We start from the raw sequence: 56,744 nt of genomic DNA on the forward strand, positions 1-56,744 counted from the left end.
CGCCATTGCCATCCAACTGGCCGTCACGGCACTGGCGGCCGTCTATCTCGCCCTCTTTGCGCTGGTGCCCTCGCGTCCGCAGGGGCCGCAGGCGGCACCCATGGGATCGGCCTTCGCGCACGTGCTGCCGCTCGTCGTCGTGCCCCTCCTGCTCGCCGTGGTCCTCTGGCTCAACCGGCGGCAGTTCCGGGTGCAGACGCTCCCTGCTGCCCGCCGCACGGTGGCCCTGGTGGTCGGCGGCACATGGGGAGTCCTGGCGACCGCCTACGCCGGCGCATGGTTCTGGTCAGGCGGCCTGGAGCGCGACGGCGGGCTGCTGGGACTTTTCGCCGAGCTCGCCAGGCAGTACGTCCCGGTTCCCATCCCGCAGCACTACCACCGGGTTTTTGCCGACCGGAACAGCGTGGAGGCAGTCCTGTTTGCCTACTCGGGCCCCGTGTTCTGGGTGGTGGCACTGGTGGCGGTGTGGTGGGTGCTGATTGGACACCATGGCCATGACTCCGGATGGCAGGACCGCGCCAGGGCGCGGGAACTGCTGCACCAGGGCGGCGGCCCGCTGTCCTGGATGGCACTGTGGGAGCCCAACACCTACTGGTTCAGCCCGGACGGGCAGGGTGCAGTTGCGTACCAGCGGCACGGCAGCGTGGCATTGACCCTGGGCGGGGCAATAGGACCAGCACAGTCACAGCCGGCCGTCACCGAGGGGTTCCTGGCCTATTGCCGCAGCCACGCCCTGATCCCGGCGCTTTACTCCTGCGACGGCTCCTTGTGGCCGGCGCTGCAGGAGCGCGGGTTCGCCCGGGTGCCGGTTGCGCAGGAGACCCGGCTCGCCATCCGGGAGCTGGAGTTCAAAGGCAAGGAGTGGCAGAACGTCCGGACCGCGCTGAACCGGGCGGCAAAGCTGGGGGTTGAGGCGGTGTGGGGCCCCTACCACGCGCTGCCGGCCTCACTGCGGTCGAAGCTCAACGAGGTCTCGGAGGAGTGGGCGGCCAACAAGTCCGTCCCCGAAATGGGCTTCACCCTGGGCGGGGTGGACGAGCTGGACGACGACGAGGTCCTGTGCTGCCTGGCCGTGGACGGCAACGGCACGGTCCACGGCGTGACCAGCTGGCTTCCCGTGTACGACGGCGGGCGGCTGGTCAGCAGGACGCTGGACGTCATGCGGCGGGGCGCGGAAGGATTTCCAGGCGTCATGGAATTCCTCATCGCCTCGGCCGTGCTGGAGCTGCGCGGATCAGTGGAGGTGATTTCCCTGTCCGGCTCGCCGCTGGCCAACCACGGCGGCGCGAACGACAGTACCGGGGACCGGGACGGGGCCGAAAACCTGGTCCGCATCCTCGACCTTGTGGGGCATGCTTTGGAGCCGGTGTACGGCTTCCGTTCCCTGGCCGCGTTCAAGTCCCGGTTCAAGCCGGAGTACCGCGCGCTGTACCTCTACTACCAGGACCCGCTGCACCTGCCGGCGATCGGGCGCGCGCTGACCCGCGCGTACCTGCCCGGGCTTTCCCTGCCGCAGGGAGCACGGCTGGTCAGCAAACTGGTCAAGTAAGGACAATTCACAATAGGTGTAAAACTTGCGGCCGGGATGCGGGAAAAAGCATATCGAAACGCGAAACGAAGCACCCATAAAAAATGATCCCCGGCGGCAATTGCCGGGGATCATTTTATTACTGCATATCGCCGAAGCGGGTATGCGGCGGGGGATTAGACCAGCGTCACGCCGGTAGCCTGGGGGCCCTTGGCTCCCTGGCCGATCTCGAACTGAACGCGCTGGTTCTCATCGAGGGTCTTGAAGCCGTTGGTCTGGATCTCGGAGTAGTGAACGAAGACATCACCGTCGGAGTCATCCGGGGTAATGAAGCCGAAGCCCTTTTCAGCGTTGAACCACTTGACGGTTCCCTGTGCCATTTATTTCTCCTCATTGTGGAACTTTTTTAAGATCGGCACACCTCGTACCGGCCTTGGTCACTCCGCGAGAAGAATCCTGAATTCCGGGCCCTATTCGGGGATCCGGGTTGCAGGAGCTTCGCGCTCGCAACATGTCTTGCGAGCATGAAAAACACCTACACAAAGACTGAGACAAGAATTTCATGCCTCTTCGCGCCGGTCAACGGTTTTTGCGGTGAAAGGGCCAAAATTTAGGTAAAAACCGGGTTAAATGCCTTGTCAGAAGGCTTTGGGATTGACCGGGCGCGAATGTGACAGGTCAGAAAAGGCGCGATTCACTGTCATCGACGCCGCGCATTGCGTCGTAGTCCAGGGTGATGCAGTCGATGCCGCGGTCAGTTGCCAGCACCTTCGCCTGCGGCTTGATCTGCTGGGCCGCAAAGATTCCGCGCACGGGTGCAAGCAGGGGATCGCGGTTGAGCAGTTCCAGGTAGCGCGTCAGCTGCTCCACGCCGTCGATGTCGCCCCGGCGCTTGAGCTCGATGGCCACGGTGCCGCCGTCCGCGTCCCGCGCCAGGATGTCCACCGGTCCAATGGCAGTGAAGTACTCGCGGCGGATCAGCGAGTAGCCGGCACCGAGGGTTTCGATCTGTTCGGCAAGGAGCCGCTGGAGGTCGGCCTCCACGCCGTCCTTGATAAGGCCGGGGTCCACCCCTAGATCGTGGGATGATTCGCTCAGCTTTTCGTGGATGTTGATGATGAGACGGTCATCCGTCTTCGCCGACTGGACGGTCCACTGCTCCACCACCCCCAGCTCAAGGTCCACGTCCTCCGGGGAGGAGACCCGCAGAGTGGCGGGCGGGCTCATCCAGTTGAGCGGCTTATAGGATCCGCCGTCTGAGTGAACCAGTACGGAGCCGTCCGCCTTGACCAGGAGGAGCCTGGTGGCGAGGGGGAGATGGGCTTTGAGCCGGCCAACGTAATCAACGGAGCATCGGGCTATGACAAGTCGCACGCGGTACAGACTACCGCCTGCAGCCTTGCGGCCAGTTCCCGACGGCGGCACGCACGGCGGTTCCGCGGACGCGGCCCGAGCGGACGCGGCCCGACACGCACGGCTGGGGCAGAATGGATGCATGCCGCGTTCCAACCGTCCCCGCCGTCCTGCCTCCGGAAAAGGTGCAGCTACGGGAAAATGGGGTGCGGGGAAAAAGGGCGGTGGGGAGGTTCCCGAGCTGGACCTGGAACGGGCCCGGGCCGGCATCGCCCGCCGGGAAAGCGCTCCTGACGGCGAATGGATGGTCCGCACCATGACGGCCAGGAACGCCGAAAAGACCTACATCTGCCCGGAATGCTCCACCGCCGTGCTGCCGGGGGTGGCGCACCTGGTGGTCTGGAAGGACGACCACCTCTTTGGCGCCGCCGCCGGACTGGCGGAGCGGCGGCACTGGCACACCAACTGCTGGATGTCGCGCAGTTACCGTTACCGCTGACCGGAGCGGGCGGAGGGACCCCTGCTGTCGCTAAGCTGGCAGGCATGACTTTTGATCCGGCGTCGTATGAATTCACCCCCGCCCAGGGCCCCGCTCCCATCCGTGCCGCCACCGTCCTGCCCGCCCGGCGTGAGAACGTGGAGCTGCAGACGGACGACGGCCACACCCTGGTGGGTGAGCTCGCGCTGCCGGAATCGGGGCCCGTCCATGCCACGCTCATCACCCTGCACCCCCTGCCCACGCACGGCGGTTTCATGGATTCGCACGTGTACCGCAAGGCCTCGTACCGCTTGCCGGCGCTGGCAGGCGTGGCAGTCCTCCGCTTCAACACCCGCGGCACGGCATCCCCGCGCGGCACCAGCTCGGGTGCCTTCGAAGAAGGAATCGGGGAACGGTACGACGTCGAGGCGGCGGTGCGGTTCGCCGTCGAACGCGGCCTGCCCAACCGGTGGCTGGTGGGCTGGTCCTTCGGCACCGAACTGGCGCTGATGTACGGCGCGGTGGAGCCCGTGGCATCGCAGGTGGAGGGCGCCGTCCTGCTATCGCCGCCGTTGCACCGTGCCACGGACAAGCACCTGCAGCAGTGGGCGGAATCGGGCAAGCCGCTCACCGTCCTGGTTCCCGAGCACGACGACTTCCTCCAGCCGGCCGAGGCGGCCGCACGGTTCAGCCTGGTGCCGCAGGCGCGGGTGGTGGGCGTCGACGGCGCCAAGCACCTGTGGGTGGGGGAGAAGTACGCAGCCCGGGTCCTGAACGAGATCGTGGACGACGTCACCGAAGCCGGCTCCGGGGCTGCCGGGCTGGCGACGGAATGGGACGGTCCGTCGGCTACTGCTTCGGCCTAGGCTGCAGGGGCGGGATTCAGTGTTGGTCCTGCCGGACGATGTAGATCTCCCGGATCAGCAGCAGGACGGCCGCTGCCGTGGGAATGGCGATCAGGGCGCCGAGGACCCCCAGCAAGCTGCCGCCGGCGATGACTGAAATGACTGCCACCGCCCCCGGCACTGCAACAGCCTTTTGCATGATCCGCGGCGAGATGAAGTACGCCTCGAACTGCAGGTAGGCGAAGTAGCAGATGGCGTAAACCGCGGCCGTCTGCCAGCCCTCCGTCAGGGAGACAAGCAGCACCACCACGGCGGCAATTAGGCCGCCAACCAGCGGGATGAAGGCGAGCAGGGCAACGACGAAGGCCAGCAGCAGGGCGAAGGGAATGCCCAGGATGGACATCACGACGAAGGCGAAGGTGGCATTGAGGAGCGCCACGCAGGCCTGGCCGATCACGTAGTTGCCCACAGACCGGGTGATCTCCTCGGACAGGGCCTCCACGCGGTGGCGGCGGGAGCGGGGAGCCAGCCGGTACCCCCACTTCTTCATTGCCGGCAGGGCCGCCAGGAAGTACAGGCTCAGCACCAGCACGATCAGGGCCCCGAACAGGCCGTTCGCCACAGTGGAACCGAAGCCCACCACGCCGCCGAAAATGCCGCCCACCGCCGCGGGGTCGTTGACGAACTTGTCCAGTTCCTCCGCCACCCGGTCACGGACGCCGAACTGGTCGTCAAGGCTGCGGAAGAACTCGGAATTGATGAAGTCGCGGATCCATATCGGCGCCTGCTCCACGATTTCCGTCACCTGCTCCACGATGGTGGGGATCAGCGTGGCAAAGAAGCCGACGACGGCGCTCACCAGGACAGTCACCGACACCAGGATGCCTGCCGGACGCGGGATCTTGCGGTTCTCCAGCCAGCCCACCACCGGTTCCAGGCCCAGGGCGATGAACAGGGCCGCCACGATCCACAACAGCAGCTGCGTGGTGTTCGAACCGATCCAGTAGACCAGCAGGGCAAGCCCCACGCCCACGGTTCCCATGAAGCCCATATAGAGAGGATGCTGCGGCGACATCCGTGGGCCGGGGCGGCCGAACTGCGGGCGTACATCGCCGTCAGGGTCGGTGGTGGTGACTTCGTGCTCCTGGACGTACTCCGGCGGCATCTCGAACCGCAGCCTCGGCTGGGCACCCGGCAGCGGCTGGCGAAGCCGGCGGGCCACAAAACCGAGCGCCGCCGCGGCAGTGCCCTTCCTTCGGGCGTGCGGGGCTCCCTCGGGTGCGGCTGCCGGTGGCTCTTGGCCCCCGGGATTGTTGGATGCCGCGGAAGACTCGTCCGTCTTGTCAGTCACTGGTTTTGAGGGCCTGTTCCGTGCGTGGCGCCGCGTCAACGGGCCAATGTGATGATCATCGCAAACACTATCAGCAGCCTTGTCAACAGCTGCGGACGGGGGCGGTCCGTGGCATATTGCGGAGGCGGCAAGCGCACCCAATCCGGGGCCCTGGTAACAAAACGGTTACTATGGGAAGCAAACCCCCGCTGATGATAGGTGTTCCCTTGCGTTTAAAGACTGCAGTCGCACTTGTGCTGCTCGGCCTCCTGACACTTTTGGCCGGTATCGGCCAGAGAACCATCTGGGCCCCTTCCGAGACCTTCACGGCAGCCGCGCCGGCCGATACGGCGGAAGCGCCGCTGACCGTCATTGACCAGAACCTGCGCACCCTGCATGGCGGTACCGTCAAGATCAGCATCGAGGGCGACGGCAACTTCCTGCTCGCCGCCGGCCGGCCGGATGACGTCGACGCCTGGGTTGGCCAGTCCGCGCACAACACCATCAGCGGTGTTTCGGAGGACGGCAAGTCCCTGCAGGTTGAGCACACCGACGGCGAAGCTACCGCCCCCAACCCGGCAGGCTCCGACCTTTGGGTTTCCAGCGAAAATGCCAGCGGCGAACTCGAATATTCGTGGACCCCTCCGGCAGACGGCGACTGGACACTCCTGCTCGCCTCCGACGGAACAAAAGCCGCCCCGGCCTCCGTCTCCATGACGTTCCCCAACGACACTTCCACTCCCTGGGCCGTTCCGCTGATGCTGCTTGGGTCCCTCCTGATCCTTGCAGGCATTGTGCTGGCACTGCTGTCCGCGCGCAAGCGGAACGGTGAAGGCGATGGACAGGGCAGCGGCTTTGCACAGCGCGCCCGTGCCCGGAGCCAGTCGGGGGCCGGATCTTCCAAGGTAACCTCGCGCGCCAGCATGGTGGCTGCGGGCATCACCGCAGCGGTCCTCGCGGGTTCCGGCACTGCCGCGTACGCGGCCACGCCGGCTCCGGAAGCCAGCGGTTCGCCGTCGGCACCAGCTGCCCCGGAGGCCGGATCGCCGGTCCTGCTTGACGCCCAGTTCCGCCGGATCCTGGAGCAGGTCTCCAGCGCCGTCGACGCCGGTGATGCCGCCAAGGACGCGGGCCAGCTTGCCGAGCGCGTGGGCGGCACCGAGCTGGAAGTGCGCACCCAGAACTACAAGATCCGCTCCCAGGTAGGCTCCTACGAAGCCAGGATGCCGGTGCGGTCCACCAAGCTGCTCACCACCGTGGTCACCAGTGACCGCGACTGGCCCCGCTCCGTCCTGGCCGTGACGCAGGGCGACGGCAACGTGGTGCCACAGCTGCTGACCCTGGTCCAGCCCTCGCCGCGCGAGAACTACAAGCTCGTGGAAACCACCCCGCTCCAGCCCGGCGCCACGTTCCCCACCATCAGCCGCGGCGGCACGGACACGCTCGCCGCCGGTGACAAGACCGGCCTGCTGTACAGCGGGGAAGAGGCACTCTCGGGCCTCGCCGACCGCCTTACCACTCCCGATTCCGCCTTCAAGGACAAGCTTGTTGAGGGCGAGTCCTCGCCGTACATTGCTGACACGCTGTCCTACCAGGCAGAGGTGGTCAAGGCCGGCGAGAACGGCAACTTCTCCTTCACCCACAAGGTGGTACCGGAAAGCACGGTGGTCTTCCGCACCGATGACGGCGGGGCGCTGGTCCTGGGCCGGATCAACTTCGGTTTTGAAGGCACCCCGAAGGCTGCCGGCGACAAGCTGACCATCGGCGAGGATGCAGCAGCCCTGGCCGGTGGCAAGGAAACCACCACGGGCATGGTGCTCAACTTCGCCGAGTCCATGGCGGTGTACATTCCGCCTGCCGGCTCCACCGACCCCATGAAGCTCGTCGCGGCAACCCGCGGCCTGGTCGGCGCCAGCTTCAAGTAGCCCCGGCACCGCGTTACTTCCGGCAGCGGCCGGAGTGGCTAAAGTGGAAAGCATGAGTTCGCCTGCTTCCCGCCCAGTCCCTCCAGCCGCTGCCAGCCTGCTTAACCTGCGCGGCGCCGTCGACCTTTCCTCCCTGAAGCAGCGCCCGGCCGCGCCTGCCGGAACCGGTGCCGCCGCTGGTACCGGCGGGTTTGGCAACGGCGGACCGGAGGAGACGCAGCCCGGCGGACCGGACCTGAGGGTCAACGTCACGGAGGCCAACTTCCAGCAGCTGGTGGAACTTTCCGCGCAGGTCCCCGTGGTGTTCGCCCTGTGGGCCCCGTACTCGCCGGAGTCCACAGGGATGCTGCAGACGCTGGACAGCGTGGTGAAGAGCTACGGGGGCCGGCTTGTCCTCGGCGCCGCCGATATCGAGGCGTTCCCCCAGCTGGCCCAGGCATTCCAGGTGCAGGCGGTGCCTACCGCCGTCGCCGTCCTCAGGGGACAGCCCGTGCCGCTCTTCCAGGGCAGCGCGGACGAGCAGCAGGTGCGTGCCCTGTTTGATGAGCTGTTGAAGGTGGCTGCGGCGAACGGCGTGACCGGCAGCCTGAACGCCGGCGCCGGCGAAGAATCCGAACCCGCGCCCCTGCCGCCACTGCACCAGGCCGCCTACGACGCTATCGAGGCGGGCGACTTCGACGCTGCCGCGGATGCCTACCGGCAGGCGCTCAAGGAGATGCCCTCGGACCACGAGGCCAAGGCAGGGCTTGCCCAAGTGGAGCTGATGGCACGCCTGCAGCCGCTGTCGGCCCAGGACGGCGAGTCCGTCCGCACGCTCGCCGCCAACGAGCCGGACAACCTGGAAGCCCAGCTGGCTGTGGCGGACCTGGACATCGCCGGCGGACACGTGGACGACGGCCTGAACCGCCTGGTGGCATTCATTGGGAGGAACTTCGGTCCGGAGCGTGAGACCGCCCGCATCCGCCTGCTGGAACTCTTCGACGTGGTTGGCGCATCCGACGAACGCGTTTCCAAAGCGCGCCAGGCCCTGGCGAGGGTCCTCTTCTAGTGCCGGGCCTGTTCGATCCGCTGAAGCTCCGTTCCCTGGAGCTCCAGCACCGCGGCTGGCTGTCACCCATGTGCCAGTACAGCTGCGATCCCGACGTCGCGCCGGGGGTTCCCAACGACTGGCACCTGATGCATCTGGGTTCCTTCGCCGCCGGCGGGGCCGCGCTGCTGCTCACCGAGGCGGCTGCGGTGGGCGCGGAGGGCCGCATCAGCCCCCGCGACGCCGGGCTCTACAACGATGAGCAGGCCGAAGCGTGGCAGCGGATCACCACGTTCGTGCACCGTCACGGAGCGGCCGGCGCGAAGATCGGGGTACAGCTGGCGCATGCCGGGCGGAAGGCGTCCACGTGGTGGCCCTTTTCCGGCAGGCACGGGAGCGTGGCAGCATCCGACGGCGGCTGGGGCACGGTGGGCCCGTCGGCAGTGGCCTTTGACGGCTACGAGGTTCCAGCCGCGATGACAGCGGAACAGATCCAGGCGGTCATCGCCGACTTTGCAGCAGCGGCGAAACGCGCGGTGGAGGCCGGCTTTGACACCGTGGAGATCCACGGCGCGCACGGCTACCTGCTGCACCAGTTCCAGAGCCCGCTGACCAACCTGCGCACCGACGAATGGGGCGGGAACGAGGCCGGCCGCAACCGGCTGATGCTTGCCGTTGTCGATGCCGTGCGGGACGCCATCCCCGACTCGATGCCGCTGCTGCTGAGGATTTCCGCCACCGACTGGGCCGAAGGCGGCATTGACCTGCCGGCCTCCGTCCGCCTGGCACGGCAGGCAGCGGGACGCGGCGTGGACTTGATTGATGTGTCCAGCGGGGGAGCAGTGGCCCACCAAAGGATCACTCCCGGTCCCGGATACCAGACCGGATTTTCCGAGGCCATCCGCAAGGAGGCCGGCATCCCCACCGGGACGGTGGGCCTGCTGACCTCAGCCGGGCAGGCCGGGCATGCCATCGCTACCGGACAGGCCGATGCCGTGCTGATCGCCAGGGCCGCGCTCCGCGACCCGCACTGGTGGCTGCGTGCGGCCTTCGAACTGGGCCATGAAATCGGTTGGGCTCCCCAGTACGAGCGGGCGCTGCCGCGGCGCAGCTTCTGAGTATGTCCGGAGAGGATCAGCAATGACGGACAATGATTCCAGCAGCCTCGACCAGCGGCTGGAATACACCATCCTTGGGCTCCTGGCTGCGAGGGCCGCCACGTCCACCATTTGTCCGTCCGACGCGGCGCGGGCCGTCGGCGGCGAACACTGGCGCGACCTCATGGAGCCGGCCCGGCGTGCGGCGCGGCGGCTCGTGGATGCCGGCGAGGTAGTGATTACCCAGGGCGGTTCGGTGGTTGATCCTGCCACTGCGAAGGGGCCCATCCGCATCCGCAAGGCCACTTAGGAAGCGCGGGCAGGCCGGCGGGGCGGGCAGCTGCCGTACGTCCTTGTTTCTACTCCTCCCGGAGGACCCCGCAGCCGTGTTCCGGGGGCTAGTCTGGCTTCATGACCGCCCAGTATCCCGATCCCGCGGGCGTGCCGCTGCATCCTACCGACGCCGCCGCACCCCCTTCCGCTGCCGCCGCCGGCGCCGTTCCGGCCCTGGCCATCCGCGGCCTGGCCAAGCGGTTCGGCCAGAAGATCGCGGTGGACGGCATCAGCCTGGATGTGCCTGGCGGGTCCTTCTACGGGATCGTGGGCCCCAACGGGGCAGGCAAGACCACCACGCTGTCCATGGCCACCGGGCTCCTGCGGCCGGACTTCGGCACGGCGTTTGTCCACGGCGTCGACGTCTGGGCGCACCCGCTGGAAGCCAAGAAACTCATGGGCGTCCTGCCCGACGGCGTCCGGCTGTTCGACAGGCTGACCGGAGAGCAACTGATCACCTACGCCGGGCTGCTGCGCGGCATGGACCGGAACGTGGTGGCCTCCCGCGTGGGCGAACTGCTGGAAGCGATGGACCTGGCCCAGGATGCGGGAACGCTGGTGGTGGACTACTCCGCAGGCATGACAAAGAAAATCGCGCTCGCCTCCGCCCTGATCCACGCGCCCCGACTGCTGGTCCTGGACGAACCTTTTGAAGCTGTGGACCCGGTCTCGGCGGCGAACATCCGCTCCATCCTGGACGGCTACGTGGCGTCCGGCGGTACCGTCATCATGTCCAGCCATGTCATGGACCTGGTCCAGCGCATGTGCGACCACGTGGCTGTGGTGGCGGGCGGCCGGCTGCTGGCTGCCGGGACTGTTGACCACGTCCGCGCCGGGGCGTCTTTGGAAGACCGGTTCGTCCAACTGGTCGGTGGGCGCAGCCGCACGGAAGGGCTGGAATGGTTGCGCACCTTCTAAGGCTGAAACTGACCCTGCTCCGCAACGGCCTCCGACGCAGTCCGTGGCAGCTCGTGGGCCTGGCCTTCGCCGGACTCTACGCGCTGGGCCTGATCTCCACCCTGGTGGTGGCCCTGGTCCTGCTGCGCTCCGCCGACGCCGAAATCGCGCAGACCGCGGTGGTGCTCGGCGGCTCCGCTGCCGTCCTGGGCTGGGGACTCATCCCGGTGGTTGCCTCAGCCACGGACATGACCCTGGACCCGGCCCGCTTCACCACCTTCGCCATCCCGATGCGGAAGATGCTGGCGGGCCTGGCCCTTGGCGGGCTGATCGGCATCCCGGGTCTGGCCACTGCCCTGGTGGCGCTGTCCACGGTGGTGACCTGGTTCCGCGGAGTGCTGCCCGTGTTCGGCGCACTGCTGGGTGCGGCGCTCGGCGTGATGACGTGCATCGTCCTCTCAAAGGTGGTTACCACGGCCACCGCCAGCCTTGCTGCGTCCCGCCGGTTCAAGGACATCAGCGCCATTGCCTTCATGGTTCCGCTCGTCCTCCTCGGCCCCATCATCGCGGGCGTCGGCCAGGGCATCTCGAACTCGACCGGCTTCCTGCCGGACTTCGCCAGCGTCCTTTCCTGGACCCCGCTCGGGGCCCCCTGGTCCCTGGGCGGCGAGCTCCACGCAGGCCGGTTTGGTCCGGCCGCCGTCAAGTTCCTGGTGGCAGTGGCCTCACTCGCTGCGCTGGCCTGGTGCTGGAAGCTCCTCCTGGAAAGGGCGCTCGTCACGCCGCCCTATGCCGGCAGCAGCAAGCGCAAGGGAAGCAAGCTCGGGCTTCTGGGGCTCCTGCCGCCCGTACCGGCAGGTGCTGTGATGGCGAGGTCGCTCACCTACTGGGTCCGCGACCCCCGCTACTCCGGATCGCTGGTGGTCATCCCGCTGCTGCCCGTTGTCCTGGTCTTCCAGGGATCCCAGACAGGAGAGTACTCCAGCCTCGCCTTCCTGGCGCCGATCTCCGCGTTCATTATCGCGTGGTCCATCTCGGCCGACGTGTCCTACGACAACACCGCGTTCGCCCTGCACCTGGCCACCGGGGTATCCGGCGTGGCTGACCGGCTGGGCCGCGCCCTGGCCTGCATGTCGTTCGCCCTTCCGGTGGTGGTCATCTTTGCCGTGGGCTCCGCGGCGTTCACCGGCGACTGGCCCGGGCTGCCCGGCCAGCTCGGGCTGGGACTGGGTATCCTCTTCACCTGCCTGGGGCTGGCATCTGTGGTCTCCGCCCGTTACACCGTGGCGGTTCCGCTCCCCGGGGACAGTCCGTTCAAGAAGCCACCGGGCAACGTGGGGCAGACCCTCGCAGTGCAGTTCGGGGGAATGCTGGTCCTGATGGTGCTGGTCCTGCCTGAAGCATCGCTGATGGTCGCGCAGCTGGTGACCGGAAACAGCCTCTTTGGCTGGATCAACCTCGCGGTGGGAACGGTGCTGGGCCTCGGCCTGTTCGTGGCCGGTGTACGGCTGGGCGGAAAATGGCTCGACGGCCGCGGGCCGGAACTCCTGGCTCAGGTGGCTGTGAACAAGTAACGGCAGGCACGGCGGAAGGAAACAGCATGGAGATCGTCATCCTGGGCGGCAGCAGGCAGATTGGAAAGCTGGCGGCGGATGCCATCGAGGAACTGCTCGGACGGAAGCCGGACGCGGTGCTTGGCCTTGCCACGGGGTCCTCGCCGCTGCCGGTGTATGACGAGCTGGCGGAACGGCACGCCCGGGGCCTGGACTTCAGCCGCGCAACCGCGTTCACACTGGACGAGTATGTCGGCCTGCCCGCCGGGCACCCCGAATCGTACCGGGAAGTCATCCGGCGCGAGTTCACGGACCGGGTGAACATCGCACCGGAAAATGTGCATGGCCCCGACGGCACGGCCAGCGATATCCCCGCGGCGTGCCAGGTCTATGAGGATGCCATCGCGGCAGCTGGCGGCGTTGACCTGCAGCTCCTGGGGGTGGGTACCGACGGGCACATCGCGTTCAACGAGCCCGGTTCCTCCTTTGCCTCGCGTACCCGGATCAAGAGCCTGATCGAACAGACACGCCGGGACAACGCCCGTTTCTTCAAGAGCCTGGCCGAGGTCCCGCACCACGTCCTGACGCAGGGCCTGGGCACCATCATGGAGGCCCGGCATGTGATCCTGCTCGCCACCGGTGCGCAGAAGGCACAGGCCGTGCGCGAGTTCGTCGAGGGGCCGATCGCCGCCATTTGCCCCGCATCTATCCTTCAGTTCCACCCGCACGCCACCGTCCTGCTGGATGAAGCGGCGGCTTCGGCGCTCAAGCTCGCTGATTTCTACCGGCACACCTACGACAACAAGCCCGCCTGGCAGGGGCTCTGACCCGCGGCAAGGGAGGCCGGAAGGCAGGAAACGGCACGACGGCGGCGGGCGCTGCACAGCCGCGCCCGGCCGCCCGCGCCCGGGCCGCCGTCGGACTCCCGGCCACCGGAACAGCTAAGATGGTTGGCATGACTAGCATGACGGACCCTCTCGAAAACGACCCGATGCGTGAGCTTTCCGGGGCTGGAACGTCCACAGCCACCATTGAGCGCGAAGAACTGCGCGAGGAACTTGAACCGGGGGACCGGGAGCGCTTTGCGCACTATGTGCGCAAGGAGAAAATCATGGAGTCTGCGATGACCGGCGAGCCCGTCATCGCGCTGTGCGGCAAGGTCTGGACGCCGGGCCGGGATCCGAAGAAGTTCCCGGTATGCCCCACGTGCAAAGAGGTCTATGAGGGCCTCCGCCCGGGCAACGACGGCGGCAAGGGTCCCGGAGGGGACTCGGGCAACAACAAGTAGTGACGGAAACGCTCTTTGGCGGCCCCACCCTGCCTCCGGCCTATCCGGAACGCGCAGCCTGGGGAACCGCCCCGAAACTCCGTGCCTGGCAGCAGGAAGCCCTCGACCTCTATCTCCGGAACAGCCCCCGCGACTTCCTGGCGGTAGCAACCCCGGGCGCCGGTAAGACCACCTTCGCCCTGCGGATAGCGTCAACGCTGATCGATTCCGGCGCCGTGAACCGGGTGACCATCGTGGCGCCCACGGACCACCTTAAGCGGCAGTGGGCCGACGCCGCAGCGCGGGTGGGCATCGCCATCGACCCCAATTTCAAGAACTCTGACGGCCAGCACGGCCGCGGTTTCATCGGTGTTGCCGTCACGTACGCCCAGGTGGCCAGCAAACCGCTGCTGCACCGTGCCAAGACGGAGGCGGCGCGCACCCTGGTGATCCTGGACGAAATCCACCACGGCGGCGAGGCCCTCTCCTGGGGCGACGGCCTTCGCGAGGCCTTCGATCCGGCGGTGCGGCGGCTGTCCCTGACAGGTACGCCGTTCCGTTCGGACACCTCGCCCATTCCGTTCGTCGAGTATGCCGAGGACAGGGACGGCATCCGCCGGTCAAAGGCGGACTACACCTACGGCTACGGCAACGCGCTGCGGGACCACGTGGTGCGGCCCGTGATCTTCATGGCGTACTCCGGCCAGATGCGCTGGCGCACCAGCGCCGGTGAGGAAATGGCGGCATCGCTGGGCGAGGCCGCCGTCACCAAGGACATCACGTCCCAGGCCTGGCGGACAGCCCTGAACCCCGCAGGCGAGTGGATCCCTGCCGTGCTGGCTGGGGCTGACAAGCGGCTGACCGAGGTCCGCCGCACCGTCCCCGACGCCGGCGGCCTGGTTATTGCCACGGACCACGAGGACGCCCGGGCCTACGCCGGCCAGCTGAAGAGGATCACGGGGGAGTCACCCACCGTCATCCTCTCCGACGACGCCAAGGCCTCGAGCAAGATCGAGGAGTTCTCTGCGGGCGACACCCGCTGGATGGTGGCGGTCCGCATGGTGTCCGAAGGCGTGGACGTCCCCAGGCTGTCCGTGGGTGTCTACGCCACGTCAACCTCCACGCCGCTGTTCTTCGCCCAGGCTGTGGGGCGCTTCGTGCGTGCCCGGAAACGGGGTGAAACGGCATCGGTCTTCCTGCCCTCGGTCCCGCAGCTGATGGCACTGGCCAACTCGATGGAAGCGGAACGGGACCATGCCCTGGACCGCCCGGAGAAGGAGGACGGGGACGGCCTCTTCAACCCCGAGGACTCGCTGATGGCGGAGGCCAACCGCGAGGACAAAGCCTCGGACAGCCTCACCAAGGGCAAGTTCGAGGCACTGGACTCGCAGGCGTCCTTTGACCGCGTGCTCTTTGACGGCGGCGAATTCGGCACGGGCGGCGAGGTGGGGTCCGACGATGAGCTGGACTTCCTGGGCATCCCCGGCCTGCTGGACGCGGAGCAGGTGGGCACGCTCCTGCGGCAGCGCCAGCATGAGCAGCTCAACCGGAAGAACCGGAAGGCTCCGGCGGCCGCCGAGGCTGCCGCACCCGCTGTCCCGGACCACCGGATGCTCATGGACCTGCGGAACGAGCTCGCCAAGAACGTGGCCGCCTGGTCCGCGCGGACCGGCACCCCGCACGGTGTCATCCACACCAAACTCCGGACCGTGTGCGGCGGCCCCGCCGTGGCGCAGGCCAACGAGGAACAACTGCAGGCGCGGCTGAGGAAGCTCCGGGACTGGTTCATCGGCCGCAAGTAACGGTGACCTGAAGACACGAGTGGCCCGGTGCAGCGCACCGGGCCACTGTTGCACCAGCGTCAGGAAACGTCCACTCCGCCAAGCTCCATCTCGGCCACGGCCTCTTCGAGGTCCTCGGCGATGCCCGCCGTCAGATGGCGGATGACAGTGACGGAGTACCCGGCCTGGACGGCGTCCAGCGAAGTGGCCCGGACGCAGTAGTCGGTGGCGATGCCCACCACCACAACGTCCTCGACGTCGTGGCTCTGAAGCCAGTCATCCAGGCCGATTGCTTCCTCGTCCGGTGCGAACCGGCTGGCGTCGGCAGCGCCGGGCTGCCGTTCCCCGCTGGGGACGGCATCCTCTGGCGCCAGGAGCCCTTCGAAACCGGAGTAGGCAGCCGCGTACTGTCCCTTCTGGAAGTACGCCTGGATGTACTCCGTGTCCAGGTCCGGATGCAGTTCGGCGCCCCGGGTGCCGGCGACGCAGTGCGGCGGCCAGCTGTCCTTGAAGTCGGGGGTGTCCGAGAAATGGCTGCCAGGATCGATGTGCCAGTCCTGGGTGGCAACAACATGGTCGAACTCGTTGTGGTGGGCGTCCACGTATTCACTGATGGCCCCCGCCACCGCAGCGCCGCCCTGGACAGCCAGGGAACCTCCCTCGCAGAAGTCGTTCTGGACATCGACGATGATCAGCGCACGCGACATCAGTTCTCCTCGTACATGGTGGGGATGGCGGCCTCTCCGCGCTGGAGGCGGTTGACCACGGGCGGCAGTTCGGCCATCGAATCGGCGTGGCGCTGCCGCGCCCGGAGCACGCCTTCATGCCCGGTCCACCCGGGGACCAGTTCACCGTTCTTCATGAACTGATGCAGCAGCGGGCGGTCGTTGCCGTCATCATCAGGCCGGCGGCCGACGCCCACGATCTCGGCAGTGGCAATGCCGTGCTCGTTCATCTTCCGCAGTGCGTACTTGCGTCCGCCCACGCTGGCCTTGTTCTTGGCGGCCTTGGCCACCGAGACGAAGTTGCCGTCGTCGTCCGTGCGGCTCACCAGCTTGTAGACCATGCTGGCGGTGGGCGCACCGGAGCCGGTCACCAGGGACGTTCCCACGCCGTAGGAATCCACCGGCGCGGACTGCAGCGCGGCAATCGCATACTCGTCCAGGTCCGAGGTGACCACGATCTTGGTGTCCTCGTTGCCGAGGTCGTCCAGGAGCCGGCGCACCCACTGCGCCTGGTCCACGAGGTCGCCCGAGTCCAGCCGGACGGCACCCAGCCGGGGACCCGCAAGCTCCACGGCCGTGCGGACGGCCGCCTCGACGTCGTAGGTGTCCACAAGGAGGGACGTGCCCTCGCCGAGCGCCGCGATCTGGGCCTCGAAGGCGTCCCGCTCGGTGTCGTGGAGCAGGGTGAAGGAGTGGGCGGCGGTGCCGACGGTCTTGATGCCATACCGGGCGCCAGCCTCGAGGTTGGACGTGCTGTCGAACCCGGCGATGACGGCGGCGCGGGCGGCGGACGCCGCAGCCTCCTCATGGGTGCGCCGGGAGCCCATCTCGATGCACGGGCGGCCGTGCGCGGCGCTGACCATCCGCGAAGCAGCCGAGGCGATGGCGCTGTCATGGTTGAGGACGGACAGGATGTAGGTCTCCAGCATGCACGCCTCGGCGAACGTGCCCTCAACGATCAGGATGGGGGAGTTGGGAAAGTACGCCTCGCCCTCGGCGTAGCCCCAGATGTCGCCCGAGAAGCGGTATGACTCAAGGTATTCCAGGGTCTGATTATTGACCACTCCAGTGCGGGCCAGGAAGTCCAGTTCCGTCCCGCCGAAGCGGAAGTTGGCGATGCCCTCCAGGAGCCGGCCGGTCCCGGCCACGATCCCGTAGCGGCGGCCGTCCGGCAGCCGCCGGGCGAACGCCTCGAACACCGACTTGCGGTGCGCGGCTCCGGAATGGAGCGACGCCTGCAGCATGGTCAGCTCGTAATGGTCAGTGTAAAAAGACGTGCGGGGATGGTCCCAGCCGGCAGTGGTACTCACGAAAGTCACTCTAGTCCCCACCGGCTCCCACGTCTCGCTTCGCTTCGCCGCGGGGCCCTCGCCGGCGTGGGCCCACCCACCGGCTCCCACGTCTCGCTTCGCTTCGCCGCGGGGCCCTCGCCAGCGTCGGCCCAGCATCCCCATAGAATGGACAGATGACCCTAAGCGTTGCGCTCGGCCCTGATACGCAGGAGGGCACCCGGACCGGAACAGCGGAGGCCACAGACTCCCTGACCGCCCCGGACATCCCCTGGAACCTGGTGATCTGGAACGATCCCGTCAACCTCATGAGCTACGTCAGCTACGTGTTCCAAAGCTATTTCGGCTACTCGGAGAGCAAGGCGAACAAGCTCATGATGGAGGTCCACAGGAAAGGCCGTTCGATCGTGGCGCACGGCAGCAAGGAACAGGTGGAGCGGCACGCGGTGGCCATGCACGGTTTCGGGCTGTGGGCCACCGTGGAGAAAGCGAGCGGCGGCCCCGGCGGCAACTCCGGGAAGTCCGGCGGACCGGGACAGGGCAAGGGGAAACGTGGCTAAGGCATTCAAGTACGGGCTCAAGGGCATTACCGGCTACCTCGAACCCGCCGAGCGCGAGCTCCTGCGCAGCTTGATCGACGACGTCATCTCCATGCTCCAGCCGGAGGAACGCGCTGGCCAGGATCCGCTGGCGGCGCTTATCGGGCTGGACATGGACGTTGCCGAACCGACGGACCGGGCCGTCAGGCGCCTGCTCCCCAACGTCGTGAAGGACGACGGCGCCGCGTCCCTTGAGTTCCGCCAGCTCACCGAGCGCTCGCTCCGGGAGACGAAGATCGGCGCGCTGCGCGCGGCCGCGCTGGACCTGGACAAGGACGAGATTGTGCTGACGCCCGAGGGGGCGAAGCACTGGTCCATGGCACTGAACGATGTCCGCCTGGTCCTGGCCGAGCGCCTGGACATCCGGGACGAGGAGGACGCCGAACACGTCCACCTGATGCAGGACTGGTCCCAGGCAGAGGACGTGGAGAGCTACCTGGCCCTGGTCTACAACTTCGCCACCTGGTTGCAGGAATCACTGGTGCAGGCGATGCTGCAGTCGCTGGAAACCCGGCGTTGAGGATTTCCGGCCGCGCCGTCCCGGCGCCGTGTGACAAATTAGACATGAGTCACAGGCCACAAGATGATGGCTGAGGCATCGGGGAGCACCTATCCTCGAATAATCATGACAACAGCCTCGAGCATGGATCCGCCGGCAGCCCGGCAGGCATCCGAAGCGGACGACCTACAGGCCGCCGCCCTGGAAGCGCGCCCCATTGGGGTCTTCGATTCCGGCGTAGGGGGCCTTACTGTGGCCCGCTCCATCATCGACCAGCTTCCCAATGAGTCCATCCTGTACGTGGGGGACACGGCCCACGGACCGTACGGGCCCCTGCCCATCGCTGAAGTCCGGGCCAACGCCCTGGGCGTGATGGACGAACTCGTGGACTCCGGCGTCAAGCTGCTGACCATCGCCTGCAACTCGGCGTCGGCCGCGGTGCTCAGGGACGCCCGCGAACGGTACACGGCCAAATACGGCATCCCCGTCATCGAGGTCATCCAGCCGGCGGTCCGGCGCGCTGTAGCCGCCACCCGCACCGGACGCGTGGGCGTCATCGGGACATCCGCCACGATCGGATCGCGGGCGTACGAGGACACCTTCGCTGCTGCTCCGGACCTTTCCATCACGTCCGTGGCCTGCCCCGAATTCGTCAGTTACGTGGAGGCCGGCATCACCACCGGTCCCGCCCTGCTGGCAGTAGCCGAGGAATACCTGGCGCCGCTGAAGGCCGCGGAGGTGGACACCGTGGTGCTGGGCTGCACCCACTACCCCCTGCTCACCGGCGTCATCTCCTACGTCATGGGGGCCGACGTGACGCTGGTCTCCAGCGCCGAGGAGACCGCCAAGGACGTGTACCGGGCACTTGCGACGCACAACCTCCAGCGCAGCGCCGGAACACCGCCGGAGCACCACTTCGTGGCAACTGGTGACGCCAGCCAGTTCGAGGCCCTGGCCCGCAGGTTCCTCGGCCCCGAGGTGCTGTCCGTCCGCCACGTGGACCATGTGGCAGCGCAGTACCCCACTGGAAGCCTGGCGCGGATAACCCCGGAAATGATTGCCGCGGCCCGGAGCGCCAGGAACCGGCCCCGGATTTCCAACTTCGTCGCAGGACTGGCGGACGCCAGCCGCGCCGGGGGGCCGGCGCTGTGAAACTGACCATCGTGGGCTGCACCGGCTCGTTCCCGGGCCCCGGTTCGCCGGCGTCGTGCTACCTCCTGACCGCCACGGACGGGGAGCGGACGTGGAAGGTGGTCATGGACCTCGGCAGTGGTGCGCTGGGGGCAATCCAGCGCTACACGGACCTTGAAGACATCGACGCGATCTTCCTCACCCACCTGCACCCGGACCACTGCATGGACCTGTGCGGCCTGCACGTTGCCATCCGCTGGAAGCCGGGTGGCTGGGGGCGGGGTCGGATCCCCGTCTGGGGGCCTGCCGCGACTGCCGACCGGATGGCCACGGCCTACGGCCTGGACCTTGACCCCGGCATGCACGAGGAATTCGAGTTCACGAACTGGACCGAACGTGAGCCGGTGACCGTGGGCCCGTTCACCGTGACGCCCTTCGCCGTGAACCATCCCATCGAGGAGGCTTATGCGCTCCGGGTGGAGGTGGTGGAGCCGGACAAGGACGGCAACACGGTTGCCCGCACTTTGACCTATTCCGGCGACACCGATTCCTGTGCCGGGCTGGAGGAAGCCGCCAAGGATGCGGACCTGTTCCTGTGCGAGGCCGCCTTCGAGGAGGGCCGCGACAACGGCATCAAGGATGTCCACCTGACGGGCAAACGCGCCGGTGAGGCCGCCACGGCGGCCGGTGCCCGGCGCCTCCTGCTCACCCACATCCCGGTGTGGACCTCGCAGACCACCGTGATGGCGGAGGCGCGTCCGGTGTTCGCCGGGGACGTGGCCGTGGCCGTCGCCGGAGTGCACTACACCATCTAGCGCCCGCCTGCCGGGCTGCCTTGCCGGAACTGCCGGTACCGGCAGCAGTGGATAAGCTAAAGGCATGACTTCTGAAGCAACTGCAGTGCCCATCGTGCGCGCCGACGGCCGCGCCCCGGACCAGCTCCGGCCCATCAGCATCACCCGCGGATGGTCCAACCAGGCTGAGGGTTCGGCGCTGATCGAATTCGGCAACACCAGGGTCCTGTGCACCGCCTCCCTGACCGCCGGCGTTCCCCGCTGGCTGAAGGGTGAGGGCCGGGGCTGGGTCACGGCCGAGTACGCCATGCTGCCGCGGGCAACGAACACCCGCTCCGACCGGGAGTCCGTCAAGGGCAAGATCGGCGGCCGCACGCACGAAATCTCGCGGCTCATCGGCCGGTCCCTGCGGTCCATCATCGATACCAAGGCCCTGGGCGAGAACACCATCGTGCTGGACTGCGACGTCCTGCAGGCCGACGGCGGAACCCGCACGGCCGCCATCACCGGCGCCTACGTGGCACTTGCCGATTCCATCCGTTTCGCCCGTGACAACAAGCTCATTGCCAAGACCGCGCAGCCGCTGATCGACACCATCGCGGCCGTCTCGGTGGGCATCATCGACGGCGTGCCCATGCTGGACCTGCCGTACGTCGAGGACGTCCGTGCGGAAACCGACATGAACGTGGTGGTGACCGGCGCCGGCAAGTTTGTTGAGGTGCAGGGCACTGCCGAGGGTGCGCCGTTCGACCGCGAGGAGCTGGACAAGCTCCTGGACCTGGCACTGCTGGGCACCACCCAGCTCGCGGCCATCCAGCGTGAGACCCTGGCAGACACCCTGTGAGCGCGGCCGGCGCCGCCCCCCGATTGGTCCTCGCCACGCACAATAAGGGCAAACTCCGGGAGCTGCGTGAGCTGCTGCGCGGCCAGGTCCCGGGGCTCGACGTCGACACGCAGGTGGTGGACGCGGCGGCGGCAGGTGCCCCCGACGTCGTCGAAACCGGCGTGACGTTCGCCGAGAATTCGCTGCTGAAGGCGCGGGCCGTTGCCGATGCCACCGGCCTGGTGGCCATCGCCGACGATTCCGGGCTCGCGGTCGACGTCATGGGCGGGGCCCCCGGCATCTTTTCCGCGCGGTGGTCCGGCAGCCACGGCGACGACGCGGCCAACCTTGCACTCCTGCTGAACCAGCTTTCGGACGTCCCGGACCGGCACCGCGGTGCGGCGTTCGTGTGTGCGGCCGCCCTGGCCATGCCCGCAACGGACGGCGGGCCGGGGCGGGAGGTGGTGGAGTACGGGCAGCTGGAGGGCGTCCTGCTCCGCCAGCCGCGCGGCGAGGGCGGGTTCGGCTACGATCCCGTGCTCCAGCCGGTGGGGGAGCAGCGCAGTTGCGCGGAGCTGTCCGCAGAGGAGAAGAACGCCATCAGCCACCGCGGCAAGGCCTTCCGTGCCCTGCTGCCGTCCATCGTGGAGGCGCTGCGGGCCGCGGATTCCTGACCCGGGCCTGCTTCAGCCGCAGGCCTTAAACGCAGAGGGTGCGCTGCCCCGGCCGGGGAAGCGCACCCTCTGCGTTTGACTGGCTGCCTAGGGAAGGCGCCGCGTCTTCTGCTCGTCCTCGGGAGCGTGCTCCTCGATGAATTCGTCCACGGGGTCGGTGCCGTAGGCTGCTGCCTGGCGCCTGGCGGACAGGCCGCGGAGAACCTCGATGCCGATCGGCAGGACCGAAACCAGCACGATGGCGATGAAGATGATGTCCAGGTTGTCCCGGATCCACGGGATGCGGTCACCCAGGAGGTAGCCCAGCAGGGTGACGCCGCCGCCCCAGAGCACGGCCCCGATGACGTTGTACAGGAAGAACTTCTTACGGCTCATCTGGGCCACACCCACGATGACCGGGACGAACGTGCGGATGATGGGAACGAACCGGGCGAGGATCAGCGCCTTCCCGCCGTGCTTTTCGAAGAACGCGTGAGCGTTTTCAACGTTCTCGCGCTTGAAGAGCCTGGAGTTGGGCTTGTTGAAGATGGCTGGCCCCGCTTTGGAACCGATGAGGTACCCCGTCTGGTTGCCGATGATGGCGGAAATCACAATCAGCAGCGCGAACAGCCAGACGTTGAACTTGATGGTGTCCGTGGCCACCAGCAGGCCGGCGGTGAACAGCATGGAGTCACCGGGCAGGAAGAACCCCACCAGCAAGCCGGTTTCCGCGAAGACGATGCCGCAGACCAGCAGGACCACCCAAGGGGCAAGGGCTGGATCGGCCAGGAAGACTTGGGGGTTCAGCCAGTCGGGCAGGAAGGAGGCCAGCTGCGGCTGGACCGGTCCTGCCCCGCCCAGCATGGACACGGCGAGGTCGTTCATCACAGGAAAGTTCACCCTCCAAGGGTACTTGACGGGTCTGTGCCTGCAGGGCCCGGCGGGCCCGCGGCGGTAAGGTGGGGGCCGTGGGTTTGGACTTTACTGCGATCGACTTCGAGACGGCGAACGGCTTCAGGGGCTCTCCCTGCGCAGTGGGGCTCACCAAAGTGCGGGGCGGCCGGATAGTGGACGAGGCCGCGTGGCTGATGCGGCCGCCGCGGAACCATGACCATTTCGATTTCCACAACGTCCGGATCCATGGCATCAGTGCCGCAGACGTCGCGGAACGGCCGCGGTTCGGGGACCTGTTCGCCGAAATCGGGGCATTCATCGGCGACGACGTGCTGGCAGCCCACAATGCGGCATTCGACCTCGGCGTTATCCGCTCCGCCCTGGAGGTGTCCGGCCTTCCGGGGCCAGCCTACGATTACGTCTGCACAGTGATGCTGTCACGGCGGTGCTATTCGCTGGTGTCCAACTCTCTGCCGTTCGCCGCCGAGGAAGCCGGCGTGCCGTTGGTCAAGCACCACGACGCCGCGGAGGATGCCCGGGCCTGCGCGGGAATCCTCATCGACATCGCCCGCCGCAACAGTGCCAACAGCATCGCCGAACTTTACCTTTCCCTGGGGCTCGCGGTGCCGCGGCAGCAGGCCTTCGACCCGGCGGTGGATCCGCTGTCCAAACCCAGCCTTGCCGCCGTCGCCGGCATGTCGCTGCCGGGACCATCCGGCAACGGTGCGGCGCTGGCCCGGCCCTTCCGCTCCGGCTGGCCGGAGGAAGGCATCAACCCCGAACCCAACCCCGACGCCGGGCCCGGGCATCCGTTGTTCGGCCAGACCGTCGTCTTCACGGGCCAGCTGTCCATCGGGCGCCCCGAGGCGAAAGTGAGGAGCGCCGAGGTGGGGGCACGGACCGAAAGCCGGGTGACCGGGCGTACCACTGTCCTGGTGGTGGGTGACGGCTTCGTGGCCTCGGACCTTCGTTCGGGCAGGCTGACAGGCAAGGCGCGCCGCGTCCTGGAGCTCCATGAGCGGGGCCAGGCGATTGAGGTGCTGTCCGAGGGCGAGTTCCTTCAGATGGTGCCCGCGGCGGAACCGGCCACCGTCTAGGCGGGCCCGGGTGCTCCGGCGCCTGCTGGCATCAGCCTTCGCCGGTAGTGACGCGGACCAGGAGGTCCGCCATGCCGCGGATAACGTCGGGCGCCTCCAGGGCTTCAAGCCAGTCGCCGGGCAGGCAGTCCTCGCCGTAGTGGGCGCCGAGGATGTTCCCGGCCACGGAGGCGGTGGAGTCGCTGTCGCCGCCATGGTTGACGGCCAGGGTGATGGCGTCCCGGAAGTGCCGGACGGCCGGTGAGTCCTGCCCGGCAGCGTCACCCGGGACGGTGGCCAACACAGCGTAGAGTGCGACGGCGAGCGCCTCCTCAGCCACCCAGCCTCCGCCCAGTGCCTGCGTCAGTTCCTCCGGCTCAACGATGCCCTTGTGTGCCAGGTGGAGGGCAGCCTGCAGCCGTTCCGGCAGCTCGGGGGCCACGCCGGTGATGGTTGCGGCATGGGCCGTTACGCCGGCTGCCGCCTCCGCCAGCCCCTCGCCCGAGACCAGCCTGTGGATCAGGAGGCTGAAGATCCCGGCACTTTGCCGGGCGGACGGATGGCCGTGCGTGAGGGAGGCGGCATCGAAACTCAGTTTGTACACTGCGTCGGGCGTGATGTGCGGGACCAGCCCGAACGGTGCCGACCGCATCACCGTGCCGCAGCCCTTCGACTCCGGATTGACCGGGCGCGCCGCGGTGCCCATCTCGCCGGTCGCCAGCCCTGAGATGCAGGCCTTGCCGGGGTTCCTGCGCTGGTGCAGCACGGTGTGTCCATCGATCCAGCGCGGCTGTGGAACGGGGGCAGAAGCCGGGGCGGTCTCGCCTTGGGTGGCGAGCCACCGCAGGTAGGCGAGCCAGAGGCAGGCGTTGACGTCCGCCCCCACACCCGAGTTGGCCCACTCCAGCGCCTCCACCAGCCCGTCCACGGTGTAGAGCGTCAGCTGAGTATCGTCCGAGAAGTGGCTGCCGCCGGACAATGCTTCAAAGCTGGTGAGCCCGTCCGCGCCGAAGCGGCGCCGGATCTCGTTCATGCCGTCGGACTCCACCGCGTAACCCAGCGAATCGCCCAGCGCGCCGCCCAGCAGGGAACCGTGGATGCGTGACTTCAAAGTGGGTGCGGGTGCGCCGGCGTGGATGCTCATGCAGTAAATTTACCGTGGCACCCGGACCCGTTCCCGCCGGCGTCTTGCTCGCTCCGGGCCGCTCAGCAAACCTCCAGCCTGGGCTGGAATAATGTTCAGGCTGCCTGGCGGCAGCACCCGCATGAACACCGACTTGAAGGTTCCACGATGAGCACCCCCATTCCAGCCCGACCCGACGCCCTGAACGCCAGCCCGGACGCCGTCCGGCCCGGCCTGATGCCCAGGCTGGCTGCCGAGGGGTTCGGCAGCCTGTTCCTGGCCGTCGCCGGCCTGGGGGTGCCGCTGTTCAGCATCCCGCAGTCCAGCCCGATGCCTGCAGCGCTCGCCACCGGCCTGGCCGTGACCGCTGCGATGCTCGCGTTCGGCCACGTTTCGGGCGGCCACTTCAACCCGGCCATCACCCTGGGCCACCTCCTGGCGGGACGCATCCGTGCCGGGGCTGCCACTGCCTACGTGGCGGCCCAGCTTGCCGGGGCGTCACTGGGTGCACTGGCGCTTTACGCGGTCCTGCGGACCCTTCCCGGGATTGCGGACAGCCGCACGGCGTTCGACACAGTCACCGCCGGCTTTGGCGAGCACTCCATCGTCCAGGCGCCACTGGCCGCCGTGCTGCTCCTGGAGGTCCTCGGCGCCGCCATCATCGTCTCCGTGTTCCTCGGCGCAGCAGCCCGCGGCCGGGCAAGCAGCGCCGCTGCGCCGGTTGCCGTTGGCTTGACGTTCGCGGCCCTGCTGCAGCTGGGACAGGCGGTGGGCAACCTGCCGTTCAACCCGGCGCGTGCCACCGCATCCGCATTCTTCAGCTCAGGCTGGGCGATGGAACAGCTGTGGGTTTTCCTTGCCGCGCCGCTGGCCGGCGCAGCCATCGCCGGCCTGGTGTTCCGCACCTTCCGGGGTGTTGATCCGGCAGGTGAAGGCGCCGTTGCAGAACCGCAGGCAGGCGTCGAACCTGGCGAGCCCGGCGGTTTGGACGTGTCCGACGACGAAGGCCGCGCAGCGTCCCTGGCCGCCCCGGCGGGGGAAACGTCACTCCCCGGAAGGGACAGGGACGGCGGCCCCAGCGAGGCACAGGAATTCTTCGAGGGCAAGAAGGGCTGAAAGCAGGCAGCTGCGGCGGTGGCGCAAACTGTCAGTGGCTCCCGCTAGCTTGGGAATATGCGGTTACTACACACATCGGACTGGCACCTGGGCCGCTCCTTCCACGGCGTGGGCATGCTGGAGTCCCAGCGCGCCTTCATCAACCAGCTCGTCGAGGCGGTCGCCGGGCACCAGGTGGATGTTGTCCTGATCGCCGGTGATGTCTACGACCGCGCCCTGCCGGGCGTGGACGTGGTCCACCTGCTGGACGAGGCGCTGGTCCGGCTCACGTCGGCTGGCGCCAAGGTGGTGCTGACCAGCGGAAACCACGACTCCGCCATCCGCCTCGGCTTTGCCGCGCGGCTGTTGGAACGCGGGGGCGTGCACCTCCGGACCCGTGTGGAGAACCTGGACGAGCCATTGCTGTTGCCACTCGGCGCGGACCGGGCCGGGAAGGAAGCCGTACTGGCCATCTACGGCATCCCCTGGCTTGAGCCCCGGCTTGTCGCGGGGCAGCTGGGCGTGCAGACGGCCAGCCACTTCGAGGTCACCCAGGCTGCCACAAAGCTCATCCGGGAAGACATTGAGCGCCGTGCGGCCACCTCCACTGTCCACCCGGTGGTCTTGGCCCACACCTTCGCCAGCGGCGGCATCAGCTCGGACAGCGAACGCGATCTCAGCATCGGGGGAGTGGGTGCCGTCCCCCTGGACCTCTTCGAGGGTTTCAGCTACACCGCCCTCGGCCACCTGCACGGCCGCCAGGCATTGTCCCCGGAGGTGCGGTATTCCGGATCCCCGCTGGCCTATTCCTTTTCAGAGGCGCGGCACCGGAAAGGGGCCTGGCTGGTGGACATTGGAGCGGATGGTGTCAAGGGCGTGGACGAAGTGCTGTTCGAAGCACCCCGCACCCTGGCTGTCCTGCGGGGTCCATTGCAGGACCTCCTGGAGTCGCCGGAGCACGGATGGGCGGAAACTGCCTACTGCCAGATCACCCTCACGGACGCGCAACGGCCCGCCCGGGCAATGGACCGGCTCCGGGCGCGGTTTCCTGACACCCTGGTCCTGGGCTTCGACCCCCAGGGCGGGACAGCCGCCAGTACCGCCACCTACAGCAGCAGGCTCGCCGAGGCACCGGACGACCTCGCTGTGTGCTGCGGGTTCCTGGAGCACGTGCGCGGCCGCGTCCCGGACGCGGCTGAGCAAGCAGCCCTTGCCGCCGCCCTTGAGAACGTCCGTTACCTGGAGGGTTCCCGATGAGGATCCACCACCTGCGCATCTCCGGCTTCGGCCCCTTTGCCGGCACCGAAGACATCGATTTTGACCGGTTGAGCGGCCACGGACTGTTCCTCCTCAACGGACCCACCGGCGCCGGAAAGACCAGCGTCCTGGATGCCATTTGCTTTGCCCTGTACGGGTCCGTTCCCGGGGCCCGCCAGGACGGCAAGCGGCTGCGCAGCGACCATGCTGAACCCGGACAGGAGCCAGCGGTCAGCTGTGAATTCTCGGCACAGGGGCGGCGGTTTGAAGTGACGCGCTCGCCGGCCTGGGACAAGCCCAGTACGCGGGGCAAGAACGGGTTCACCACGCAGCAGGCCAAGACGCTCCTTCGGGAGCTCGTGGACGGCGCGTGGGTGGAGAAATCGGCACGGAATGACGAGGCCGGAGTTGAGATCCTGGCCCTGCTAGGCATGGATCGGGAACAGTTCACCCGCGTGGTGATGCTTCCGCAGGGCGACTTTGCCGCATTCCTGCGGTCAAAGGCTGCCGACCGGCTGGAGCTGCTGCAAAAACTCTTCGGCACCCAGCGTTTTGAGGCCCTGGAACAGGAACTCTCGCGCCAGGCAGGTGAGGCAAGGGAGAAAGTCTCTGCCCTGGCCGGCCAACTCGAAGTCCTCGCGGCACGGGCAGAGTCCGAAGCAGCTGCCGTGGAGCTGGATGCGGCTGACGCCCCGCCCGCCGAGAATATGGCCGCACGGCTGGAATGGCTGCGCGATGCAGTCGGGCAACGCTTGGACCACCTGACGGACCTGGCAAAGGCGGCCGACATGGAGAGCGGCACGCAAGCGCGCGCCGTTGATGAAGAAGGCGCCAGGATAGAACGGTGCCGCAGGCTTGAGACCGCAGGATCCCGCCGGGCAGCTGTCCAGGAGGCCGCGCCGCGGCTGGAAAGCCTGGCCCTTCGCCTGGCGCGCCACCGGCAGGCAGCGGTCCTCGACGGGCACCTGAAGGGCGTGGACGCGGCCGAGGCCAGGGTAAGGAATGCCGCCGGCGCCGCCGAGTCCGCAATCACCCTGCTTCGCCTCGCCGCGGAAGACAGCAGTGAGCTTGCGCGGCTGGATCCAGGCTGGGCCGAAGAGCCTGACCAGGATAATGCTGGTTTGCAGGGTGCAGGGCTGGCCGGTGCCGGCGCTGCGGCTGCCGCTGGGGAGCTGGGGCGCCTGCGCTCGCTCCTGGCGGTCGTCGAGGCAAGGTTGCCCGACGAGGACAGGCTGCAGGCCCTCCGCAAGCAGCAGAACCGGCTGGCCGGGAAGCAACAGGAACTGGAAGGAGGGATCTCCGGACTGGACCACCGCCTGGCATCGCTCCAGGAAGAACGCGACCGGCTAGCTGGCGGCCTGGAACGGTTGGTCCAGCACGCCGGGACCGCCGCGCTGCGGACCAAGGAAGCTGCAGCGGCCACTGAATTGCTGGACGTTGTCCGCCGGCACGCTGCGGCTGCCGCAGCCCGTGACTCCGTGAAGCTGCGGTACGACGCCTCCCGCGACAACCAGTTGGAAGCCAAACGCCGGTGGCTGGATCTTCGGGAAGAGCGGCTGGCAAACGCAGCTGCCGAGCTGGCCGCGCAGCTGGTCGAGGGTGAGCCGTGCGCGGTTTGCGGCAGCAGCGACCATCCCGCCCCCGCCGCTGCCGGGTCCGGAGGCCCGGGCCTGGCCCAGGAGGAGGACGCCGCCCACGCCGCCTATGAAGCTGCAGAAGCCGCCTTCGCCCTGGTTAGTGCAGAACTGACTGAAGCGAACCAGCAGGTGGCCGTCCTCGCAGGCCAGGGCGGGGACACACCCGAAACTGAAGCCCTGGGCGGCGCGGAAGCGGCCCGTGCCGCGGCCGCCGAAGCCGACGCTGCAGTCAAGGAACTTGCGGCAGTCAGGACCCGCCTGGATGCCCTGGATGCAGACCTCGCCGCCGGCCAGGCGTCAAAGGCCGGAATGGAAGCGGAACTGCACCAGGCAAACGGCTCCTTGGCAGATTTGTCCGGGCAGTCTGCCTCGCTGGACCAGGCGCTGTCGGAGCTGCGCGGCGGCCACCGCACCTTGTCCCATCGACTGCGGTCCTTGGAGGACGCGGTTGCTGTGCTGGACAAGGCCGTGGAGGCCGCGGCACAACTGGAGCGTGCGCGGACGCAGGCCGCGGACGCCCGGATACAGCTGGAGCTGGCACTGCCCGAGGCGGGCTTCGCCACTGCCGAAGAAGCCAGGCAGCAGCTGCTTCCCTCCGCCCAGGCAGCCATCCTGGAGGATGAGGTCCGTGCCGCCCGGGATGAGGCAGCCAGAGTGGACGAACTCTTTGCGTCGGAGGACATCGTGCTGGCGCTTGAAGAACAGGCCGCCGGATTCACCGTTGACGAGCAACGGTTTGCCGCCTTGCGTGACGCCGCCGCTGCTGCCCGTCAGGAAGCGCGCGATGCCCAGCTCGCGGCCGGCATGGCGGGCCGCTGCCTGGAATCTCTGGCCGCCATCAGCGCAGAGTATGAGACATTGAGCGAGTCTGTCCGGGGGCCAGCCGACCATGCACAGATGCTCGCCGGCTTGGCCGATGCCGCGGCCGGCCGGGGGGAGAACACGTACAGGATGAGCCTGAACAGCTACGTCCTGGCGGCGCGGCTTGAGCAGGTGGCCCTCGCTGCGTCCGAGCGCCTGGTGGCGATGAGTGATGGCCGCTACCTGCTGCAGCACACCGATGCCAAGGCCGCCAGGGGTGCCAAGTCCGGGCTGGGTTTGGAGGTGGTGGACCAATGGACCGGGTATCGCCGCGATACTTCCACCCTGTCCGGCGGTGAATCGTTCATGGCATCCCTGTCCCTGGCGCTTGGCCTTGCGGACGTCGTGCAGCAGGAAGCAGGCGGCGTCGAGATCGAGACACTATTTGTCGACGAGGGATTCGGGAGCCTTGACGAGCAGTCGCTGGAGCAGGTCATGGACGCGCTGGAAGGACTGCGCGACGGGGGGCGCGTGGTGGGGCTCGTTAGCCACGTCGGCGAAATGAAGCAGCGCATCGGCACCCAGTTGCAGGTGCTGAAGGGCCGGAACGGGTCCACGCTGCGGATATCCGAGGCTGCGGATCTTGGGGCCTGACTGGCCAGTCCCGCCCCGGATACCCCGCGAGGCATCCGGGGGCGCGCTATGACTTCCGCGCTATAATTGTCCGGTTACCGGGTTGCGCGCATCGGGAGGAGGGACGATGCGCATGAACTGAACGAGCCCGGAATGACATCACCAGCCTCCCCGTCCACACACACCGCCAGCCCCAGCAGCCAGGTTTCCCCCTCAGGCACTCCACCGCGGGGGCGGTTCGCCCGGCTTTCCCACCTTGCCGGCCGCGGCTTCATCGCCATTGGGCTCTTCGCCCGCCTGCCATTGGCCATGCTCACCGTCGGCACGCTCACCATGATCACCTCCGTCAGCGGATCCTACGCCGCGGGCGGGACGGCGGCCGGGGCGGTCGGCATCGGCTCGGCCCTGGGTGCCCCCGTGCTTGGTGCCCTTGCCGACAGGCGGGGGCAGCGTCCAGTCCTGATGGCTTCCGCGCTCATCAACACCGCAGCAGTGGTGGCATTGATCCTCACAGGCACGGGCCTGGGCAGCTCCGGCGGCTTCCACCCGGCAATCCTGGCTGCCGCCTTCGCCGCCGGCGCCAGCTGCCCGCAGGTAGGCCCGCTGGCACGGGTCCGCTGGATGGCCCTGACACTGCATGGGCCTGCGAAGGCCGGCAAGCGGGACCTGGATACCGCCTTGTCCTACGAAAGCACTGCGGATGAGGTGACCTTTGTCCTGGGTCCGGCACTGGTAGGCATCCTCGCCAGCCTCCTGGCTCCCTGGCTTCCGCTGGCGCTTGCTGCAGCGATGACCATCATCCTGGTGCCCGCCTTCGCCGCCCATCCCACCCACCGGGCGGTGCGGCCGGGCCCGAAACGCGCCAAGGGCGACAATGGCACCAAGGACGGCCAGGGCACCATGGTCGCCGGCAGGATCCCCGCGGCGGTGGCCCTGCCCGTGGCGGCCATGGTCTGCATGGGAACTTTCTTCGGCTCCACACAGGCTGCCTTGAGTTCCTTCTCGGCCGGCCAGGCAGGATCTGAACTCGCCGGACTGCTGTACGCCGTCATGGGCCTGAGCTCCGCCGCTGCCGCCCTCTCGGTCGCCTACTGGCCCCAGCGGTTCGGGCTCTCCCGGCGGTGGATCCTGTCTGCAGCGCTGATGGCACTGCTGGCGCTGCTGCTGCTCGTTCCGTCCTCGCTCGCCGCCATGGTGGCAGTCCTGCTCATCCTCGGGCTCCCCGTGGGCCCGGTCATGGTCACCGTTTTCGCGGCCGGCGGCCTGCTGGCACCTGCCGGCCGGCTGGGCACGGTCATGACTGCCTTGGCCAGCGGGATCGTGGCGGGAACAGCGCTCGGCTCTTCCATCGGCGGCTACCTGGCAGAGGCCGGCGGCCACCACGCGGCATTCGCGGTTCCCGTCGGCGCCGCCGTCGTACTGGCTCTGCTCGGAGCCGCGGCCGCCAGGGTCCTGAGCACCCGGCAGGCGGGCAACTGACCGTGGCCTCCCGGGTCCTGAGCACCCGGCAGGCGGGCAACTGACGTGCCGCTAGGCCAGCTGGCGCTCGATCCGGGCGGCGCTTTCGGCAAGGGCAGCCCCCACTGTCTCCGGATCATGGGCGGAACGGATATAGACGACGGCGAGCGCGGCCGGGCGTCCGCCAGGCACCCGAACCGGGGCTGCCAGCGAGGATACGCCCGCAATGACTTCGTCGTGGCTGGCCGAGTATCCCTTCCGGCGTGCCTCGCCCGCCTCCGGGCGGTAGGGGATTCCTGTGTTCAGCCGGTCCCATTCGGCTTCCGTGAGTGCCGACTGGATGGCAATGCCGGGTGCACCGGCATTGATCGGGTGCCGGGTGCCGGGATGCTGCGCCACCGTTGCCCCTGAATGCCTCGGCTCAACCGTGACCAGGGTGATGCAGTCGTGGTGGTCCCACACCGCCACGAACGCCGTCATGTCGAGGGTATTGGCGAGGTGCGTCAGCTCGGGAAGCGCCGCGGCCTGGAGGTTCCGCGAAACCCCGCGCGCCAGGACAGCCAGCCCGGGCCCCGGCTGGACCTTGCCGGCGTCGTCCCGCACCAGGAGCGAATGGTCTTCAAGGGTCCGCAGGATCCGGTAGGCCACCGACCGGTGCACCCCCATGGCGTCAGCAAGTTCCGCGATGGTCATCGGGCCGGAGGCGGCGGCGAGGATTTCCAGGGCACGGATGCCCCTGGACAGCGTCTGGGACGCGGAAGCCTGCGCCGGCGCGGCGCCTGAAGGGGCTGCGGCGGTGGGGGTCATGGTTTCCATCCTAGGTGGCCGGCCGATTGCGTTCCGTACTTCCTATTGTGGCCCAGTTCGCAAACTTTTTCGGAATGTGAACCGCGGATTCCCATATGGAACTCAGCATCCAAGGCGTCAGCGGGAGTGAAAATTCTTGCAGGGCGTGTTTTGCCTCACAAATTCGTAGTACCCTTCTAACTAACTGACCGTTCTGTCGGTAATCCTGAAGGCGTCCCGGCGGCAAAGCTGCCACTGAACAATGGAGTTTCAATGACCACACCGTCCAAGGTGGACACCCTTGCCGGCCCCAGCACCCGCCGGGAGGAACGTAAGGTCCTCGCCGGCACCCTGGTGGGCACCACCATCGAGTGGTACGACTTCTTCATCTTTGCCCAGTTGACCGCAACGCTGCTGTCACCGCTGTTCCTGGCACCGCTGAACGAATCGAACCCCGGCCTGGCCCAGATCCTCTCCTTCGCCCTGATCGGCATCAGCTTCCTGTTCCGGCCGCTCGGCGCCGTCGTCGCAGGCCACTTGGGCGACCGGCTGGGTCGCAAGGCGGTGCTTGTGATGACGCTCGTGATGATGGGCGCTGCCACCGCCTTGATCGGCATGCTGCCCACCTATGCCCAGATCGGCGCGTGGGCGCCTATCCTCCTGATCCTGCTCCGCATCCTCCAGGGATTCTCTGCTGGAGGTGAATGGGGAGGGGCGGCGCTGATGGCGGTTGAACATGCGCCACTGAACAAACGCGGCCTGTTCGGTGCCTACCCGCAGATCGGTGTGCCGATCGGCATGATCCTGGCCACAGGCCTGCTGTTCCTGCTCAACACCAGCATGCCACGGGAAGATTTCACCACATGGGGCTGGCGCGTGCCGTTCCTGCTCTCGATCGTCCTCATCGTTGTTGGCTACCTGATCCGCCGCGCCGTGGCCGAAAGCCCGGTGTTCCAGGAAATGGCCGCACGGAAGCAGGAAAGCAAAGCCCCGCTGGGTGAGCTGGTCCGGAACCACAAAAAGCCGGTCCTGTACTCCACCATGATTTTCATCGCGAACAATGCTGCCGGCTATCTGCTGATCGCCTTCTTCATCGCCTACGCCACCCGGACCCTGCAGATGCCTACACCCCAGGTTCTCCTGGCCACCACCCTTGCGTCGTTCGGCTGGCTGATCTTTACCTTGGCGGGAGGCTGGCTCTCGGACCGGATCGGCCGGGTCAAGACGTTCCTCACGGGTTACGCCATCATCTTCGTCTGGATGATTCCCATGTTCGCCCTGATAGACACGAAGAACATCTGGCTCTACGGTGTGGCTCTGTTCGTCCTAACCATCGGACTGGGCCTCTCGTATGGCCCCATGTCCGCGATGTACGCCGAAATGTTCCCTGCCAATGTCCGCTACTCGGGCATTTCCATCGGCTACGCCTTCGGCGCGATCCTGGGCGGCGCGTTTGCGGCCACCATCGCCGAGACCCTGCTGCAGACCACCAGGTGGACGGGCTCCATCGGCATCTACATCATGGTGCTCTGCGTCATCTCCGCCATCGGCGTGGTGCTGGCCAAGGAAACCAAGGGCCGGCCGCTGGGAGTCAGCCACCACTAGTCCCCACCGTCGCCCTAACCTCGCTTCGCTCGGCCAGGGGACCCTGATGGCGTGGGCCCAGCCCTGTCTATCCGGCAGATGGTCCGACCGGGAAGCCCCTGAAGACAGGCCGACGGCGGGCCCGGACCATGTGGTCCGGGCCCGCCGCCGTGTGGCTGGAAGTGCTACTGCCCCAGGAAGCTGATGGCGGCGTCGTCGGTCAGTTGTTCGAAATGCCGGTAGAAGCTGCCCACCGCACGGAACTTGCCCGGCACGTGCAGGCAGAGCACGGCGTCGCAGACGCGCTCCACGGAGGCCTCGGCATCGATGGACGCCACCGGGGCGGCGGCCACCACGGTGGCGGCCCCACCTTCGCGGACTGCCTCGACGGCGGCCCGCATGGTGGCGCCGGTAGCCAGGCCGTCGTCCACCAGCACCACAGTCTTCCCGCGCAGGTCATGGCCGGTGCCGGGGTAGAGGTCCACGCGGCGAAGAAGTTCGGCGCGCTCGCGCTGCTCCACCTCATCAAGCCACTCGCGGCGCACCCCGTGCTCCAGGACGCGGTCAAGCAGGGGTTTGTTGAGGAGCCGGACGGTGCGGCCGCGTGCCCACGCCAGTGCTCCATAGGCGGTCTCCTCATGGCCGGGGATGCCCAGTTTCCGCACCAGCACCGTTCCCAGGGGAAGGTAGAGGGCCTTGGCCGCCGCAGCGGCCACGGGGATCCCGCCACGTGCCAGGCCCAGGACCAGGGTGTCCGGCCGCTCCCGGAACTGCGGAAGCACCGCGGCCAGGCGCTCGCCGGCCTCCATGCGGTCTTCGAAACGCGTAACCATCTGCTCCTCCAGGCTTGCCTGCACCTGGTTTCAGCCTACCGCCAGCCCCGGTGGCCGGCGCCCTGGCCATGCGGCAGGGACGCGGGACCTAGATGGCCAGGAACGCGATGGCGGCCTGCTTGAAGGCCCGGCTGGTAACGGCGTTGGTGTGGTTGCGTCCCGGCAGGACAAGCTGTTCGGCCATGGAACCGGCGCTTGCCGCCAGCTCAGCGAGTTTCGGAAGGCTGCCCACCCGTTCGTCCTGGTCGCCGGAGACCAGGAGCATCGGAACGTGCGGGACGGCCTCGGCGGGGTCGTAGGGTTCGGCCTTGATGGCCTCCACCAGGGACAGGAGGGCAAAGATGTTGTTGCTGGGCAGCAGCAGGGCCATCTTCAGGAGGCGTGCGGTGGACTCGTCAGCTATCGGGGTGCCGTCGGCCAGGTAGTCCTGCGCGGCCACCAGGTCGAACTCGGCCAGCGGATCGGCGGTGTTCGCTCCGCCAAGAACCAGGCGGTGGACGATTTCCGGCTGGGTGGCGCCGAACTCCCAGGCGAGCCGGGAACCCAGCGAATAGCCCACAACGTCGAGTCCGCTGGAAGGGTCATCCTCCTGCAGCGGCCGGACACCGGCGTCGAACGCGGCCTGGAGCAGGTCCGCCCGGATCCTGCTGGGGGAGTAGGAGTCGCGGTCCTCCGGCGCGCCGCTGCGGCCGTGCCCCGGCAGGTCCACGGTGATCACCCGGCGTCCGGCCTGCAGCAGGGCCTGCACCCAGCCGGTGTCCTCCCAGTTCAGCTTGGAGGAGGAGGAAAAGCCGTGCAGCAGCAGCACCGGCCGGAGCCCGGCGTCCTCCGCCGGTTCGTGAACCCCCACGTACAGCTGGGGGTCCGTACCCTCGACGGTATGCGTTTGCTGTTGGCCGGTGTGCCTGCCGCTCATGCTGTCAGTCCTCATCAACTCATGCGTCCGGGCAGACCCGGCGCGACGGTGCCTGGCATCACTCTACCTGCCGTGCTGGTGCCCCGCGGTGCCGGAGGTCCGGCTTGCGAAGCGGGCTCCCAGTGCGCAGGCGAGGGCGATGCCGGCGATCAGGGCAAAGGTGCTGAAAAGCTGCACGCGGCTGGTGGCGGCGCTGAAGCCGACCGCAAAGATCAGTCCCAGCAGGACCAGGCCAACGATGGTGAGGCCCGGGAAGCCCTTCATCCGCAGGGGGAGTGGAATGCCCTCCCGGTCCGCGCGCCGGCGCAGCACCAGCTGGGATACCAGTGCGCTGCCCCACACCACCAGGCAAGTGGATCCCACCAGCTGGAAGAGGGCCGGAAGGATGCGCTCCGGAAACAGCAGTTCCAGGACGGTGGCAATGAAGCCGAATGCAACGGAGACCGCAACCGCCAGCATGGGGACGCTCTGCCCGGCCAGCCGGGACAGGAAAGCCGGCGCCTCCCCCCGCTCAGCCAGCGAATAGACCATCCGCGACGCGCCGTACAGGTTGGCATTCAGCGCAGAGAGGAGTGCTACGACGGCCACCAGGGTTATGGCGGTGGCGGCACCCGGGATGCCGGCGACACCGAGGACGCCGGCGAAAGGCGACGCCAGCCCGCCGGACGTGGCGGGAAGGACGGCCGCGATGACGAATACCGAGCCGATGTAGAACACCAGGATCCGCCACACCACGGTGCGGATGGCTTTTCCCACGCTGTGCTCGGGATCCTCCGTCTCCGCTGCCGCCACGGAAACGATCTCCGTTCCGCCGAAGGCGAAGATCACCACGAAGAGTGCCGAGGCGATGCCTCCCAGTCCTTGGGGGGCGAAGTCCGTGGTGAGGTTTGCCAGGCCCGGGGAGGCAACGTCCGGCAGGAGTCCCAGCAGAAGGGCTGCGCCCACTATCAGGAACAGGACGATCGCGGCCACCTTGAGGATGGCGAACCAGAATTCGAACTCCCCGAAGTTCCGGACCCCGGCCAGGTTGATGCCGGTGAACACCACCATGAACACGAGCGCGAGAGCCCAAACCGGGATGACGGGCCATACCGAAAACAGCAGCCCCGCGGCACCGAGTGCTTCGGCGGCGATGACCACCACCAGCTGCAGCCACCACAGCCACCCGATGGTGGCCCCCGCGGTCTTGCCCAGGGCCCTTTCGGCGTAGACGGAGAAGGCCCCGCTGTTCGGGTTTGCCGCCGCCATCTCACCCAGTGCCCACATCACCAGGATGATGAGTGTCCCCGCCACAAGGTAGGAGACCAGCACCGCGGGGCCCGCCGCCTGGATGCCGGCGCCGGAACCGAGGAACAAGCCGGCGCCGATGGCGGATCCAAGCCCCATCATGGTGAGCTGTCGGGGCTTCATGCTGTGGCCGAGGTGGTGCTGTGGGCGGGCGGGGGCGGACTTCGTCGTCATGGAAGTGAACCTTCTTGGGGTCTTGGGTTTTCATCCTCTTGGGACCACTCGAATTTACCGCCTGGCGGGCGCCCTGCCGAACCGCCCCGGCTGCGCCCCCGGGCGCATCCGGCCCGGGCCGCGTTTCCGCTGTGAGACACATTTCTGGTTTATAGCCTGCTGCCCTTAGAATCAGTTATGGTCATGTTGACCATAACTACTGTGGCCACGCAGCCGGACCGTTATGAGTGAGGAGGTGGATGCATGTACTACAGCTCAGCGAACGTTTCCGAGCGCCGTGCCGCGCCCCCTTCGCTTGCCATCTCCACGGTGATCTTCGCGTTGCGTCCCAGTGAAACGTCGGGCCGGCCCACCCTGTGGCTGCCGCTGGTGCGCCGCATCCGCGAACCCTTCAAGGGGCTGTGGGCCCTGCCGGGCGGACCGCTCAGCCATGAGGAGTCCCTCCAGGACGCCGCATCACGGAACCTTCGGGAAACGACCGGCCTGGCCCCCAACTACCTCGAGCAGCTGTACGCCTTCGGCGGCCTGCACCGGTCACCCACCCAGCGGGTGGTCTCCATCGTCTACTGGGCCCTGGTCCAGCCGACGGAGGCAGCGCTGGCTGACGTTTCAGAGAACGTGCGGTGGTTCCGGGCGGACCGGTTGGGCGACCTGGCGTTCGACCACAACGCGATCGTGGACTACGCACTCTGGCGCCTGCGGAACAAGCTGGCCTACGGCTCGGTGGCGTACCACCTCCTGGGCGAGTACTTCACCCTGGCCCAGGTCCGCGAGGTCTACGAAGCGGTCCTGGACCGCCAGCTGGATCCCGCCAACTTCCGGCGCCAGCTCAGGTCCACCCCGGAAATCGAAGAAACAGACCACTTCCTCCAGGGCGGCAAACACCGCCCGCCCCGCCTCTACCGCTTCACCGGCCGGCCCGGCCTTGATCCAGACAACAGGAGCACACTATGAGCAGCGTCAACACCGCAATCCAGCTGATCACGCGTGAACAGGCCGAAAAGGGCGCAGCCGCCAAAGGCAGCACCTGCAGCCCCGCCCTCGCCAAGGGCCCATGGGACTACGATCTGGCAGAGGCGCTCGCCGGCATCCCGGCCTACGGTCCCGGAGCCTCCAGCGCCGACGTGGCCCCGGCGGCCACACCACGGCAGGGACAGCTGCCCGAGGAATACAAGCTGGCCAGCGACGCCGAGCTTGCCGAACGCATCACCGCCGCCAAAGCGGCACTGGGGGACCGGGCCGTCATCCTGGGGCACTTCTACCAGCGGGACGAGGTTGTCCAGTACGCGGACTTCGTGGGCGATTCCTTCCAGCTTGCCAACGCCGCCCTGACCCGGCCCGACGCAGAGGCGATCATCTTCTGCGGAGTCCACTTCATGGCCGAAACTGCGGACATCCTCTCCAAGCCCGACCAGGCCGTCATCCTGCCCAACCTCGCCGCCGGCTGCTCCATGGCGGACATGGCCGACGCCGATTCGGTGGCCGAGTGCTGGGAACAGCTGGAGGAAATCTTCGGCACCGAGCCCGACGCCGACGGCCGGGTTCCGGTCATTCCCGTCACGTACATGAATTCCTCGGCAGCCCTCAAGGCGTTTTGCGGCGAGCACGGGGGCATCGTGTGCACCTCGTCCAACGCAAAGACAGTCCTTGAATGGGCCTTCCAGCGGGCACAGCGCGTGCTGTTCTTCCCGGACCAGCACCTGGGCCGCAACACGGCCAAAGCGCTGGGCGTGCCGCTGGAGCAGATGCCCATGTGGAACCCGCGCAAGGAGCTCGGCGGCAACGTGGAGCAGGCGCTCCTGGATTCCCGGGTGATCCTGTGGCACGGGTTCTGCTCGGTACACAAGCGCTTCACTACCGCCCAGATCGACAAGGCACGGGCCGATTTCCCCGGCGTCCAGGTGATCGTCCACCCGGAATGCCCCATGGAAGTGGTGGACGCCGCGGATTCCGCCGGTTCGACGGACTTCATCAAGAAAGCCATCGCCGGCGCCACGGAGCCCACAACCTTCGCGATCGGCACCGAGATCAACATGGTGAACCGGCTGGCTGCAGAATATCCGCAGCACACCATCTTCTGCCTGGACCCCGTCATCTGTCCCTGCTCCACCATGTACCGGATCCACCCCGGCTACCTCGCCTGGGTGCTGGAGGAACTTGTTGCCGGCCGCGTGGTCAACAGGATCACCGTGGACGACGCCGTGCAGGCCAATGCCCGGACCGCCCTCGAGCGCATGCTCGCGGCCAGGCCATAGCGAAAGCCTCCCACCATGTTCGAACGAGGGACGGTCCCGCCCGGGGCCAGCTCAGGAGCTCCCGCCCGGCGGCGGCTCCTCGTCGTCGGGAGCGGCATCGCCGGCCTGTACGCCGCCCTGCTGGCGGCCGACGCCGGTGCCGATACCGTCCTGCTGACCAAGGGCCGGCTGGACGAGAGCAACACCTGGTACGCGCAGGGCGGGATTTCGGCCGTGCTCCAGGACCCCGCGGCCGGCGATACCGTGGCCGCGCACATCGCGGACACGCTGCGGGCCGGGGCGGGGCATTGTGATGAAGGGGCCGTCCGGCTCATGTGCACCGAAGCGCGGCTGGACATCGAGGGCCTCCGGCGCTTCGGCGTGCGCTTTGACATGGGGAACGACGGCGGCCCGGCCCTTGGCCTCGAAGCCGCCCACAGCGCGCCACGCATCCTCCATGCCGGCGGCGATGCCACCGGTGCCAGGGTCGCCGAAGCCCTGATCCGTTCCGTGTTTACAGCACAGGCGGAAGGAAGACTCAAGGTTCTGAGCCGGGCCTACGCAACCGCCCTCCTGCAGGACGGCGGCCGGGTCACCGGACTAGAGTACCTGCAGGACGGCCGTACCGCCAGCATCGAAGCGGATGCCGTTCTGCTGGCCACCGGTGGTGCCGGACAGCTGTTCGCCCAGACCACCAACCCCGGCGTTGCCACCGCCGACGGCCTGGCGCTCGCCGTCCGTGCCGGCGCAGCCACCGCAGACCTCGAATTCTTCCAGTTCCACCCGACCTGCATGGTGGACACGGCTGGCGAACCTGCCGCCGCAGCCGGGCCACTGCTGATCTCCGAAGCGGTCCGCGGGGAAGGTGCCATCCTGGTGGACTCCGGCGGGCGCCGCTTCATGCGTGCCTACCACCCCGACGCCGAACTCGCCCCGCGAGACGTCGTGTCGCGGAGCATCGCCCTCCACCTGGCCAAACTCGGCGACCCCAACGGCCACGTCTACCTCGACGCACGGGTCATAGAGCAGGCACGCGGCGCAGGGTTCCTCGAGCGCCGGTTCCCCACCCTCACCCGGAAGACCCGCGAGGCCGGCATCGACTGGACCCGTGAACTTGTCCCCGTGGCACCGGCGGCCCACTACTGGATGGGCGGCGTCGCCACCGATTACTCCGCACGCACCAGCATCCCCGGGCTCTACGCCGCCGGCGAAGTCGCCCGCACCGGTGTCCACGGGGGAAACCGTTTGGCCAGCAACTCGCTCCTCGAAGGACTCGTCTTCGGCCGCCGCGCTGTTGAATCTTTTCTCTCAGGTGACTGCTCTGCCTGGGTGTCGCCTGACGGCGCTCCTCCGCGTACTAGCTCGGCCGCGGGCGGCCTCCCTTTGACGTACGCTTCCGGAGCCCCGGCAGTCGACGAGGGCGGGTCACCTTCAGAGGGGCTTCCAACTGACGGGGTGGCCGAATCGGGTGCTTCGGCTGGGAGTCCGCTTGCCAACTTCGGTGGGGGGAGTGAACCGTTCTCCCGGGGAGCTCTGCGGCGGTTGATGACTTCTAATGCCGGGGTACTGCGGTCGGGGGAGCTGTTGGCTGAGGCCGCTGAAACTCTGGAGGCGTGGGTCGGCGTCGTTCGGCCTGACACTGTTGCTGTTGCTGCGGAGCCGGGCCGGGACCCGTCCGCCCTTGGAGACCGGAATCTGCTGTTGGCTGCCCGGTTGCTCGTTGCTGCCGCGCTGGAACGCTCCGAATCCCTTGGTGCCCATTACCGCAGCGACGAACCCGTCGAAACCATTTCACTTCGTCCGAAAGCGAGCCTTGTCCATGACTGAGCACTCCGTAATCGACCAGGCTGTCCGTCCCCGGCCGGTCCCCGGCCTGACCCTTCCGGCAGGACCCGTCCGGGAAATCCTGGAACGTGCCCTCGCCGAGGACGCGCCCGCAGGGGACATCACTTCCCAGCTGCTGATCCCGGCTGCCGCCCGCGCCACGGCCGTGCTGAACGCCCGCGTGCCCGGCGTCCTGAGCGGGGCCACGGTGTTCCGTGATGCCATGCAGCTGGTGGATCCGGACATCAGCGTTGAATTGCTGGTGGCGGACGGGGAGGCGTTCGACGCCGGCACCCACCTCGCCCGCGTCAGCGGCCCCGCCAGGTCCGTGCTGCTCGCCGAGCGGGTTGCACTCAACCTGGTCCAGCGGATGTCCGCCATCGCCACCTGGACCGCCGAGTTCGTGCAGCTGACAGAAGGCACGCGGGCACGGATCACCGACACCCGCAAAACCACCCCCGGCCTGCGGATCCTGGAGCGCTTCGCCGTCCGCTGCGGGGGCGGGGCCAACCACCGGTACAGCCTTTCCGACGCCGTGCTGGCCAAGGACAACCACCTGGCAGTAATGACCGGCGGGGATCCCGCCAGGCTCACGGAACTGCTGCTCGAGGCCAGGGCGCACCTGGGGCACACCACCCACTTCGAAGTGGAAGTGGACCGGATGGACCAGATCGAACCGGTCCTGGCGGCAGGCGTGGACACCATCATGCTGGATAACTTCAGCATCGAAGAGCTGGCCGCAGGAGTTGCCCTGGTGGCAGGACGGGCCCGGGTGGAAGCGAGCGGGAACGTCAACATCCACACGGTCGCAGCGATCGCCGCCACCGGCGTGGACGTGATCTCCGTCGGTGCCCTGACCCACACAGTGGCAGCCCTTGACCTCGGCCTGGACGTGGAACTGACCGTCGGGTGAGCGCACTGTGATTTTCCTGGACGCCGCCGCCACGACCCCGGTCCGCCGTGAGGTTCTCGAGGCCATGTGGCCCTACCTCACCGGAGAATTCGGGAACCCGTCCAGCCACCACACGCTGGGGGAGTCCGCCGCGCGGGCACTCGCCGATGCCCGCGCCTCCGTGGCCGCCGCACTGGGCTGCCGGCCGGGCGAAGTGACGTTTACATCGGGAGGAACCGAAGCGGACAACCTGGCCGTAAAGGGCATCGCCCTGGCCCGGCAGGCCGCTGACCCTGCCTTGAACCGGGTGGTGATCAGCGCCGTCGAACACCCGGCCGTGGAGGAGTCCGCCCGCTACCTGGAACGCTTCCACGGCTTCAGCGTGGACGTGGTCCCGGTGGACAGCTCCGGGCAGGTGACTCCCGCGGCGCTCAAGGATGTCCTCCGGCCGGAAACGGCGCTGGTCAGCGTGATGTACGCCAACAATGAGGTGGGCACCGTCCAGCCGGTCGCGGAGCTGGCCGCCCTGGCCCGGGAGCGCGGAGTCCCCTTCCACACCGACGCAGTGCAGGCGGCGGGCTGGCTGCCCCTGGACAGCAAGGCCCTCGGCGTGGACGCAATGAGCATTTCCGGCCACAAACTGGGGGCGCCCAAAGGCTGTGGCGTGCTGTACGTCCGGGGCCGGACAAGGGTAGAGCCCCTTATCCACGGGGGCGGGCAGGAACGGGGCCGGCGGTCCGGCACGGAGAACGTTGCCGGGGCCGTCGGCCTGGCCACGGCCTTGGCGCTCTCCCAGGCACGCCAGCAGGACCAGCAGGCAAGGGTCGCTGCGCTTCAGGACAACTTCATCAGTGCAGTGTTGTCCGCCGTCCCCGGTGCGGTCCTCACCGGCCATCCCGCGGCCCGTCTCCCGTCCGTGGCGTCATTCTGCTTCCCGGGCACCAGCGGCGAGTCCGTGCTGCTGGAACTGGAACGCCAGGGCGTGGTGTGCTCCAGCGGCTCAGCGTGTGCCGCCGGCTCAGATGCACCGTCGCCGGTGCTGACGGCACTGGGGATTCCCGCCGAGGTTGCCCAGACGGCGGTCCGGTTCAGCTTCGATGCGTCCGTCACCGCGGAGGACCTGGACGCTGCGGCCGCCGCTGTTGGTTCCGCCGTCACGAGCGTCCGGGCCCTGGGCGCGGGCTGACGGCGCTGCCCAACGGTTAGTCAGCAGTGCTGCGCAACGGCGCCTTTCAACACCGCTGCCCAACGCCGCTACCCAGCGGCGCGACGACGGCACGGCCCAGCGGGCTCAGTACAGCTCGCCCACGGGGATATCCACCGCCAGCCGGTTGGCCGGGCCCGGCAGGGGGCACGCCCACGCCTCGTTGTAGGCGCAGGACGGGTTGTAGGCAAAGTTGAAGTCCAGGACGAATGTGGCATCCGGGCCGGTGCCCTGGACGCCGTGGAAGGCGCCCTTGATGGTGTCCAGGAGGTACCGTCCGCCGCCGTAGCTGCCGCCTGGCTGGCCGGCGGTCGCATCCCTGAACGGCACGAAGATGCCGCCGCCGTATCCATGCAGCTTCCACACAGCCAGCTGCCCCATTTCCGGCAGGTCAAACGTGCCCAGCCGGATGAAGTGGACCACGCCGTCAGTACCGGTGTCCACTGCCATTTCCCGGCCTGCGCCCTCCTTAGTCAGCGGCACATGGAACCGGTAGATGGGGTCGTAGTCGGCCGTTTTGAGGCCGGAGAACAGCGCCTTGCCTTCGGCGGTGAGGGCCGAGGCCGGGTGCGTGGCAAACATGAGGTCCCGCTGGTGCCGCCAGTAGGAGTGGGCTTCCGCCGGGTTTTCACCGGAGATCTTCCGGACGTTTTCGTAAAGCGCAAAGGTCCGGAGCCGCCAGTCGGCGATGTCGACGGCGGAAATGTCCGCGGGGTTTTCTTCGGCCGTGCCGTGCTGTTCCGCCATAGTCCCCAGCCTAGTCCCCGTGACACGTATGCCGGTCCCGTCGCGACACGCCCGCCGGGTGCGCCCGGTCCTGCCGGTGGCGTCCCGGACAGTCGGGGCGTAGGGGAAACACGCCCGCCGGCCGCCGTGCCGGGCAGGGAAGCGCCGCTAGGCTGGCTTCATGAGAGGCAAGGCACCGGTTCCAGTCCTGTCCGCGGTCTTCCTGCTGGCCGCCGCCCTGACCGTGGCAGGATGCTCAGGGCAGCAGGAAAGCGGTCCTGGCTGGACCGCGCAGCCCGATGCGGCGCCACAGTCAACTGCCGGCCCAAGTGCCGGTTCCGGAGCGTCAAGGGCACCTGCCACGGACGGTGCTTCCGCCACGGCCACCGCGGGACCATCACCTGCCCCCACGGCCGCTGCCTGGAAGACGTTTTCCGATCCCGCAAGGACAGTAAGTTTCGAGCTGCCCCAGGACTGGATCGCCCAGTCCGTGACGCCCGACGAGGGGACGCTCCCCGGCGCGCTGAAGATCGAGGTCAAGAAGCCCGACGGCACGTTCATGGCTGCCTTGCGGACCGGACTGCCGCCGTCGGCCGCTGACTGCCCCGAAAGCGCCCGCAAGCCGTACACCGTGATCAGCAGCCTGCCGGTGGACGTGGCGGCCGGGGGCGGCGAGGGGACCATTCCGCCACGAATGGTGTTCCGGGTGATCCAGGGGTACAGGTTCTTCGGGTCCTACGGCATCACAAACGTGGTGGGCGGCGCCGGCAACCAGGCCTGCGAACTTCGAAACGTGGTCCGCGGACCAGCCGGCAAGGGGGACTGGTCCTTCGGCGACCTGGTGTCCCTGAAGGCGTTCGCGCCGGACCAGAAGGTGGCCCCCGCGAAGGCGTTCGACACACTTGGGCAGGCAGCGGAGTATGTGGAGGGAAGCACGGACTTTGCCAACGTGCAGCGGATGCTAATGTCTCTGGAGATCAAAAACTAGTCCCGCTGCCGGCTCCCACAGGTGCCGGAAGGGCGGCGGCTTTCCTTCCGACGCCGACACCCCCGGAGATTCATGGAACGCTCTGTTTCCGCACGCCTGGCCTTCCGCACCGCAGCCAACACCAAGGTGGCCATGGCCATCGCAGTGGCGCGGAACAGCGGCTATTCCTCGTTCGAGGAGTCCTTGTCCGTTAGGGCGGACGGCGAGGAGGTGGCGCTGACCGAGATCGGCGACCACCACGGCGGCAGGTTCCACTACATGGAGTTCAGCGAACCATCCGACGTGATAGTGGAGTACGCGGCCACGGTAGCCGGCCGGGGGGAGCCGGAGGACACCGCTCTCGCCGACCGCATCCGCTACGTCCGTCCCAGCCGGTACGCGGAGTCGGACCGGCTGCTGCCCACCGCCTATGCCGAATTCGACAGCGTCTCCGGCGCCGGCCTGCTGCAGGCGGTGCGCAACTGGGTCCACGGCGAACTCCGCTACCTGAGCGGCTCGTCCCGCGGCACGGACGGGGCCGTGGAAACGCTCCTCAGCAGGCGCGGCGTGTGCCGGGACTTCGCGCACCTGGCCATCGCCCTGCTGCGGTCCAAGGACATTCCGGCCCGCCTGGCGGCGGTCTACGCCCCCGGCCTCAACCCCATGGACTTCCACGCCGTGGCCGAGGCCTACGTGGACGGCGCCTGGCACGTCATCGACCCCACGGGGCTGGCCCCGCGCGAGTCGATGCTGCGCATCACCGCCGGCCGGGACTCCTCCGATACCGCCTTCCTCTCGACGGTGGGCGGCAGCCTGGTCCTCAACCAGCTGAAGGTCACCGCCGTCGTTAACGGCGACCTGCCGGTTGAGGACGCCGGCCGGCTGGTGCAGCTGGGCTAGCGTTTTCCCAGGGAATCCCGGAGTTTGTCCGTCAGCCGCCGGAGCTCCTTCTGCTCCGCCGGAGTCAGGGCCGGGCCCACCAGCGCCGAAATGTCGCGCACGTGCTCGCGGCCAATCTCCTTCTGGAGTTCCCGGCCTTCGTCAGTGAGCTGGATCAGGATGCCGCGGCCGTCCTCCGGTGCGGGCATCCGTGCCACCAGCCCGCGCTTCTCCAGCCGCTCCACCAGCCGGCTCAGGCTGGACTGGCTCAACAGGACGTTGTCATTGAGCTCGTTGAGCCGCAGCCAGCCGGAGGGGCAGCGGGACAGCGTGAACAGGACGTCGTACTCGTTCACCGCGAGCTTCCGGAAGGCCGGGCCCGACTGCAGCTTGCGCATCACAGCCACCTGGGCCCGGAACAGCGACTCCCAGGTCTCCGCCGCGAGACGGACGGGCGATTCCGGTCCTCCGGCAGCCATTACGCCTCCGCCGGGGTCTTTGCGGCGTCCTGGGCAGCCAGCAGCGTGGCGACCCGGCCTGCGTGGGTGGGCGGCTCGGGAACGTGGGCGGGCTTGCGGGCGGCGTACTCCTTGCGCAGCACGGGAAGGACTTCCTCGCCGAACAGGTCCAGCTGCTCCAGGACCGTCTTCAGCGGAAGTCCGGCGTGGTCAATCAGGAACAGCTGCCGCTGGTAGTCGCCGAAGTGCTCGCGGAAGGTCAGGGTCTTTTCAATGACTTCCTGCGGGCTGCCCACCGTGAGGGGCGTCTGCGCGGTGAAATCCTCCAGCGACGGCCCGTGCCCGTAAACCGGGGCGTTGTCGAAGTAGGGCCGGAATTCCTTGACCGCGTCCTGTGAGTTCTTCCGCATGAAGAACTGGCCGCCCAAGCCGACGATCGCCTGGTCCGCCTTGCCGTGCCCGTAGTGCTCGTAGCGCTCGCGGTAAAGGCCGATCAGCTGCTGGTAGTGCTCCTTGGGCCAGAAGATGTTGTTGGCGAAGAAGCCGTCACCGTAGTACGCAGCCACTTCGGCGATCTGCGGCGTCCGGATGGACCCGTGCCAGACGAAGGGGGCGACGCCGTCGAGCGGGCGGGGCGTGGAGGTGAAGTTCTGCAGCGGAGTGCGGAACTTTCCGGACCAGTTTACGGTGTCCTCGTCCCAAAGCCGGCGCAGCAGGCTGTAGTTCTCGATGGCCAGCTCCACGCCGTCCTGGATGTTCTTGCCGAACCAGGGGTACACCGGGGCAGTGTTGCCGCGGCCCAGGACCAGGTCCACGCGCCCGTCGGCAAGGTGCTGGAGCATCGCAAAGTCCTCGGCGATCTTCACGGGATCGTTCGTGGTGATCAGCGTGGTGGCCGTTGACAGGATGATCCGCTCGGTCTGCGCCGCGATGTAGGCGAGCGTTGTGGTGGGGGAGGAAGAGAAGAACGGACGGTTGTGGTGCTCGCCCAGGGCGTACACGTCCATCCCGATCTCTTCGACCTTTTTGGCGATGGCAACCGAGGCCTTGATCCGCTCGTTCTCGGTGGGAGTGCGGCCCGTGGTGGGGTCCGTGGTGATATCGCTGACGCTGAAGACGCCGATCTGCATGATGTGCCCTTTCCTGAGTTGCGAGCTTGGTTCAAGTGTAAACCAACTTAGATGCATTTGCATCTATCGCCGGATACAACGCGGCCGGGCGGCGAATATTCCCTGTTCTACTCCGGGCTTCCCTGGGCGGCACGGCGGCCGCTGACCTTCGGCACCATTCCCGTGGTCCAGTCGTCGAATTCATCATCCACGTCGGCCGCCTGGGCAAACTCGGGGCGCTCCTGGAGCTCCCGGAGCAGCGCCTTCTTCTCGCGCCGGCCCTCCACCAACCGGTACAGCACCGGGACGAGGACGAGCGTCAGGGCAGTGGACGAGACAAGCCCGCCGATCACCACCACGGCCAGCGGCTGCGAAATGAAGCCCCCGCCGCCCGTCAGGCCCATCGCCATGGGGGTGAGGGCGAAGACCGTTGCCAGCGCCGTCATGAGGATGGGCCGAAGCCGCTGGCGGGCACCGTGCGTGATGGCGTCCGCAACGTTCATGCCCGGCCGTCCGTCACGCGGCTGCCGGTACTGGTTGATGAGGTCGATCAGCACGATGGCGTTGGTGACCACAATGCCCACCAGCATGAGCATGCCGATCAGGGACGGCAGGCCAAGCGGGACGCCTGTCACCAGCAGCAGGGCCACGGCCCCGGTGGCCGCGAACGGCACGGAGACCAGCAGGATCAGCGGCTGGACCAGGGACTTGAAGGTGGCCACCATGATCACGTACACGATGGCGATGGCCGCCAGCAGGGCCAGGCCGAGCTGCCGGAACGATTCCGCCTGCTGCGTGGTTGCGCCGCCGATTTCGGCGGTCACCCCGGGCGGGAGCTGCACATCGGCCAGGCGCTTCTGGACTTCGGCGCTGACCGCGCCAAGGTTGGAGCCCGACGGCGTGACGGACACCCGTGCGGTCCGCTGCCCGTTGCTGGCCGTGATGGAGACCGGAACGTCCACCTGTTCCACTGACGCGATGCTGCCTAGGGTCACAGGGCCGGCAGCTGCGGGCAGCGGGATGTTCCGGACGGCGTCGATGCTGGTGAACCGGGTTCCCTTGCCGATCTGCACGGGGAAGTCGTCGGTCTCGATCCGGACTTCGCCTGCCGGGATGGGGCTGATAGTGGACGCAAGGACCCCGGCAACCTGTTCTTCGTTGAGGCCCGCTGCCACCGCCTTGGCCCTGTCCACCTTCACCTGCACCACGGGCTGGGCGGCTGCCAGGTTGGTTTCCACCTCGCTGCTGCCCGGGACACCGGCCATGGCCGCAACCATCGTGTCGCTGGCTTCCTGCAGGTCGGCCGTGCTGGCTGCCTTGAGGGTGATGTCCACCGTGGAGGACGTGCCGAAACCGCCCTGCTGCGTCCCCACGGATACCTTGCCCGAATCCGGCACCTTGGCCAGTTCGGAGCGCACGGTGTCCTGCAGCTCCACCTGGTCCGCCTTTTCGTCGGTGACCACAGTGAATGTCGAATTCGAGGAGCCGGTGGAGACGAGGGCGGCGAACCCGGCCTGCGCGTTGCCGGACGTCACCTGGACGTCTTCAATGCCGTCGATGCCGCGCAGTACCGCCTCCAGCCGGACGGCCGCCGCACTGGTGTCCGCCAGGCTGGTTCCGGCGGGGAGCACCTGGCGCACGGTCATGCTGTTCTGGCCGGAGTTGCCGAGGAGGTTGGTGGCCAGCAGGGGAGCCATGGCAGCGGTTGCGCCCAGGACCAGCGCCGCAGCCACCAGGGTGATGATGGGGTGCTTCTGGGTGGAGGTGAGGATGGGCAGGTAGCCCCGCTGCAGCCGGCTGCGCTGCTCGGCTTCCTGCGCCTTCGCCCGCGCTTCGGCGGCGAAAGCACGGGCCGCGGCAGAATCGGCCTGCAGGCCGGGCGCTGCGCCCTTGTTCCGGAGGAACCAGTAGGCCAGGACCGGAACGATGGTCAGTGAGACCAGTAGGGAGGCCAGCAGTGCCATGGTGACAGTCAGGGCGAAGGGCCGGAACAGCTCGCCGGCCAGTTCGCCCACGAAGGCAATGGGGAGGAACACGGCCACCGTGGTCAGGGTGGAGGCGGTGATGGCGCCGGCAACCTCCCGGATGGCGGTGAGGATGGCGGTGACCTTCTCCTCCCCGTACGTGAGGTGCCGCTTGATGTTTTCGATGACAACGATCGAGTCGTCCACCACCCGGCCGATGGCGATGGTCAGCGCGCCAAGTGTCAGGATGTTCAGCGAGTATTTGGTGGCGGACAACCCGATAAAGGTGATCAGCAGGGACAGGGGGATGGAAACCGCGGTCACCAGGGTGGAACGGGCGGACATCAGGAAGACCAGGATGACGGCCACGGCGAAGCCCAGTCCCAACAGGCCTTCGGTGGTCAGGTCCTTGATGGACTTTTCGATGAAGGGTGCCTGGTCGAAGACGGGCGTGAACTTCGCGCCGGATCCCAGCTCGGTCTCCAGGTCGCCCAGTATGTCCCGCACGGCGTGGGAGATGGCCACGGTGTCACCCTCGGGCTTCTTGGTGACGGACACCGCAAGGGTTTCCTCCCCGTTGGTACGGGTGATGGACGTGCGTTCGTCGTCCTGCAGCGACACATCTGCCACGCTGCCAACGGTTGCGGAGTTCCTGGTCCCGGAAAGCGGCAGGGCCTTGATGGCATCGAGCGAGTCCACGGGGCTGCCGATCTGCAGCGACAGCGTCTTGCCTTGTTCCTCCAGGGTTCCGGCCGGCACCAGTGCGCCATTGTTTGCCAGCGCGTCCCGGATGGAGGTGATGCTGGCCCCCGCGGCGGCCATGGCCTCCGGGCGCGGAAGGATCTCGATGTGCTGGGTGGCGCCGCCCGTGACGTCGGCTCCCCGGACGCCGTCGATCTTCTGCAGCCTCGGCACGCTCAGCCGCTGAAGGTCGGCGTTGAGCTCGCTGAGCGGTTTGTCCGAGGACACGGCCAGGAAAACGATGGGGAAGTCACTGATGCTGCCAGCGATGGCCTGCGGCTGGACATCCTCCGGCAGCGTCCTCTTGGCGTTGGAGATTGCGCGGTCGATCTGGGCGCGGGCGCGGTCCAGGTTGGAGCCATAGGTGAACACCAGGGTGATCTGCGAAACCCCGTTCCGGGAAGTGGAGGAGGTGGACTCCAGCCCCTCCACCCCGTTGAGCGCCGTCTCCAGCGGCCCGCTCACCTGTTTGTCCACAACCTCCGGAGAGGCTCCGGGCATGGCCGTGAGTACCGTGATCTGCGGGAACTCAATGGAAGGAATGAGCTCCTGCTTCAGCGACGTCATGGTAATCACACCGAAGACGGACGCGAAGACGGTGATCAGTGCGATCAGCGCCCGGTTCGCCAGGGAGAGGTGGGCCAGACGGAACATCGCATGAACTCCTGGAGGGTAGGGGAACTGGGACGTCCACGCTGGTGCCGGCCGGTGGCCGAAGCCGGGTCAGCGGCCGGCAGTAACGCTCTCCAGCTGCAGTGACTTGGCGGTCGCCTGCTCCAGCTCCACGGCGAGGTCCGGATTCTCATCCAGCTTCACCCCGTAGCCGGGCATCATGTCCTTCAGCTTCGACTGCCAGCCCTTGAAGTTCTTCGGGAACGTCTTCTGCAGCAGTTCGATCATGATGGGAACAGCGGTCGAAGCTCCGGGGGACGCGCCGAGGAGCGCTCCGATGGAACCGTCACGGCCGGCGATCACTTCAGTACCGAATTGCAGGACACCGCCCTTGTTCGGGTCTTTCTTGATGATCTGTACACGCTGGCCGGCGGTAATCAGTTCCCAGTCGCCATCCTTGGCCTCGGGGTAGTACTCGCGCAGCGCCTCGACCTTGTCCCCGTGCCGCTTGGCCACTTCCTTGATCAGGTAGGCGGTGAGGTCCATGTTGTCCTTGGCCACGGCAAGCATGGGAATGATATTGGACGGGCGGATGGACAGCGGCAGGTCCAGGTAGGAGCCGTTCTTGAGGAAGTTGGTGGAGAATCCGGCGTAGGGGCCGAAGAGCAGCGAACGCTTGCCGTCCACGTACCGGGTGTCCAGGTGCGGGACGGACATGGGCGGGGCACCCACCGACGCCTGGCCGTACACCTTGGCGCTGTGCTGGGCCGCGATGGTTTCGTCCGTGCAGCGGAAGAACTGGCCGGACACGGGGAAGCCGCCGTAGCCCTTGCTCTCCGGGATGCCGGAAGCCTGGAGCAGGTGGAGGGCGCCGCCGCCGGCGCCGACAAAGACGAACTTGGCATGGATCTTGCCGTGCTCTCCGGACTTCGGGTACTTCAGCGAGAGGTCCCAGCCGCCGCCGGACGCGCGGGAAATACCCGTGACGTCATGGCCGTAGTTGATTTCGACGCCGTTGTTCCCCAGGTACGTGGTCAGTTCGCGGGTCAGTGCCCCGAAGTCCACGTCGGTACCTTCGGCGGCACGCGTGGCGGCAACGCGCTGCTTCGGGTCGCGTCCCTTGACGATCAGCGGAGCCCACTTGGCGATCTGGGCCTGGTCCTCCGAGTACTCCATGCTCCGGAACAGGGCGTGCGGCTTCAATGCCTCATACCGGGTCTTCAGGAAGCGGGTGTGGTCCTCGCCGATCACGAAGCTCATGTGCGGCACGGTGTTGATGAAGCCCTTGGGCGAACCGATGAGGTTCCTATCCACCAGGTGGGACCAGAACTGCCGGGAGAGCTGGAACTGTTCGTTGATGAGCAGTGCCTTGGCGGGGTTTACTGAGCCGTCCTTGTCCGCAGGGGAGTAGTTGAGCTCGCAGAGGGCGGCATGGCCGGTTCCTGCGTTGTTCCACGGGCCTGAGCTTTCCAGCCCGGGCTGGTCCAGCCGCTCGAACAGGGAGATGGTCCAGTTCGGCTCCAGCTGCTTGAGAAATGCCCCCAGCGTGGCGCTCATGATGCCGCCGCCAATCAGGACGACGTCGGCATGCGGGGTCTTGGAAATGAAGGTCACGATCAGTCTCCGATTGCAGCGGCTCTGGCTGTCACAGAATATCCCCGGGCAGCCGACATACTGAAATTGGATGCGCCCGTCAAGGCTTTAGTTGCACCTTCGTGAAAACTTCATTTAAGACCGGCGACGCCGGGTAGCCCACCACCCGGTCGGAGAGGGCAAGTGCCGAGATCGGGAAGGCAATTGGAACTGCCGGTACGGTGGCAGCAATCTGGGCGTTGATGGTGTGATATTGCTCATCCCGCTCCTGGCCTTCCGGCAGGCCCCGGGCGCGGTTGATCTTGGAGAAGACCTGCGGATCCTGGTAACCGAACTCACCGTTCTTTTCCCCGAACAAGGGACCCACGAAGTTGTCGGCATCGGAATAGGAGCCGTTCCAGCCCAGGAGGTGGAGGGCGTGGTCGCCGGGGGACTGGACCTTCTGGAGGTAGCCTTCGGACCATTCCACCGGGACGGGGCGGATGTTGAAGCCAGCCGCGGTGAGCTGCCGGCTGAGCTCTGCATAGACTTTTTCGGGCGTGGGCAGGTACGGCCGTGTCACGTTCAGCGGGTAGTAGAACTTCAGTTCCTCGCCCGCGTAGCCGGCTTCCTTGAGGTACTCCTTGGCTTTTGCAAGGTTGTGGCCCAGTTCCGGGGCATCGTTGTTGAAGCCGCTGATCTTCGGCGGGACAAACTGTGTTGCCCTTGCGGTGTTGTCGATGAAGAACTTCCGGATCAGGGTTTCCTTGTCGATGGCCATCTCGATGGCCTGGCGGACCAACAGACTCTGCAGGACCGGAACCTCCTGGTTGATGCCCACATACATCACCGAGAACGGGTCCCGCTGGACGATCTGCTTTCCACGCTTGACCAGTTGGTCGAAATTGCCGACGGTCACCGCATCGTAGCCGTCGATCTTGCCGTCAAGCAGGGCCTGGAGCCGGAGCTGCGGATGGTTGTAGGCCAGGAAGTTGATGGTGGCAATCTGGCCCCTCTCGCCCCAGTAGGCCTTGTTGGTCACGAGGGTGACGCTTTGTGCTTCCCAGGCGGCGAACCTGAAGGGGCCTGTGCCCACGGGATTTGTGGCGAACGCGGACAGCGGGGGACCGCCGCGGTCCTGGTCCAGGACGTCTGCCCTGCCGGCGGCGAGGGCGGCAGGCGATGCCATGGCAAACGCGGGGAGGGTGAGGGCCTGGAGGAAGGCCGTGAACCGCTGGGTGAGGTCGATGCGTACCGTGTGCTCGGACAAGGCGGTGCAGCTCTTGAAAATAGACAGGTCGGGCTCATCCGAATGCGCCTTGAAGACCCCCTTGAACGAGCTGCCCGGGGCCTGCCGGCGGAGGTCCGGGGAGAAGGCGAACCATCGGTTGAAGTTAATGCAGACGGCTTCCGCATTAAAAGGTGTGCCGTCATGGAAGACCACTCCCTTGCGCAGCGTGAACGTGTAGGAGCGGCCTTCGTTGTACTCGCTCCATTCCGTGGCCAGCAAGGGCGTGGGCTTGCCCGTCGTCTGGTCCACGCCCACCAGGCCCTCGAGGATCTGCCGGGTGATCCGCTGCGACTCGACGTCGCTGGACAGTGCCGGGTCCAGTCCCAGGGGCTGGGCTGCGGTGCCGAAATTAAAGGTGGCAGTGGGTTCGGCCGGGGTGGTGGCGCTGGGTGAACCGGACGAGGGCGACGGGGCCGGAGCGGCCGTGCACGAGGCCGCGCCCAGTGCCAGGAGGGCGGCGCCGGCCGTCAGGACCGTCCGCCGCGATGGACTGCTGGGCACTCGTGGATCACCTCTGGATATCGCCGGTCCGCTACCTGCGGGCCGGAAAGCCCAGTCTAATTGACGGTTCTGCCGGTCCCGTTAAGGCTGTTGCTCCTGGGATGCCGCTGCCGCTGCCGCTTAAGCACCGGCGCCGGGCTCCGCGAGTGGCGGGGCCCGGCGTCCGGATGGCACACCGTGCGGTTGTGCTTGGTGCCTACTTGGGCATCAGCACCGAGTCGATCAGGTAGACGGTGGCGTTCTTGGTCTGGACACCGCCGCAGATCACGCTGGCGTCGTCAACCTTGAGCGCGTCGCCGCTGCCGCTCACGGTGACCGAGCCGCCCTGGACAGTTGCGTGGGTGCCGGCAATCATGTCGGGACTGATCTGCCCGGGGACAACGTGGTAGGTGAGGATCTTGCTCAGGAGTGCGTCGTCGGTCTTCAGGGTTTCGATGGTGGCCGGGTCGATCTTGGCAAAGGCCTCATCCACCGGAGCGAAGACCGTGAATTCGCCACCGTTGAGCGTGTCCACCAGGTCAACCTTGGGGTTCAGCTTTCCGGAAACGGCAGAGGTCAGGGTGGTCAGGATGGGGTTGTTCGAGGCGGCAACGGCAACGGGATCAAGGGCCATGCCCTCAACCGAGCCGGCGCCGGTGGGTACCTGCTCCGCGTAGGCAGCGCAACCCGGGCCCACCAGGTTTGCTGCAGGATCCATGGCAGCGGCGGACGGGCTCGCCGAGGGGGAGGCGGCCATGCTGGAGGGGGCCGCGGACGGGCTCTCAGCCGCGGCGGAGGACCCCGAGGCGCTGCCGGTGCCGCCACAGGCCGTCAGGCCCAGCAATGCTGCAGCTGCAACGCCTGCGACGCTGAAGGTTGTGCGCGTGATTGTCTGCATTTCAGTTCTCCTTGGATCATGGCTTCTGCCACCACAAACGGGGTGTCCGCGGCGTCTATCAGTTCTGGCTTTGTAAGCACCTGCCCGGGCTGGTGTCTCATTGGCTATTCGGCCGCAGGGCAGGACCGGATGGGTGGATCAAGGAAGTTTTTCGGCGGCGGACGAAATCCGGCGGCAGCGACAAGAGCAGGTGAAGGAGCTGATCGGCGGGTTAACGCAGAAAATCCCCCGGTGCCGGATGGCTCACGGACCGGGGGATCTTCTGATGTGATGTGCGCAAGGGGGGACTTGAACCCCCACGCCCGAAGGCACAGGAACCTAAATCCTGCGTGTCTGCCAATTTCACCACTCGCGCGTGGCGTCATGCCGAAGGACGGAAAACCAGTTCCACGAAACAGTACCGGAACTGCGTACGACGGCGGATGCCAGTCTTTATTGTAGCGTCGCCCGCGCCGTGGCCGGGCCAGGCAGCGGAGCGGTCAGGCGTCCAGCTTCAGGTCGCGGCGCAGCTTGGCCACGTGGCCGGTTGCGCGGACGTTGTACTGGGCCAGCAGAACCTTGCCGTCGGGGTCCACCACGATGGTGGACCGGATCAGGCCCTCGTAGGTCTTGCCGTAGTTCTTCTTTTCACCCCAGGCACCGTAGGCCTCTGCCACCGCATGGTCCTCATCAGCGAGCAGGGGAAAAGTCAGTTCCTCCTTGGCGGCGAACTTGGCCAGCTTTTCCACCGGGTCCGGCGAGATCCCCAGTACGTCGTACCCGGCGGCCTGCAGGGACGACAGGCTGTCCCGGAAGTCGCAGGCCTCCTTGGTGCAGCCCGGGGTGGACGCGGCCGGGTAGAAGTAGACGATGGTGTGCCGGCCGCTGCCCGGGGACAGGCTGACGTCCTTGCCCGCCGAGTCTTTCAGGGTAAATGCGGGGGCTTTGTCACCGGTCACGAGTCTGTCAGCCATTGTTTTTCTCCTAGTTGCAGGCGGGACACAACAGCCTAGTAAGGGGGAGGGGCCGGTGCTAATCGGCACTTGGCTATACTTGCTGCTATGCCTGATATGGAGCACTGGCCCACGGGACGCCTCTTGTCCACTGCTGCGCGCCTCGTAGAACACTCATGGAACGAAAAACTTGGTGCCATCGGTCTCACGCACGCCGGAGTCATAGCCATTGAGGTTTTGGCTGCCCAGGGACCCATGACCCAGGCACAGCTTGCCCAATTTGTGCGTGTGCAGGCACAGACCATGGGCAAAACCCTCAGCCGGCTTGAGTCGCACGGGCACATCATCCGGGTGCGCAGCACGTCGGACCGCAGGAGCCACGTGGTGTCACTCACCGAACGGGGTAAGGAGGCTGTTGCGGCCGCCGTCGAGATGGAGCGTTCCGTCCTTGCCTCGGCGTCCATCGACCCTGAAGTACTC

At 67.4% G+C, this 56,744-nt stretch carries 51 protein-coding genes and 1 tRNA gene (2 of these 52 cut by a window edge); 32 read left to right on the forward strand and 20 right to left on the reverse strand.

All coding sequences use genetic code 11. From position 1 onward, the window contains the following. Window positions 1-1,549: the 3' portion of a bifunctional lysylphosphatidylglycerol flippase/synthetase MprF gene (locus tag AC5RUO_RS06715; RefSeq protein ID WP_494103123.1), read on the forward strand. 1,007 nt of this gene lie to the left of the window's left edge; only the last 1,549 of its 2,556 coding nucleotides appear in the window; the start codon falls outside the window, past its left edge; it ends in the stop codon at window positions 1,547-1,549. A gap of 155 nt (window positions 1,550-1,704) precedes the next feature. Here the strand turns inward: AC5RUO_RS06715 and AC5RUO_RS06720 are convergent, their stop codons facing one another. Together AC5RUO_RS06720 and nucS are read right to left on the reverse strand one after the other, a co-directional pair. Next, window positions 1,705-1,908 carry a cold-shock protein gene (locus AC5RUO_RS06720; protein ID WP_133346276.1) on the reverse strand — a complete coding sequence of 68 codons (204 nt, stop codon included), beginning with the start codon at window positions 1,906-1,908 and terminating at the stop codon, window positions 1,705-1,707. Between the two features lie 298 nt (window positions 1,909-2,206). Further along, window positions 2,207-2,902, reverse strand: a complete 696-nt coding sequence (gene nucS, locus AC5RUO_RS06725) for an endonuclease NucS (protein WP_494008632.1) — start codon at window positions 2,900-2,902, stop codon at window positions 2,207-2,209. 121 nt (window positions 2,903-3,023) lie between these two features. Between nucS and AC5RUO_RS06730 the strand changes: the two genes are divergently transcribed. Continuing rightward, the gene (locus AC5RUO_RS06730) at window positions 3,024-3,380 is read left to right on the forward strand and encodes an Rv1322 family protein (RefSeq protein WP_494008631.1); all 357 of its coding nucleotides are present in this window, start codon (window positions 3,024-3,026) and stop codon (window positions 3,378-3,380) included. Window positions 3,381-3,424: 44 nt separating this feature from the next. Beyond that, window positions 3,425-4,225 carry an alpha/beta hydrolase gene (locus AC5RUO_RS06735; RefSeq protein ID WP_494103124.1) on the forward strand — a complete coding sequence of 267 codons (801 nt, stop codon included), beginning with the start codon at window positions 3,425-3,427 and terminating at the stop codon, window positions 4,223-4,225. Window positions 4,226-4,241: 16 nt separating this feature from the next. Here the strand turns inward: AC5RUO_RS06735 and AC5RUO_RS06740 are convergent, their stop codons facing one another. Continuing rightward, entirely contained in the window at window positions 4,242-5,555 is a 1,314-nt protein-coding gene (locus tag AC5RUO_RS06740) for an AI-2E family transporter (protein WP_494008629.1), read from the reverse strand. Between the two features lie 191 nt (window positions 5,556-5,746). Between AC5RUO_RS06740 and AC5RUO_RS06745 the strand changes: the two genes are divergently transcribed. From AC5RUO_RS06745 to AC5RUO_RS06785, 9 genes are all read left to right on the forward strand, one after another. After that, window positions 5,747-7,459, forward strand: a complete 1,713-nt coding sequence (locus AC5RUO_RS06745) for a DUF8094 domain-containing protein (RefSeq protein ID WP_494008989.1) — start codon at window positions 5,747-5,749, stop codon at window positions 7,457-7,459. A gap of 52 nt (window positions 7,460-7,511) precedes the next feature. After that, a complete protein-coding gene (locus tag AC5RUO_RS06750) occupies window positions 7,512-8,507 on the forward strand; it encodes a co-chaperone YbbN (protein WP_494008628.1) in 996 nt (331 codons plus the stop codon). Further along, the gene (locus AC5RUO_RS06755; RefSeq protein ID WP_494008627.1) at window positions 8,507-9,604 is read left to right on the forward strand and encodes an NADH:flavin oxidoreductase/NADH oxidase; all 1,098 of its coding nucleotides are present in this window, start codon (window positions 8,507-8,509) and stop codon (window positions 9,602-9,604) included. Before AC5RUO_RS06750 ends, AC5RUO_RS06755 begins: the two co-directional genes overlap by 1 nt. Before the next feature lie 22 nt (window positions 9,605-9,626). Continuing rightward, window positions 9,627-9,893, forward strand: a complete 267-nt coding sequence (locus AC5RUO_RS06760) for a DUF3253 domain-containing protein (protein ID WP_494103125.1) — start codon at window positions 9,627-9,629, stop codon at window positions 9,891-9,893. A gap of 101 nt (window positions 9,894-9,994) precedes the next feature. Beyond that, window positions 9,995-10,834, forward strand: coding sequence for an ABC transporter ATP-binding protein (locus AC5RUO_RS06765; protein ID WP_494008625.1), 840 nt, complete (start codon window positions 9,995-9,997; stop codon window positions 10,832-10,834). Next, window positions 10,816-12,387: a transporter gene (locus tag AC5RUO_RS06770; protein WP_494008624.1), complete on the forward strand. Its 1,572-nt coding sequence runs from the start codon at window positions 10,816-10,818 to the stop codon at window positions 12,385-12,387. The genes AC5RUO_RS06765 and AC5RUO_RS06770 overlap by 19 nt, the downstream gene beginning before the upstream one ends. A 26-nt stretch (window positions 12,388-12,413) precedes the next feature. Next, entirely contained in the window at window positions 12,414-13,193 is a 780-nt protein-coding gene (gene nagB / locus AC5RUO_RS06775) for a glucosamine-6-phosphate deaminase (protein ID WP_494008623.1), read from the forward strand. Window positions 13,194-13,312: 119 nt separating this feature from the next. Continuing rightward, the gene (locus tag AC5RUO_RS06780; RefSeq protein ID WP_494008622.1) at window positions 13,313-13,654 is read left to right on the forward strand and encodes a DUF3039 domain-containing protein; all 342 of its coding nucleotides are present in this window, start codon (window positions 13,313-13,315) and stop codon (window positions 13,652-13,654) included. Further along, window positions 13,654-15,435: a DEAD/DEAH box helicase gene (locus AC5RUO_RS06785; RefSeq protein WP_494008621.1), complete on the forward strand. Its 1,782-nt coding sequence runs from the start codon at window positions 13,654-13,656 to the stop codon at window positions 15,433-15,435. The genes AC5RUO_RS06780 and AC5RUO_RS06785 overlap by 1 nt, the downstream gene beginning before the upstream one ends. Window positions 15,436-15,494: 59 nt before the next feature. Here AC5RUO_RS06785 and AC5RUO_RS06790 read toward each other — a convergent pair whose 3' ends face one another. Beyond that, on the reverse strand, window positions 15,495-16,121 hold the full coding sequence (locus AC5RUO_RS06790) for an isochorismatase family protein (protein WP_494008620.1): 627 nt from the start codon (window positions 16,119-16,121) through the stop codon (window positions 15,495-15,497). Next, window positions 16,121-17,449, reverse strand: a complete 1,329-nt coding sequence (locus tag AC5RUO_RS06795) for a nicotinate phosphoribosyltransferase (protein WP_494008619.1) — start codon at window positions 17,447-17,449, stop codon at window positions 16,121-16,123. Before AC5RUO_RS06795 ends, AC5RUO_RS06790 begins: the two co-directional genes overlap by 1 nt. 155 nt (window positions 17,450-17,604) lie before the next feature. On the opposite strand from AC5RUO_RS06795, the gene clpS reads away from it, so the two are divergent. The 6 genes from clpS to rdgB all read left to right on the forward strand — a co-directional run bounded on the left by clpS (window position 17,605) and on the right by rdgB (window position 21,948). Continuing rightward, entirely contained in the window at window positions 17,605-17,988 is a 384-nt protein-coding gene (gene clpS / locus AC5RUO_RS06800; protein WP_009356509.1) for an ATP-dependent Clp protease adapter ClpS, read from the forward strand. Further along, window positions 17,981-18,547 carry a DUF2017 domain-containing protein gene (locus AC5RUO_RS06805; RefSeq protein ID WP_494008618.1) on the forward strand — a complete coding sequence of 189 codons (567 nt, stop codon included), beginning with the start codon at window positions 17,981-17,983 and terminating at the stop codon, window positions 18,545-18,547. The genes clpS and AC5RUO_RS06805 overlap by 8 nt, the downstream gene beginning before the upstream one ends. A 123-nt stretch (window positions 18,548-18,670) precedes the next feature. Then, complete coding sequence (gene murI / locus AC5RUO_RS06810) at window positions 18,671-19,678, forward strand: glutamate racemase (RefSeq protein WP_494008988.1); 1,008 nt, start codon at window positions 18,671-18,673, stop codon at window positions 19,676-19,678. Beyond that, on the forward strand, window positions 19,675-20,472 hold the full coding sequence (locus AC5RUO_RS06815; protein ID WP_494008617.1) for an MBL fold metallo-hydrolase: 798 nt from the start codon (window positions 19,675-19,677) through the stop codon (window positions 20,470-20,472). The genes murI and AC5RUO_RS06815 overlap by 4 nt, the downstream gene beginning before the upstream one ends. A gap of 64 nt (window positions 20,473-20,536) precedes the next feature. Continuing rightward, window positions 20,537-21,295, forward strand: coding sequence for a ribonuclease PH (rph, locus tag AC5RUO_RS06820; RefSeq protein ID WP_494008616.1), 759 nt, complete (start codon window positions 20,537-20,539; stop codon window positions 21,293-21,295). After that, window positions 21,292-21,948 carry an RdgB/HAM1 family non-canonical purine NTP pyrophosphatase gene (gene rdgB / locus AC5RUO_RS06825; protein WP_494008615.1) on the forward strand — a complete coding sequence of 219 codons (657 nt, stop codon included), beginning with the start codon at window positions 21,292-21,294 and terminating at the stop codon, window positions 21,946-21,948. Before rph ends, rdgB begins: the two co-directional genes overlap by 4 nt. A gap of 87 nt (window positions 21,949-22,035) precedes the next feature. Here the strand turns inward: rdgB and AC5RUO_RS06830 are convergent, their stop codons facing one another. Then, entirely contained in the window at window positions 22,036-22,812 is a 777-nt protein-coding gene (locus AC5RUO_RS06830; RefSeq protein WP_494008987.1) for a VTT domain-containing protein, read from the reverse strand. An 83-nt stretch (window positions 22,813-22,895) separates the two neighbouring features. Here AC5RUO_RS06830 and AC5RUO_RS06835 point away from each other — a divergent pair, with 83 nt between their 5' ends. Beyond that, window positions 22,896-23,918 carry a 3'-5' exonuclease gene (locus AC5RUO_RS06835; RefSeq protein WP_494008614.1) on the forward strand — a complete coding sequence of 341 codons (1,023 nt, stop codon included), beginning with the start codon at window positions 22,896-22,898 and terminating at the stop codon, window positions 23,916-23,918. 31 nt (window positions 23,919-23,949) lie between these two features. On the opposite strand, the gene AC5RUO_RS06840 is transcribed toward AC5RUO_RS06835, so the two are convergent. After that, complete coding sequence (locus AC5RUO_RS06840) at window positions 23,950-25,041, reverse strand: ADP-ribosylglycohydrolase family protein (RefSeq protein WP_494008613.1); 1,092 nt, start codon at window positions 25,039-25,041, stop codon at window positions 23,950-23,952. Window positions 25,042-25,188: 147 nt separating this feature from the next. Here AC5RUO_RS06840 and AC5RUO_RS06845 point away from each other — a divergent pair, with 147 nt between their 5' ends. From AC5RUO_RS06845 to AC5RUO_RS06860, 4 genes are all read left to right on the forward strand, one after another. After that, on the forward strand, window positions 25,189-26,136 hold the full coding sequence (locus tag AC5RUO_RS06845; protein ID WP_494103126.1) for an aquaporin: 948 nt from the start codon (window positions 25,189-25,191) through the stop codon (window positions 26,134-26,136). A 57-nt stretch (window positions 26,137-26,193) separates the two neighbouring features. Beyond that, a complete protein-coding gene (locus AC5RUO_RS06850; RefSeq protein ID WP_494008611.1) occupies window positions 26,194-27,372 on the forward strand; it encodes an exonuclease SbcCD subunit D in 1,179 nt (392 codons plus the stop codon). Continuing rightward, window positions 27,369-30,464, forward strand: a complete 3,096-nt coding sequence (locus tag AC5RUO_RS06855; protein WP_494103127.1) for an AAA family ATPase — start codon at window positions 27,369-27,371, stop codon at window positions 30,462-30,464. The genes AC5RUO_RS06850 and AC5RUO_RS06855 overlap by 4 nt, the downstream gene beginning before the upstream one ends. Window positions 30,465-30,596: 132 nt before the next feature. Beyond that, window positions 30,597-31,922 carry an MFS transporter gene (locus AC5RUO_RS06860; RefSeq protein ID WP_494050725.1) on the forward strand — a complete coding sequence of 442 codons (1,326 nt, stop codon included), beginning with the start codon at window positions 30,597-30,599 and terminating at the stop codon, window positions 31,920-31,922. A 51-nt stretch (window positions 31,923-31,973) separates the two neighbouring features. Here the strand turns inward: AC5RUO_RS06860 and AC5RUO_RS06865 are convergent, their stop codons facing one another. Further along, window positions 31,974-32,708 (reverse strand): IclR family transcriptional regulator, encoded by a 735-nt coding sequence (locus tag AC5RUO_RS06865; RefSeq protein ID WP_494008608.1) that lies wholly within the window; start codon window positions 32,706-32,708, stop codon window positions 31,974-31,976. A 252-nt stretch (window positions 32,709-32,960) separates the two neighbouring features. Here AC5RUO_RS06865 and AC5RUO_RS06870 point away from each other — a divergent pair, with 252 nt between their 5' ends. After that, window positions 32,961-34,292: an MFS transporter gene (locus AC5RUO_RS06870; RefSeq protein ID WP_494008607.1), complete on the forward strand. Its 1,332-nt coding sequence runs from the start codon at window positions 32,961-32,963 to the stop codon at window positions 34,290-34,292. A gap of 164 nt (window positions 34,293-34,456) precedes the next feature. On the opposite strand, the gene AC5RUO_RS06875 is transcribed toward AC5RUO_RS06870, so the two are convergent. The 3 genes from AC5RUO_RS06875 to AC5RUO_RS06885 all read right to left on the reverse strand — a co-directional run bounded on the left by AC5RUO_RS06875 (window position 34,457) and on the right by AC5RUO_RS06885 (window position 37,481). Continuing rightward, window positions 34,457-35,104 carry a phosphoribosyltransferase gene (locus tag AC5RUO_RS06875; protein ID WP_494051335.1) on the reverse strand — a complete coding sequence of 216 codons (648 nt, stop codon included), beginning with the start codon at window positions 35,102-35,104 and terminating at the stop codon, window positions 34,457-34,459. 88 nt (window positions 35,105-35,192) lie between these two features. Then, the gene (locus AC5RUO_RS06880) at window positions 35,193-36,020 is read right to left on the reverse strand and encodes an alpha/beta fold hydrolase (protein ID WP_494008606.1); all 828 of its coding nucleotides are present in this window, start codon (window positions 36,018-36,020) and stop codon (window positions 35,193-35,195) included. Between the two features lie 63 nt (window positions 36,021-36,083). After that, window positions 36,084-37,481, reverse strand: a complete 1,398-nt coding sequence (locus tag AC5RUO_RS06885; protein WP_494008605.1) for an amino acid permease — start codon at window positions 37,479-37,481, stop codon at window positions 36,084-36,086. A 243-nt stretch (window positions 37,482-37,724) separates the two neighbouring features. Between AC5RUO_RS06885 and AC5RUO_RS06890 the strand changes: the two genes are divergently transcribed. Genes AC5RUO_RS06890 through AC5RUO_RS06910 form a run of 5 tightly spaced genes read left to right on the forward strand, consistent with a single transcriptional unit; the run spans window position 37,725 to window position 43,617 of the window. Further along, window positions 37,725-38,435, forward strand: a complete 711-nt coding sequence (locus AC5RUO_RS06890; protein WP_494008604.1) for an NUDIX hydrolase — start codon at window positions 37,725-37,727, stop codon at window positions 38,433-38,435. Further along, window positions 38,432-39,736: a quinolinate synthase NadA gene (nadA, locus tag AC5RUO_RS06895; RefSeq protein WP_494050723.1), complete on the forward strand. Its 1,305-nt coding sequence runs from the start codon at window positions 38,432-38,434 to the stop codon at window positions 39,734-39,736. Before AC5RUO_RS06890 ends, nadA begins: the two co-directional genes overlap by 4 nt. A gap of 15 nt (window positions 39,737-39,751) precedes the next feature. After that, the gene (gene nadB / locus AC5RUO_RS06900; RefSeq protein ID WP_494103128.1) at window positions 39,752-41,542 is read left to right on the forward strand and encodes an L-aspartate oxidase; all 1,791 of its coding nucleotides are present in this window, start codon (window positions 39,752-39,754) and stop codon (window positions 41,540-41,542) included. Next, window positions 41,535-42,452 carry a carboxylating nicotinate-nucleotide diphosphorylase gene (nadC, locus tag AC5RUO_RS06905; protein ID WP_494103129.1) on the forward strand — a complete coding sequence of 306 codons (918 nt, stop codon included), beginning with the start codon at window positions 41,535-41,537 and terminating at the stop codon, window positions 42,450-42,452. The genes nadB and nadC overlap by 8 nt, the downstream gene beginning before the upstream one ends. A 7-nt stretch (window positions 42,453-42,459) precedes the next feature. Beyond that, window positions 42,460-43,617: a cysteine desulfurase family protein gene (locus AC5RUO_RS06910; RefSeq protein ID WP_494103130.1), complete on the forward strand. Its 1,158-nt coding sequence runs from the start codon at window positions 42,460-42,462 to the stop codon at window positions 43,615-43,617. A 105-nt stretch (window positions 43,618-43,722) separates the two neighbouring features. Here AC5RUO_RS06910 and AC5RUO_RS06915 read toward each other — a convergent pair whose 3' ends face one another. Further along, window positions 43,723-44,382, reverse strand: coding sequence for a DUF1684 domain-containing protein (locus AC5RUO_RS06915; protein WP_494008599.1), 660 nt, complete (start codon window positions 44,380-44,382; stop codon window positions 43,723-43,725). Between the two features lie 160 nt (window positions 44,383-44,542). On the opposite strand from AC5RUO_RS06915, the gene AC5RUO_RS06920 reads away from it, so the two are divergent. After that, a complete protein-coding gene (locus AC5RUO_RS06920) occupies window positions 44,543-45,349 on the forward strand; it encodes a hypothetical protein (RefSeq protein WP_494103131.1) in 807 nt (268 codons plus the stop codon). A gap of 72 nt (window positions 45,350-45,421) precedes the next feature. After that, a complete protein-coding gene (locus AC5RUO_RS06925; RefSeq protein ID WP_494103132.1) occupies window positions 45,422-46,228 on the forward strand; it encodes a transglutaminase-like domain-containing protein in 807 nt (268 codons plus the stop codon). Here the strand turns inward: AC5RUO_RS06925 and AC5RUO_RS06930 are convergent. The 8 genes from AC5RUO_RS06930 to bcp all read right to left on the reverse strand — a co-directional run bounded on the left by AC5RUO_RS06930 (window position 46,225) and on the right by bcp (window position 56,285). After that, window positions 46,225-46,686: a MarR family winged helix-turn-helix transcriptional regulator gene (locus tag AC5RUO_RS06930; protein ID WP_009356527.1), complete on the reverse strand. Its 462-nt coding sequence runs from the start codon at window positions 46,684-46,686 to the stop codon at window positions 46,225-46,227. The two genes, AC5RUO_RS06925 and AC5RUO_RS06930, sit on opposite strands and share 4 nt — an antisense overlap. Beyond that, the gene (locus AC5RUO_RS06935) at window positions 46,686-47,795 is read right to left on the reverse strand and encodes an LLM class flavin-dependent oxidoreductase (RefSeq protein ID WP_494008596.1); all 1,110 of its coding nucleotides are present in this window, start codon (window positions 47,793-47,795) and stop codon (window positions 46,686-46,688) included. The genes AC5RUO_RS06930 and AC5RUO_RS06935 overlap by 1 nt, the downstream gene beginning before the upstream one ends. A gap of 107 nt (window positions 47,796-47,902) precedes the next feature. Beyond that, a complete protein-coding gene (locus AC5RUO_RS06940; protein WP_494103133.1) occupies window positions 47,903-51,133 on the reverse strand; it encodes an efflux RND transporter permease subunit in 3,231 nt (1,076 codons plus the stop codon). 69 nt (window positions 51,134-51,202) lie between these two features. Continuing rightward, entirely contained in the window at window positions 51,203-52,705 is a 1,503-nt protein-coding gene (locus tag AC5RUO_RS06945) for a malate:quinone oxidoreductase (RefSeq protein ID WP_494103134.1), read from the reverse strand. A gap of 79 nt (window positions 52,706-52,784) precedes the next feature. Continuing rightward, window positions 52,785-54,455: an ABC transporter substrate-binding protein gene (locus AC5RUO_RS06950; RefSeq protein WP_494103135.1), complete on the reverse strand. Its 1,671-nt coding sequence runs from the start codon at window positions 54,453-54,455 to the stop codon at window positions 52,785-52,787. Window positions 54,456-54,651: 196 nt separating this feature from the next. Beyond that, on the reverse strand, window positions 54,652-55,332 hold the full coding sequence (locus AC5RUO_RS06955; protein WP_494008592.1) for a fasciclin domain-containing protein: 681 nt from the start codon (window positions 55,330-55,332) through the stop codon (window positions 54,652-54,654). Between the two features lie 273 nt (window positions 55,333-55,605). Then, window positions 55,606-55,687 (reverse strand) — tRNA-Leu (locus AC5RUO_RS06960). 124 nt (window positions 55,688-55,811) lie between these two features. Further along, on the reverse strand, window positions 55,812-56,285 hold the full coding sequence (gene bcp, locus AC5RUO_RS06965; RefSeq protein WP_494008591.1) for a thioredoxin-dependent thiol peroxidase: 474 nt from the start codon (window positions 56,283-56,285) through the stop codon (window positions 55,812-55,814). Between the two features lie 96 nt (window positions 56,286-56,381). Between bcp and AC5RUO_RS06970 the strand changes: the two genes are divergently transcribed. After that, a protein-coding gene (locus tag AC5RUO_RS06970; protein WP_494008985.1) for a MarR family winged helix-turn-helix transcriptional regulator crosses the window boundary here: on the forward strand, window positions 56,382-56,744 show its 5' portion. 93 nt of this gene lie beyond the right edge of the window; the window shows 363 of its 456 coding nt (coding positions 1-363); the start codon lies at window positions 56,382-56,384; its stop codon lies off the right edge, out of view.

This window comes from Arthrobacter sp. Y3221087 (assembly GCF_059089905.1).

Coding starts and splice junctions, on each gene's coding strand:
- AC5RUO_RS06720 (WP_133346276.1), bottom strand. CDS start 1,908: ATGGCACAGGGAACCGTCAAGTGGTTCAACGCTGAAAAGGGCTTCGGC.
- AC5RUO_RS06730 (WP_494008631.1), top strand. CDS start 3,024: ATGCCGCGTTCCAACCGTCCCCGCCGTCCTGCCTCCGGAAAAGGTGCA.
- AC5RUO_RS06735 (WP_494103124.1), top strand. CDS start 3,425: ATGACTTTTGATCCGGCGTCGTATGAATTCACCCCCGCCCAGGGCCCC.
- AC5RUO_RS06745 (WP_494008989.1), top strand. CDS start 5,747: ATGATAGGTGTTCCCTTGCGTTTAAAGACTGCAGTCGCACTTGTGCTG.
- AC5RUO_RS06750 (WP_494008628.1), top strand. CDS start 7,512: ATGAGTTCGCCTGCTTCCCGCCCAGTCCCTCCAGCCGCTGCCAGCCTG.
- AC5RUO_RS06760 (WP_494103125.1), top strand. CDS start 9,627: ATGACGGACAATGATTCCAGCAGCCTCGACCAGCGGCTGGAATACACC.
- AC5RUO_RS06765 (WP_494008625.1), top strand. CDS start 9,995: ATGACCGCCCAGTATCCCGATCCCGCGGGCGTGCCGCTGCATCCTACC.
- AC5RUO_RS06770 (WP_494008624.1), top strand. CDS start 10,816: ATGGTTGCGCACCTTCTAAGGCTGAAACTGACCCTGCTCCGCAACGGC.
- nagB (WP_494008623.1), top strand. CDS start 12,414: ATGGAGATCGTCATCCTGGGCGGCAGCAGGCAGATTGGAAAGCTGGCG.
- AC5RUO_RS06780 (WP_494008622.1), top strand. CDS start 13,313: ATGGTTGGCATGACTAGCATGACGGACCCTCTCGAAAACGACCCGATG.
- AC5RUO_RS06790 (WP_494008620.1), bottom strand. CDS start 16,121: ATGTCGCGTGCGCTGATCATCGTCGATGTCCAGAACGACTTCTGCGAG.
- clpS (WP_009356509.1), top strand. CDS start 17,605: ATGACCCTAAGCGTTGCGCTCGGCCCTGATACGCAGGAGGGCACCCGG.
- murI (WP_494008988.1), top strand. CDS start 18,671: ATGGATCCGCCGGCAGCCCGGCAGGCATCCGAAGCGGACGACCTACAG.
- rph (WP_494008616.1), top strand. CDS start 20,537: ATGACTTCTGAAGCAACTGCAGTGCCCATCGTGCGCGCCGACGGCCGC.
- AC5RUO_RS06830 (WP_494008987.1), bottom strand. CDS start 22,812: ATGAACGACCTCGCCGTGTCCATGCTGGGCGGGGCAGGACCGGTCCAG.
- AC5RUO_RS06840 (WP_494008613.1), bottom strand. CDS start 25,041: ATGAGCATCCACGCCGGCGCACCCGCACCCACTTTGAAGTCACGCATC.
- AC5RUO_RS06845 (WP_494103126.1), top strand. CDS start 25,189: ATGAGCACCCCCATTCCAGCCCGACCCGACGCCCTGAACGCCAGCCCG.
- AC5RUO_RS06850 (WP_494008611.1), top strand. CDS start 26,194: ATGCGGTTACTACACACATCGGACTGGCACCTGGGCCGCTCCTTCCAC.
- AC5RUO_RS06855 (WP_494103127.1), top strand. CDS start 27,369: ATGAGGATCCACCACCTGCGCATCTCCGGCTTCGGCCCCTTTGCCGGC.
- AC5RUO_RS06860 (WP_494050725.1), top strand. CDS start 30,597: ATGACATCACCAGCCTCCCCGTCCACACACACCGCCAGCCCCAGCAGC.
- AC5RUO_RS06865 (WP_494008608.1), bottom strand. CDS start 32,708: ATGACCCCCACCGCCGCAGCCCCTTCAGGCGCCGCGCCGGCGCAGGCT.
- AC5RUO_RS06870 (WP_494008607.1), top strand. CDS start 32,961: ATGACCACACCGTCCAAGGTGGACACCCTTGCCGGCCCCAGCACCCGC.
- AC5RUO_RS06875 (WP_494051335.1), bottom strand. CDS start 35,104: ATGGTTACGCGTTTCGAAGACCGCATGGAGGCCGGCGAGCGCCTGGCC.
- AC5RUO_RS06880 (WP_494008606.1), bottom strand. CDS start 36,020: ATGAGCGGCAGGCACACCGGCCAACAGCAAACGCATACCGTCGAGGGT.
- AC5RUO_RS06885 (WP_494008605.1), bottom strand. CDS start 37,481: ATGACGACGAAGTCCGCCCCCGCCCGCCCACAGCACCACCTCGGCCAC.
- AC5RUO_RS06890 (WP_494008604.1), top strand. CDS start 37,725: ATGTACTACAGCTCAGCGAACGTTTCCGAGCGCCGTGCCGCGCCCCCT.
- nadA (WP_494050723.1), top strand. CDS start 38,432: ATGAGCAGCGTCAACACCGCAATCCAGCTGATCACGCGTGAACAGGCC.
- nadB (WP_494103128.1), top strand. CDS start 39,752: ATGTTCGAACGAGGGACGGTCCCGCCCGGGGCCAGCTCAGGAGCTCCC.
- nadC (WP_494103129.1), top strand. CDS start 41,535: ATGACTGAGCACTCCGTAATCGACCAGGCTGTCCGTCCCCGGCCGGTC.
- AC5RUO_RS06915 (WP_494008599.1), bottom strand. CDS start 44,382: ATGGCGGAACAGCACGGCACGGCCGAAGAAAACCCCGCGGACATTTCC.
- AC5RUO_RS06920 (WP_494103131.1), top strand. CDS start 44,543: ATGAGAGGCAAGGCACCGGTTCCAGTCCTGTCCGCGGTCTTCCTGCTG.
- AC5RUO_RS06925 (WP_494103132.1), top strand. CDS start 45,422: ATGGAACGCTCTGTTTCCGCACGCCTGGCCTTCCGCACCGCAGCCAAC.
- AC5RUO_RS06930 (WP_009356527.1), bottom strand. CDS start 46,686: ATGGCTGCCGGAGGACCGGAATCGCCCGTCCGTCTCGCGGCGGAGACC.
- AC5RUO_RS06935 (WP_494008596.1), bottom strand. CDS start 47,795: ATGCAGATCGGCGTCTTCAGCGTCAGCGATATCACCACGGACCCCACC.
- AC5RUO_RS06940 (WP_494103133.1), bottom strand. CDS start 51,133: ATGTTCCGTCTGGCCCACCTCTCCCTGGCGAACCGGGCGCTGATCGCA.
- AC5RUO_RS06955 (WP_494008592.1), bottom strand. CDS start 55,332: ATGCAGACAATCACGCGCACAACCTTCAGCGTCGCAGGCGTTGCAGCT.
- bcp (WP_494008591.1), bottom strand. CDS start 56,285: ATGGCTGACAGACTCGTGACCGGTGACAAAGCCCCCGCATTTACCCTG.